The organism is Candidatus Nitrospira neuquenensis (assembly GCF_979578155.1).
Map to the genome: position 1 here is coordinate 1 of NZ_CEFZDU010000012.1, position 52,984 is coordinate 52,984.

The window sequence follows — 52,984 nt, forward strand, 5'->3', positions numbered from 1 at the left end:
AGAGGGGTCAATTTCACATGATGACAGGGGTCAATTTGGCATGATTACTGACAGATGTCGAGCCAGACGAGCGGGCGGACGCGAAAGCGAACTCTGAACGGGTCGTTCTCAGGGACGAAAATCGGCTTGTTATCGATAAAGGGGCCTTCGACGACCTCAAGCAAGCCAAACCAGCGGGACAGGCGAGTCAGGTAGCAGACGAATACGTCGCCTCGTTTGATCCGATCTGCCATTCCCTTGTGGCGGAGTCGGAAGCCGGAGATGTCGCGACTCGAACGGCTGAAGGCCTCGTACGTCTCCGGGGAGAAGAGGTCGATGAAATATGCCATTTGTGTAGTCTCGACGTCTAACTATTGATTAGACTGCGCTTGAAAGGGCTCTTCCCTCGATTTCGTAGACACCGGTTTATCTACGTTCGTTGCTCGTACTCTGCCGGTGGCACGTAACCCAAGAATGAATGAAGCCGGCGGTGGTTGTAACACGGGATGTAGCTCCGGATGGCTCGCGCCATCGTCCGGTCGTTGCCAAAGTCACGTCCATGGATCTCATCGGATTTGAAGGAATGGAAGAAGGATTCCATATGGGCGTTGTCGGTCATCTGGCCCGGGCGGTTCATGCTCTGGGCGAAGCCGAGCTGGGTAAGCCGCTCGCGGAAGGCGTACCCGGCGTACTCGATTCCGCGGTCGCGGTGGAAGATGACCCCGGGACTGGGTCTTCGGTTGAACACTGCGCGATTCAAGGCCGCGAGCGTGAGGGTGACGTCCTTGTTGCGGCCGAGGCTCCAGCCCACGATGCGGCGGGAGAATTTGTCCATGACGGTCGCGAGATAGCGCCATTGGGTCCCAACCTTCAGGTAGGTGATGTCGCCCACCCAGACCTGGTCTGGGCCGGTGGCGAGGCGCGCGCGGCTCACGTTGGGGATGGCGGCGAAGAAGGCATGGGTGCCCGGGTTCGCGTGGGAGAGGGTGGCGGCACGTGCCTTGAGGCCGTTGTGGTGCATCAGCCGCTCGATGCGGGAACGCCCGACGCACGCACCCTCGCGGCGCAACTGCCGGTGGATCCGCGGGCTGCCGTAGGTCTTGCGGCTGTCGGCGTGGATCCGAAGGATGCGCTTCCCGAGCCCCGCGTTCGACTTGGCCCGCTCGCTCACCGGGCGAGCCCGCCAGGCATAATACCCACAGCGCGACACCCCGTAGAGCCGGCACATCACGGACACGGGGTACGCTCCCTGCTCGCGGTCAATGAACTCGAAGATCTCTTTCTTCGTTCGGAAGAGAACCGGATGGCTTTTTTTAAAAGCTGATGCTCCTTGAGCTTCCCCCCATTGTTTGGACAGTTTTTCCTCGGAATTAAGCTAATGGATCTTTCCCTCCTTCCCCTCCAGCGTTTTGTTCGGCCTTGCTGTCAAGCGAACACTCAATTACGTCTTGTTGAGGAAGGTTACCGTAGTCCGGGAGAACTTTTCCTGATAATGCACGTGCACTTCAACAGGACTATTTATGCCGCCCCTCGTTTCCGCTCCGTGTGTAGTGCCTCGATAACCGCCTTCGGATTCCGAGCCGCTACCCGGAGCAGGGCCAACGCTGGGCCGTCTGGAGTGCGTCGACCCTGTTCCCAGTTTCGCAGCGTCGCGACGCTGACGCCGATCATCAGCGCGAATTCCGCTTGGGACGCGCCGAGTTTGGCCCGAACCACCTGGACATCGGTAGGGTGGAAAGTGGTCGTCCGGGATGGCCGCCGGGTTCCGCGCCGAATCTGGCCGGCTTGCCGAACGCTGGTGAGTAGTTCTTGAAAAGCCGCTTCTTTCATTTGAATTCCTCCCGTACGACCCGGCTGAGTTGGCGGGTCTGCGCCGGCGTCAAGTCGCCCTGTGCGGACTTGGCGTAGGCATACACCATGTAGAAGACCCGATCGCCGGGTACCCAGTAGTAGATGACCCGCAGCCCTCCGCGTTTACCCTGGCCGGTAGTCGCCCACCGGACCTTGCGCAAGCCCCCTGACCTCTGAATAACAGGCCCTTGCTCGGGGCGCAACATCAACGTGATCTGGAGCTGTCGATATTGTTCGTCGTCGAGATGTCGCTGAATGGCTGCCGTGAAGACCGGCGTCTCGACGAAGCGCATCGGTTGCCATTATGCGCCATTGGCGTAGCCTCGTGCAAGGAGGATTGATCCGTCGTCGGCATAACACTAAGGCTGAGAGGCGCGAGCGTTGCGAGCGTCCTTCTCAAGCCGGTTGTTATGCGACGTTCTGCATCTTGGTCGCGAAGTCCCGCCCAGAAGTTGGAGGAGGCAACGGCTTGCCGTCCTTTTTATACAGTTCGATCGCTTCCTCAACGACTTGGCACAGTTCGTCGAAGACTTCCTTTTCGTCACTTCCGTGGCAGCCTCCGTATATCAGGCCCGGAGCACTTCCGACATAGCACTGATCCTCTTCCGACCACTCGACGATCTTTACGTACTTGGCACTGTCTTTCATTTCTTCGACTCCTCCAGGGCCAGGCGTACCGCCCGGACCTGATAATGTTTCGCGTCATCCCCAAGTTTACCGGAAATTGTCACAGGTTTCTGGGCTCTCGGGTGAACGAAGTTTCGATGGCTTCCTTTACCGCCGCGATTCACGAAACCGGCCTTTTCCAATTCCGCGATCAATTCCCTTATCTTGGGCGGCATCTACTTAGAACCTATCTCAAAATTGTTTCAGTAGCATGGTGATGGATGCGAGCTGCACAAAACCTAGAAAGTTGGTGGCGTAGTACTCCCAGCGGATCAGCAAGCGCCGCTTCCATTGCAGCCACGCAAAGAAGCGCTCGACGAGCCACTGACGTTGATAGCGTCGCAGATGACGGCCATCTTGAGTCTTCAGCTTCCGCGTGGAGCGGTGCGGCGCGATCAGGTTGATGCCGTCCTGCTTGGGGTCGTCATCGAGGCCATCACTGTCGTAGGCACGATCACCGATGAGATGCTCGGGCTTGGCCCCCAGCATGTAGAAGTCGAAACTGAGTTGCACCAATGTGACCTCATGATGATTGGCCGCATGCGTACTCACCGAAAGCGGCAGCCCATGGCGATCCACAATCGCGAGGATCTTGACGCCTTTGCCGCGTTTCGTGAGCCCCACGGCGTCGCCGCCGCCCTTGGCCGCGGCAAACGTCGCATCGATGAAGCTCTCGCGCTCGTCGATCGCGCCTTCTTCGCGCAAGGTATTCGCCAACTGCGTGAGAATCTCCCGCAGGACCTCGCGTTCGCACCACTGCTGGAAACGCCGATGGACCGTTTTGTAGTTGGGATAGCACTGCGGCCGCAGGTGCCACTGCGCGCCGGTGTTCAAAATCCACAGCACGGCCTCCAAGACCGCGCGGGCCGGCACCGGCTTGCGGCCCGGACGGCCTTCGGGAATATGCTCTTCGGGAAAATGCTCCCGAATGCGTTCCCATTGATCGTCGCGCAGTCGCAACATGCTGGCGCATTATAGGGACTTTTTCTAACGACTCAACCATTGTGAGATAGGTTCTAGTCCTGTGTTGGGGTTCTACGGGTTCTACCCCGTTTCCACGGACACGTGGGTTAAGAGTGTTTCCCCCTCCTGCTGAAACGCCAGTCTGCGCCGCTGACGGGGGTTGTGCCAGCGTTCGATGTAGTCAAAGACATCCGCTCTGGCTTCCGCTCTGGTCCGGTACTGCCAACGGTTGACGCGCTCGCGTTTGAGCACCCCAAAGAAACTTTCCGCCGCGGCGTTGTCGGCCCAACTGCCCACCGCGCTCATGCTGCACGTGATGTGGTGCGCGGCCAAGAACTGTTGGTACTCCTCCGACGTAACCTGACCCCCGCGATCGGAATGGAGAATGACCGCCGTGCGGCCCGGCCGCTGCCACACCGCCCTCAACACTGCCTGGAGGACCCCTTGGCGATCCTGCCGCGGGCTCATCGACCAGCCCACGACGACATCCGCATACAAATCCAGGACGATGCAGAGATACCACCAGTGTTCGGCGGTGCGAATGTACGTGATGTCGGTGACCCATTTGGTATTGGGCGCCGTGGCGGTGAAGTCGCGCTCCATCAGGTTGCGCGTGCCCACCGGCGGGGTCCCGGAGGGCTTGGGGCGCCACCGCCGCCGCGGCGGCACCCCGTGGAAGCCGGCTCCGCGCATCAGGCGGGCCACTCGATGGCGGCCACAGCGCTCACCGGCGTAGCGCAGCTCCTCCCACATCCGGGGACTCCCGATCACGCCCTCGTGCTCGGTATGCCGCTCACGCCTGCGCCGCACCAGCCGGGCATTCTCCTGAGCCCGGGCACTCGGCGGGCGCGTCGCCCAGCCGTACTACCCACTGGCCGACACGCGTCAACACCGACACATCAATCGGATGGGAAACGCATCGCGGCATCGTTGGATCATCCGAAACTTCACGTCGACGCTTTCGCGAAGAACGCTGCCGCTGCGCGCAAACACTCCCGCTCCTTCGTGACGCGAGCCAGCTCTCGCCGTAACTGGCTCAGCTCCTCATCCCGCGAGCGCCCAGTGCCCCCAAAGGCCTGCTGGGGCTGACGGCGCAACTCACGCCGCCACCGCCCCAACACATTCGCCCCGATGCCCAGGTCGGCGGCGATCTGACTCACCGTCCCCCCCGGTGCGTCGAGCATGGCCACCGCTTCTCGCTTGTACTCCGCTGACAACTGAGCAGGCGGCCCGGCCACCACGCCGCTCCCCCGGTCCCGTCACGCCCCCCGCTACTCGACCAGCCGCTTGAACGCCGTCTTGATCTGGTCGAGGCCCTGGCGGAGGTCTTCTTCGAAGCCCCCTGCCTTGGCCTGCATCGCGCGGCGCCTCGCCGCGAGCTGCTCCTTGAACGCCTCCAGCTTGGCCAGCAATTCCTTCTTGCCGGCCTCGAGCGCGCCCTGCTGCCCGGCCTTCTCGCCCTCGAAGCGGTGCTTCAGCGCCTCCAGCTCGGCTTCCAGGGCGTCGGCTCGGCCCACGACGTCCTCCCACAGCCGGCCGGTCTCGAAGCCGGCCTCCCGCAGCTTCTGGTCCGCGACGGCCTCGAACTCGCGTAAGGCCTTCTGGATCTTCGCCCGTTGCTCCTCGAACAGGTCGCGGGCGTCCGCCTTGCCGAGCGCCAGTTGCACCTGCAGGTGCTCCAGCCGGGTCTGCACCTCCCCCTTGACCTGCTCGGCCACCGCCTTCGTTTTCTGCACCTCGGCCTGGACCCGCGCCAACACCTCCCGCAACTGCTGCTTGCGCTGCTCCAGCCGCTCAAGCGCCTGCGCCTTCGTCTGGGTGAGCTGCGCCTCCAGCGCCAGCGCCTGGTGCTCCAGCGCGTCCAGCTTCTTGTCGAGCGACGCCCTGATCTCCGTGATGCGCGACATGGGTTCCCCCTCCCATAGCGGGCCGTCCCCGCGGTTTGCGTCGGTTGAACGGCGACAGGCTACGTGGCGCGGCCCCTCCTGTCAATCGGACGGGGGCCGCCCCTCGTTTCGCGCTTGACGGCGGACGCGCGGGTCGTCTATTAGCATACCAACCGGTCGGTTGATCGTGACGCCATGAAGACGGCTCGCCGGGCTTCTCCCGCAAAAGAACGGTTGCTCAACGCCGCCCAGCGGTTGATGCTGGCCAAGGGCTTCGCTGCGACGACGGTGGATGAGATGTGCGCAGCGGCGGGCCTCACGAAGGGCGGCTTCTTCCACCATTTCGGCAGCAAGGACGAGCTGGGGGAAGCGGTGCTGGAGCGCTTCGTCGCGGCCAGGGCCCGGGCCATGCGGGCGGGATCCTTCACGCGCAAGCGCGACCCGCTTAAGCGCGTCTACGGCTATCTGGATTTCATCATCGAGATGGCCGGGCAGCCTGGGGCGCCCTCGGGATGCCTGCTGGGCACCTTCGCCCAGGAGCTGTCGGACACCCACCCCAGGATCCGGGCGCAATGCGCGCGGCACTTCGCCGGCTGGACGGCGCTGTTCAAGCGCGACCTGGACGAGGCGAAGGCCAAGCATGCCCCGCGGGCCGCGCTCGATACGCAGGGGCTTGCCGAGCATTTCATCGCCGTGCTGGAAGGGGCTCTCATCCTGGCCAAGGTCAAGCAGGACCGTCGGCTGGTGGCGGAGCACGTGCGGCATTTCAAACGGTATATCAACAGCTTGTTCGAGGGGTGAGGCGGGGCGGCCGCCCGGCCCGTGGCGCCGGATGAGCCCTGTCGATTTCCACCGGGCCGAACGACTAACGGGTACAGTGCCCGGTCACCCCAACCTCAGGAGATTCTATGAATAGGGCCCCCTTTACGTTGGTCGACAGTCGAGGTACGAAGGCCCGACTGTCAGGGGTGAACCATCACCACCAACGAAAGGGGGCAACCAATGGTGTATGTCGGATTGGATGTCAGTGGCAAGAGCCTGGTGGCCTATGCGGTCAATGAACGGAAGCAGCGGGTCTATGCGGGAGAATAGCCGGCCACTCGGGCGGGCCTCCGGACGTTGCTGCGACAGGTGGGCGCCGGCCCCAAGCTGGTCGCCTTCGAGGCCGGGAATCAGCTGAAGTGGATCGCGGAGACGTTGAAGAAGCTGGACGGGGTCCAGGTCCATGTGGTGCACCCGAACGAGGTGAAGTGGATCACCGAGAGTCGGGGCAAGACCGATCGGGTGGACGCGAAGAAGCTGGCGGAATTGGCGCGAGCGGGGCTGCTGCCGCGGGCTGTGCATGTCGTGGAGGGGCCGGTGCGCGAGCTGCGCGAACTCGTCAGTGCCAGGCAGCAACTGCAGCGCAAGCGGATCGCGTTGATCAATACGATCCGGGGCTACGTGTACCAAGAAGGGCATCGGTTGCCGGAGCAGTTCTTTGCGGGGGCCGCCTGGCGGGAGCAGGTGGCGCGGCTCCCGGTGAGCGCCCCGCTACGGCTGATCCTTGAGACGTTCATGACGAGCATCGCGGCGCTGGTGGCGGCCGAGCAGCAACTCACCCAGCGGCTGGTGGCGATCGAGGAGCCGCGCTGTTCCCTCCTCGAGAGCGTCCCGGCCATCGGGCCGGTGGCCTCCCGCGTCCTGGTGAGCGCGCTCGATGAGGCCCGGCGGTTTGATGACCAGAAGGCGGTGGCCAACTATGGGGCGCTGGCCCCCACCATTTATCAAAGCGGGGCGGTTCGGCAACTCGGACGGATCAATCGCGATGGGCGGGGGGAGGTCCGGCGCGTCTTGCTGCAGTGTGCCCACACCGTGGTCCGGATGAAGAGCCAGGGGGCGAAACCGCTCCAGCAGTTCTTTACCCAGGTCATGCGGCGACGCGGGAAGAAGATCGCGGTGGTGGCCCTCGCGCGGAAGCTGCTGCCCACAGCCTATGGCGTGCTGAAGTCGGGCCAACCCTATGACCCGCGCAAGCTCGAGCCCGCGACGGCGTAGCGGGCGAACGACGGTCGGGCCAGGTTGTCTCACCCGGATGGACAGGCACAGGCAGTGAGTCCGCATATGCCTTGAGGCACGCACCTCGTTCTGGAGATTGGGCGGCTGTCTTTGCACCGGAAGGTTGGGCCTGCCTGTCGGCAGACAGGCGACCGAGCCCGCATGGGAGGTTAACGGTCCATCTATTATCACCAGGGCCTCGTGTTGACTGTTGACAGAGGCCCTATTCATGGGAGGCTGCCATGAAGTATCTCTGCCTGGTGTACGCGGAAGAGAAGACGCTCAACGCCCTGCCGAAGGACGAGCGACGGGCGCTGTCGAGCGAAGCCATGGCCTATTGCGCCGACCTGCAGAAGGTCGGGCAGCTCGTCGCCGCCTCGCCGCTCCACCCGGTGGAGACCGCGACCACCGTGCGGGTCCGCAACGGGAAGACTTCGACGACCGACGGGCCGTTCGCCGAGACGAAGGAGCAGCTCGGCGGCTTTCTCCTGCTCGACGTGAAGGACCTGAACGACGCCATTCGGATCGCGGCCAAGTTTCCGGCGGCCCGGTTCGGCAGCATCGAGGTGCGCCCAGTCAAGGAGAACGGCTGCGCGGAGTGAGTGCCCATGGACGACGACACGGCGGAGCGGGCGCGCGCGCGGGTGGATGAGGTCTATCGAACCGAGGCGCGCCACGTCCTCGCCACCCTGATCCGGCTCCTCAAGGACTTCGACCTGGCCGAGGAGGCCCTGCACGAGGCCTTCGCCGCCGCCGTGGAGCGATGGCCGCGAGGCGGCGTGCCGGCGAATCCCCGCGCCTGGCTCGTGTCGGCCGGCCGGTTCAAGGCGATTGATGCGATGCGGCGGCGCGCGCGGTACGACGCCTCGCTGGCGGAGTTGGCCAAGGAGATCGACACGACCACCGGCGACCCGTTGGAGGACGAGGAAGAACCCATCGGCGACGATCGGCTGCGGCTGATCTTCACGTGCTGCCATCCGGCCCTGCGCCCGGAGGCGCAGACGGCGCTGACGCTGCGGGAGGTGTGCGGGCTGACGACGGAGGAAGTCGCCCGCGCCTATCTCACGTCCCCCTCGACGATGGCCCAGCGCATCGTGCGCGCCAAGGCCAAGATCCGCGACGCGCGCATTCCGTACGAGGTGCCGGCGCCGTCCGAGCTTCCGGCGCGGCAGGACGCCGTGCTCCGGGTCATCTACCTGGTGTTCAACGAGGGCTACTCCGCCTCGTCCGGCGCGTCGCTCACGCGCCCCGACCTCTCGGGCGAGGCGATCCGCCTCGGACGACTGCTGCTGGAGCTGCTGCCGGAGCCGGAGGTCATGGGCCTGCTGGCGTTGATGCTGCTCCACGAATCGCGGCGGCCGGCGCGCACGTCGGCCACGGGGGACCTGGTCCTCCTGGCGCACCAGGACCGGTCGCGCTGGAACCGCGCGCAGATTGCCGAGGGGGTCGCGCTCGTCGAGCGGGCGCTGGCCTCCGAGCGGTTCGGCCCCTACACGCTAGAGGCCGCGATCGCGGCGGTGCATGCCGAGGCCCCGAGCGCCGCCGAGACCGATTGGGCGCAGATCGTCGCCCTCTACGACCTGCTCGCCCGGGCGGAGCCGTCGCCGATCGTCGAGCTCAACCGGGCCGTGGCCGTCGCGATGCGCGACGGGCCGTCGGCGGGGCTGGCGCTCATCGACGCCATCCTGGCGCGCGGTGAGCTGGCCGACTATCACCTGGCGCACGCCGCGAGGGCGGACCTCTGCCGACGGCTGGGCGACAGGGCCGGGGCCCGCGCCGGGTACGAGCGCGCCCTCGCCATGGCCGGGCAGGAGCCCGAACGGCGGTTTCTGGAGAAGCGCCTGGCCGAGCTGGGCTAGCCCGCATGATTCATGAACGCTTCTGCTGCAGACGCGACTCCACGGTTTCGCGACGAACCGTCATGAATCATGCGGGCTAGAGCGATCACCACAAAGGAGGCAACCATGCGTATCCTCTCATTCGCAGTCGCTACGCTGGGCGTCGTGCTGGCCGTCTCGCCGGCCCCGGCCAAGGACAAGAAGGGCGGCAAGCCGATGGACGAGAAGGCGATGATGGAGCTGTACCAGCGGCTCGCCACGCCCGGCGAGCCGCACAAGCTGTTCGCGAGCCTGGCCGGGAGCTGGACGACGACCAGCAAGGAGTGGATGGAGCCCGGCAAGCCCCCGACAGAGTCCACCGGCACCGCGGAGATGAAGATGCTGCTGGGCGGGCGCTTTCTCTACCAGGAGTACAACGCCCAGATGATGGGGCAGCCCTTCTCCGGCATCGGCATCGACGCCTACGACAACCTGACCAAGAGGTACGTGACGGCCTGGATCGATTCGATGGGGACGGGCATCTTCATGATGGAGGGCACGGCCAGCGCGGACGGCAAGATCATCACGCTGAAGGGGTCGCACCCTGAACCGGGCGGCGGCCGGATGACGCACCGCGCCGTCTGGACGATCACGGATGCGAACAGCCAGACCTTCGAGATGTACGGCGCGCACGGGAAGGGCAAGGAGATGAAGATGCTGGAGATCACCTACACGAGGAAGCCATGAGTCTGAAACGGACCATCGCCGCTCCCAAGAGGCCGGCGGCGCCCAAGCCGTCGACGGGCCCCGTGGCCCTGCTGGTCGGCACCCGCAAGGGCGCCTTCATCCTGAAGGGCGACCGATCGCGGCGGACGTGGAAGTGCTCCGCGCCGCTCTTCCTCGGCCACATCATCCATCACGTCGTCCTCGACCCGCGCGACCGGCGCACGATGCTGATGGCGGCCAGCACCGGCCACCTGGGGCCGACCATCTACCGCTCGACCGACGCGGGCAAGACCTGGAAGGAGGCGAAACAACCGCCGGCCTTTCCCAAGGCGCCCGAAAGTCAGGGGGGCCGCAGCGTGGGGCACGTCTTCTGGCTCACGCCCTGTCATGCGAACGAGCCCGATGCCTGGTACGCCGGCACCTCGCCGCAGGGGCTCTTCCGCTCCGACGACGGCGGGGTGACTTGGCGGCCCTTTTCCTCCATCAACGACGATCCGCGGTACCGCGAGTGGATGGGCACCGTGCAGGACGGCACGCCGGACGGGCCCAAGCTGCACTCGATCCTCGTGGATCCCCGCGATCCCCGGCACCTCTACTTCGGCATGTCGGGCGGCGGCGTGCACGAGTCCGTGGACGGCGGCAAGACCTTCAGGCCGCTGATCCAGGGCCTGGACGTCGTCGAGGGCTTCGACCGGTCCACGCCGACCTTCCATGATCCCCATTGCCTCCGGCTCTGTCCGACCAACCCGGACCGCCTGTACCAGCAGAACCACTGTGGCATCTACCGGCTGGACCGGCCGTCGAGCGAGTGGGTCCGCATCGGGCGGACCATGCCGAAGCCGGTCGGCGACGTCGGGTTCCCGATGGTCGTGCACCCGCGCGATCCCGACACGGCCTGGGTCTTCCCGATGGACGGGGGGACCGTATGGCCCAGGGTGAGCCCCGGCGGCAAGCCCGCCGCCTACGTCACGCGCGATGCCGGAGGGAGCTGGACGCGGCAGGACAAGGGCTTCCCCCGCGCGAACGGCTGGTGGACCGTGAAGCGACAGGCCATGGGCGCCGACGCGCACGAGCCGGTCGGTCTCTATCTGGGAACCACGCAGGGCGAACTCTGGGCGAGCCGGACCGAGGGAGCGGCCTGGACCTGCCTCGCGCGGCACCTGCCGGAAATTTACTCCGTGGAGGCGGCGGAGTGGTGACCGTCCACATCCCGAGCGCGCTGCATGCCTACACCGCGCGACAGAGCGAGGTGGAGGGTGAAGGTCGGACGGTGGGCGAGGTCCTGGCGGCGCTGGATCGGCGCTACCCCGGCCTGCGCTTCCGCATCGTGACGGAGCAGGACCGGATTCGGCCGCACATCAGGATCTTCGTGAACGAGGCGCAGGCGCAGCACCTCGCCGCGCCGGTTCGACCGGACGACCGGCTGTACATCGTCTGCGCGCTCAGCGGGGGATGACCTGCGGGAGGCGGGGCTGCCGGGGTTGGAGCGGGCGATCAGGCTGGCGATTCTTCCAGGCGGAGCGTGTAGAGGTAGTGGTAGAGCCCGCGCCGCTCCATGAGGGCGGCGTGGGTGCCCTCCTCGACGAGCCGCCCCCGGTTGAGCACGAGGATCCGGTCGGCCCGTTGGACGGTCGTGAGCCGGTGCGCCACGACGAAGGTCGTCCGTCCCGCCATGAGGCGGTCCAGCGCCTCCTGCACCAGCCGCTCCGATTCCGAGTCCAGCGCCGAGGTCGCCTCGTCCAGGATCAGAAGGCGGGGGTTCTTGAGCACGGCCCGCGCGATGGCGAGCCGCTGCCGCTGCCCGCCCGAGAGGTTGACACCCTTCTCGCCCACCACCGTCTTGTAGCCGTCGGGCAGCGCCGTGACGAACTCGTGGGCGTTGGCCGCGCGGCTCGCCGCGACGACCTCCTCCTCCGTCGCCCCCGCGCGCCCGTAGCGGATGTTGTCGAGGATCGTTCCGCCGAAGAGGATCGTCTCCTGCGGCACGAGCGCGATCTGGCGGTAGAGGCTCTCCAGCCGTACCGCGCGCAGGTCGTAGCCGTCGATCGCGATCCGGCCCTCCGTCGGGTCGTAGAACCGGTGCAGGAGGTTCACGAGCGTGGTCTTGCCGGCGCCGGTCGGGCCGACGATCGCCACGACCTCGCCCGGCTTCGCCTCGAAGGAGACGGCGGACAGTACGGCCTGGCGCGGGTCGTAGGCGAAGCCGACCCCCTCGGCCCGGACGTGGCCGCGCAGGGGCGGCAGCTCGACTGCGTCGGGCCGGTCGCCGATCTCCGGCTGCGTGTCGAGGATCTCGAAGACGCGCGCCATCGCCCCCTGCGCCTCCTTCACCTGGGCGAAGACGCGGGCGGCGGAACCGAAGGGCCCGATCAGGATGCCGGCGAACAGGATGAAGGCGAAGAGGTCGCCGGGGGTGATCGCGCCCTCGATCACCTGCGTCCCGCCGTACCAGACGACGGCCGCGGCGGCGGCGAGCGTGAGCAGCGTGATGACGGGCACGAAGACGGCCAGCACCGCCGCACGCCGCAGGGTCACGGCGAGCGCCTGCTCGACCTGGGCGGCGAAGCGCGCCTCCTCCCGTCCGGTCTGGACGAACGATTTGACGATCCGGATGCCGGAGAGCACCTCCTCGACGAGCGTCGTCAGGGCGGCCTGCTGGTCCTGGATGCGCGTCGAGAGGGCGCGGAGCCGGCGGCCGAACAGCCGCGCCACCAGCACGAGGAACGGCAGCAGGAGCAGAATCAGCAGGCAGAGCCGCCAGTTCATGTAGAGCAGGAACGCCACGCCGCCGACGAAGGTCACGACCTGCTTGGCCGTGTCAATGGGCGTCTCGGACAGCGTGGACTGGATCACCCCCACGTCGTTCATGAGCCGGGAGATCAGCTCGCCCGTCCGGCGCTTGGCGAAGAAGCTCAGTGAGAGCCGCTGGAGGTGACCGAACAGGTGCGTGCGGAAGTCGGCCAGGATGCGCTGGGAGGCGCGGGCCGTCAGGTAGCTGTGGCCCATCGAGAGCAGGCCCTGCAGCAGGACCAGCCCGAGGAACAGGGCGAGCGTCCAGGCCATGCCGACCCGGTCGTGCCGGACGGTGATGACGTCCCAGAGGCGGCCGGCGAGCCGCAGGAGCGACAGGTTGACGACGGCCACGCCGACGACGAGCGCGGCGGAGGCGACCATCAGGGGGAGCGAAGGCCGGAGAAAGGGGTAGAAGCGGCGGTAGTAGGACATCAGGAACCGTCAGCCGTCGGCGTTCCGCGCAGCGGTCACGAGGTCATTCCGGCGAATGCCGGAATCCAGGGTTCGGTTGCCTGCCCCTGCGCTTTGGCTGGACCCCGGCTTCCGTCGGAGTGACGGCCCCTGCCGGCATGACGAGGCAGAGGGCTGTGACGGCTGAAGGGGGAACGCTGTTTCTTGACGGCCGTCTTACAGTTGCGTGATGGACTCGATCAGGTTCTTGTTGATCGAGACGAAGTCGGCGTGCTCCCGCTCGTTGATCGTGACGTCGGTGAGGTTGATGAACAGCCGCTGTTCCTCGTTGAGCACGTCGGAGACGCGGTTCCGCATCGGAGGGATCACGAAATCCCCGATGTAGGTGTTGCTCACCGTGCGGACTCGAATCCGGGCTTTTTTCCCCTCGGGCATGTCGCCTCCCCTCGGGCGGAGCCGCGCCTAGCTCCGGCGCCGCGCGAACTTCATGCGCCTGCGCAGCTTCTTGTGCTTGTGCTTCCGCATCTTCTTGCGGCGCTTCTTGAGCACGCTCGACATGCAAGGACTCCTGGGGTGGCAGAGTGTAGAGGGTCCGTCGCGCAAACGCAAGGAAGCCGCGATCCGGCCCCGCGGGACCGGGTTGTCTATCACGGCGGCGCGCGGGGTGTCAAGGACCGCGGCTTGACGGCTCCGCCGCGGGCTCCCTATACTCCCGCATGCTCCACACGCGCATCGCGGTCTGGGTCCTGGTCGGGGCCCTGGCCGCCGCCGGCCTCCCCCTCGCGGCCTGCTCGAAAAAGGAGATTCGGTACCCCGCCGACCACCTCCGCTACCAGAACATCGACGCCGCCGTCGAGTCGCTGCGGAAGGCCTACGCGGAGAAGGACCGGTCCACCCTGCACAAGCTCATCCTGCCCGTCGCGGCCCTGGACCGCACGGGGGTCGACATCGAGCGGGACTTCGAGCAGTTCGAGGAGATCACGCTGGATTTGTCCATCGAGCGGATCGTGATCGAGGGGGACACCATCCACGTGTTCGTGCACTGGCAGGGCAACTGGAAGCGGCGCCCCGAGGACCCGGGCATCCGCGAGCGCGGGCACGGGGTGCTCCGCTGGGTCGGGATGCAGTCCATCATGCTCCGGGGCATCGAGGGAGACCTCTTCTTCGGGATGTCCACCCGCCATCCCGAGGGCGAGGGCACGCCGGCCGGGAAGGGCACATGACGGCGATCCGTCGGACCGTCCGCCGCGCCGCCTGGGTGCCGGAAGCCGAGTTCCTGGTGATCGGGAGCGGCGTGGCCGGGCTGCGCGCCGCCATCGAGCTCAGCCGGCACGGCCGCGTGGTCATCCTCACCAAAGGCCATCCCCTGGAGAGCAGCTCGATCTACGCCCAGGGCGGGGTCGCCGTCGCGATCAGCGAGGAGGACGACGTCGCCATCCACCTGACCGACACGCTCAAGGCCGGACACGGCCTTTGCCGGCGGGAGGCGGTCCGCGTCCTGGTGGAGGAGGGGCCCGACCGCATCCAGGAGCTGATCGGCTGGGGCGCGCGCTTCGACAAGATCGGCGGCAAGTTCGCCTTCGCGCGCGAGGCCGCGCACAGCCGCAGCCGCATCCTGCGCGCGCGCGGAGACGCGACCGGCAACGAGATCGTCCGCGTGCTCATGGCGCAGGCCCGCCAGCGGAAGACCATCGGCTGGCTGGACCACCATTTCACCGTGGACCTGATCGTGGTGGACGGCGTCTGCCGCGGCGCGCTGGTGCTGGAGGAGGAGAGCGGCGCCCGCGCGGTCGTGCCCGCCCGCGCGGTCGTGCTCGCCACGGGCGGCGCGGGGCAGGTCTACGCCCGGACGACGAACCCGCCCAACGCGACCGGCGACGGCATGGCCATGGCCTGGCGCGCGGGCGCGGTGCTGGAGGACATGGAGTTCGTCCAGTTCCATCCGACCGCCCTCTACCTGCCCTCCAGCCCGCCTTTCCTCCTCTCAGAGGCCATCCGGGGCGAGGGCGGGCAACTCCGCAACATCAAGGGCGAGCTGTTCATGCACCGCTACCATTCGGCCGGCGCCCTGGCGCCGCGAGACATCGTGGCGCGGGCCATCTGGTCGGAGATGGCCGCGACGCGCGCCCGGCACGTCTATCTGGACGTGACGCACCTGAGCGCGGGCTTCGTGCGCCGGCGGTTCCCGACGATCTACGCGACCTGCCTCCGCTACGACATCGACATCACCGAGGAGTGGATTCCCGTCTCGCCGAGCGCCCACTACATGATGGGGGGCGTGCGGACGGACACGGACGGCGCCACGAGCCTGCCCGGCCTCTACGCGGCGGGCGAGGTGGCCTGCAGCGGCGTGCACGGCGCGAACCGGCTGGCGAGCAACTCGCTGCTGGAGGGACTCGTGTTCGGCGCCCGCGCCGCGCGGGCGGCGGCCGCCCGGCGGTCGGGGGAGGAGGGGGCCTGCCCCTCCGTGGAAGAGCTGGACGGGCGGCCGCCGGTCGCGCTGGAGGACGCGGACAAGCTCCGCAGCTCGCTGCGCCGGCTGATGTGGGGCAAGGTCGGCCTCGTGCGGACCGGCGATTCCCTCGCCGCCGCCGTGGCCCAGCTCTCCCGCTGGCAGCGGCTGGTCGAGGGGCCCTTCCTCACCCGCCGCGACCTGGAGGTCAAGAACATGGTCCACGTCGCGCACGGCATCGCCGAGGCGGCGCTCTGGCGGGAGAACAGCATCGGCGCCCACTACCGCGCGGATTTTCCGGACATGAGGAAAGGGGGGCGCACGGAGCACAGCCGCATCCAGCGGGGCGGGGAGCCGGTCGCGCCCCCGCCGCCGCGGCGCGTCGTCAGGCTCGCGGATCGAAGAGGAAGCGGGGCAGGTTCGCCCGGAACAGGTCGCGCAGCCGGCGCGTGAGGGAGCCGGGCCGCCCCGCGCCCACGGGCGCGCCGTCCACGCGCGCGACCGGCATGATCTCCATCGTCGTGTTCGTCAGGAAACACTCCTCCGCCGCCCGCAGGGCCTCGGGCGTGTAGCGGCCCTCCTCCGTCGGCAGGCCCGCCTCCCGCGCCAGCAACAGCACGACCTCGCGGGTGATGCCGCCGAGGATGTCGCCCTCCGCCGCCGGGGTGCAGAGGCGGCCGTCCCGCACGAAGAAGAGGTTGCTGGTCGTCCCCTCGGCCAGCTCGCCCCTCGCGGTCAGCAGGAGCCCCTCGAAGGCGCGGGCGGCGATGGCCTCCTGCTTCGCCAGGATGTTGTTCAGGAAGTTCAGCGACTTGACCTCCGGCGGGAGCGCGGCCGGCAGGTTCCGCCGCACCGCCACGATCGCGAGGTCCACGCCCTCCTCGAAGAGGCGCGCGGGGTAGGGGACGTAGGGCTTGGCGATGACCACGAGGGTCGGCCGCGGGCAGAGCGCCGGATCGAGCCCGATCTCGCCCTCGCCCCGCGAGATGGTGATGCGCAGGTAGGCGTCGGCGATCCCGTTGCGCCGCATCGCCTCGGCCAGGAGCGGGCCCCAGTCCTTCTCGGCGAGGGGCGGCGTGAGGCCGATGAGCTGCGCCGAGCGTTCCAGGCGCGCGAGGTGCCGCGGGAGCATGAAGATCCGGCCCCCGTAGGCCCGCAGCGTCTCGTACACGCCGTCGCCGTACAGAAACCCGTGGTCGAAGACCGAGACGACGGCCTCCTTCCGGTCCACGAAGCGATCGTTGAGGAAGATCCACATGGCAGAGAACTCTCAGCGGTCAGCCGCCAGCAAGGCCGTCACCCCGGACGGGTTCGATCCGGGGTCCATCTGGATTCCGGCGAGCCTGCCCCGGACTTGATCCGCGGGGCCGGAATGACGAGGCTGAGGGTGGACTGCCGGAGCGTCGGGTCATGTCAGCGCTTCCAGCAGCGCCTGGGCCTTGTAGAGCGTCTCGTCGTACTCGCGGGCCGGGTCGGAGTCGGCCACGATGCCCGCGCCGACCTGCAGGGAGCCGCGGCCCCGCGCGAGCACCAGCGTGCGGATCAGGATGTTGAAGTCCAGGTCGCCGCTCCAGCTCAGGTAGCCGAGCGAGCCGGTGTAAGGGCCGCGCCGGACCGGCTCCAGGGAGTCCAGCACCTCCATGCAGCGGACCTTCGGGACGCCCGTGATCGTCCCGCCGGGGAACATCGCCCGCAGCAGGTCGAAGCCGTCCAGCCCGTCCCGGAGCTCGCCGCCGACGTTGGAGACGATGTGGCTGACGTGGGAGTAGCGCTCGACGGCCATGAATTCGTCCACCCGCACCGTCCCATAGCGGCAGACGCGGCCGAGGTCGTTCCGCTCCAGGTCCACGAGCATCAGGTGCTCGGCCCGCTCCTTCTCGTTCAGCACCAGCTCGGCGGTCAGTCGCCGGTCCTCGGCCGGGGTCCGCCCGCGGGGGCGGGTGCCGGCGATCGGCCTGGTGTCGGCCCGCCGTCCCTGGAGGCGGACGAGTCGCTCCGGCGACGAGCTGACGAGGCAGAGGTCGTCGAAGACCATGAGGCCGGCGAAGGGCGAGGGGTTCACCAGCCGGAGGCGGGCGTACAGCGCCGCGCCGAGCGCGCCCGGCCCCGTCGCCGGCTGGTCGCCCAGGTCGAAGGTGAAGCGCTGCGACAGGTTGGCCTGGTAGAGATCGCCGGCGCGGATCAGCTCCTGCACGCGCGCCACGCCGGCCAGGTAGTCGTCGCGGGGCCGGTCCGGCCGGACGGCGAAGGGGGCGGGTCGCGGGCCCGGCCGGTCGGCCGGGGCGGCCGAGAGCCGGGCCGCCAGCGCGGCCAGCCGGTCGCAGCCCTCCCGGTAGAGCTTGTCCCTGGACTCGCCCAGCAGCCGCTCGACCGGCGGCGCGAAGATCACCGACAGGGTGCCGGCCTCATGGTCGAGCGCGGCCAGCAGCTCCACGAAGGCAAACTCCAGGTCGGGCAGGCCCAGGTCGTCCACGGCCAGGCTCGGGAGCCGCTCGAAGCGGCGCGCGAGGTCGTAGCTCAGATAGCCGACCGCGCCGCCGAAGAAGGGCGGGAGGCCGGGCGGACGGGGCAGTCGGGAAGCGCGGAGCCGCCCGGCCAACGCCGCGAAGGGATCGCCCTCGTGCCGGGTCACCCGGTCGCCGGTCCGCAGCTCGTAACGGTCTGCCTTGCCGGAGAGGACCAGGTAGGGCTCGGCGCCCAGGAAGGAATGGCGCGCGGTGGCCTCCGCCCCCCGCCCGCTCTCGAGGAGGAAGGAGGGCCGGCCCGGCCGGGCGATCCGGCGGTAGAGCGCGAAGGGGTCCGCGGGCGGCTGCGGAATCGTCAAGACCAGCGGCGCCGGCCGCTCCTCCGACAGAAAGCCGGCGCGGGATGGGTGAATCATGGGCTGGTTGTAACACAGGGCGGGACGGGAGGCCAGGGGGCCGGCACGCGGCCCCGCACCCGCCCGACGGACACCCCGGGAGATCCTCCGTGCCGGGCCCAGATTGACTTGCCCGGCGGAGGCGGGTACACCAGTTCAGGTTTTCCGGAGACCCTGCCCGATGATCGGCTTCTTCGATTGGCACAAGGCGGCCGACGTTCCTCTCGCGGTGGCGCTGGCGGCGGGAATTTTCCTGCTCGACCTGTCGATTCCCCTGGGCAAGGCCATGGGCATCCTCTATCTGGCGCCCCTGATCCTCGCCTTCGGCACCGCCACCCGGCGCGGCCTCCTCCGGATGGCGGCGGGCTGCACGCTCCTCACGGTCCTGGGCGCCCTGTTCTCCCCGGCGGCCAGCGCGCCGTGGGACGTGGTGTTGTTCAATCGTACGGCGGCCGTCGGCGTCATCTGGGTGGTGGCCCTGCTGATGGCGAAGCGCCTGGCGTCGGAGGAGGCCGCCCGGCAAGCCGAGGCGCGGTTCGCCGGCATCATCGACCTCGCGGACGACGCCATCGTGTCCGTGGACGAAGCCCATCGCATCCGCCTCTTCAACCGTGGCGCGGAGCGGGTCTTCGGTTGGACGGCCGCCGAGATGTTGGGGCAGCCTCTGGCGCGGCTCCTCCCCGATCGCTTCATCGCCGCGCACGACGGACACCTACGCGACTTCGCGCAGGCGGCGGAGACGAGCCGACCGATGGGTCAACGGGGCAAGGTGTACGGGCGCCGCAAGGACGGCGAGGAGTTTCCCGCCGAAGCTTCCATCTCGAAGCTCACGCTGGGGCGAGACCGGCTGTTCACGGTCATCCTGCGCGACGTGACCTCGCGGAAGGAGATGGAGCGGTACCTGGCCGCCATCCACGAGGTCACCAGGCTGTTGGCCGGGGCGAGGACTCTTGCCGAAACCGTGCCGAATGTCCTGCAGGCGCTCGGCGAGGGCATCGGCTGGGACGTGGCGGCGATCTGGCTGCTGGACAAGCCCAACCGGGTGCTCCGCTGCGCGGGCATCTGGTCCGCGCCGGGGCTGGAGGCGACGGCCTTCAGGGAGATGAGCCTGGCGAGCGGAATGGCGCGCGGGGTCGGGCTGCCCGGCCGCGTCTGGGAGTCCGGCGAGGCGGCCTGGATCGTCGACGCGGTCCACGATGCCAACTTCCCGCGGGCCGCGGCCGCCGCCCGGTCGGGGCTGTCCGGCGCCTTCGCCTTTCCCATCCTGATCGAAACCGCGGTGGTCGGGGTCGTGGAATGCTACAGCCGGCGGACGCAACCGCCAGACCGGCAGCTCCTGGACCTGCTTGGGGACCTGGGCAGCCAGATCGGGCAGTTCCTCAAGCGCAAGGAAGTCGAACTGGAGCGCGAGCAGGTGATCGGGGAGCTCAAGGAGGCGCTGCGCAACATCAAGACGCTCAAGGGGCTGCTGCCCATCTGCGCCTCGTGCAAGAAGGTCCGCGACGACCGCGGCTACTGGGACCAGATCGAGACCTATGTCAGCCGGCATTCGGAGGCCGAGTTCAGCCATGGCATCTGCCCGGACTGCGTCCGGCGCCTCTACCCCGACCTCTACCCGAAGCTGCGCGAGAGCCGCCCCGACCTCTTCAACCGGGAGGATCCCGAGGCGCCGGTCGGCCGGTGATCCCGCTTCACGGTCTCGTCCACGCGCGCCTTGACTTTTCGCTCGGGATTTTGCTTGAATGGCGGCTCTTGGTCGGCCGCCGGGGCTCGTCCCGCGCGGCGCCCGTCACAGAGAATGCCGCCCTCGACGGATCCGTTCTATGCGGGCTTGGGGCAGGCGGTGCGGCTCGGCACCGAGCTGCTGGCCGCGCTGATCGTCGGGGGCGGCCTGGGCTGGCTGCTCGATACCTACCTGTTCGCTTCGGGGCCCTGGGGCCTGGTCGCGGGGTTGGTTCTCGGTACGATCGCCGGGGTTCGGAACGTGATCCGCGGCGCCCAGCGGTGGTCGAAATAGCCCGTCCCTAACCACAAAGACACGGCGAAGCGTATCCGATGGACAATCCGCTCCACCCCTTCGAGCTGCATCAGATCATCCCGATCTCGCTCTTCGGCCTCGACATCTCCATCAACAAGGCCGTGCTCATGATGTGGGTCGTGGTCGCGCTCGTGGCCGGCTTGTTCCTGGCCGCGGCCGGCGCGCGCGGGCTGGTGCCGACCAAGCTCCAGAGCCTGGCCGAGATCTTCGTGGACTTCATCCGCGGGATGATCCTGGAGACGATGGGGCAGGCCGGGATGCGCTTCTTCCCGCTGATCGCCACGCTGTTCGTCTTCATCCTGTTCTGTAACCTCCTCGGCCTCATCCCCGGCACCTACACGGTGACCAGCCAGATCGTCGTCACGGGGGCCTTCGCGCTCGCGGTGTACGGGCTCAGCCTCGCGCTGGGGTTCGCGATGCACGGCGTGAAGTTCCTCGGCATCCTGGTGCCGCCGGGCACGCCGGGCTGGCTGCTCCCGCTCATGGTCCCGATCGAGCTCATCAGCCAGCTCGCGCGGCCGATCTCGCTCGCGGTGCGGCTGTTCGCCAACATGACCGCCGGGCACACGATCCTGGGCGTGCTCTTCGGGCTCGCGCTCGGCGGGGGGCTCCTGATCGGCTGGCTGCCCTTCGCGTTCACGATCGCGATGAACGGGCTGGAGGTCGGCATCGCGTTCATCCAGGCGTACATCTTCACGATCCTGTCCTGCGTGTACCTCGGCGACGCGATCACGCTGCACGGGCACGGGGAGGCGCATTGATTCGGGAGTTGCGAGCGATGCGTGTCGCGGGGTGAGTGCTCCACGGGCGTCACCCCGACACTCCAAACCAGAAACCCACCACTCAAAACCGGAGGACTTCAAGCGATGGATGCAGCAGCGTCGGCATTGTTGGGCATGGGGTTGGCGGCGGCCGGGTTCGCGGGCGCCGGCGTCGGGATCGGTTACATCTTCGGCAAGATGATCGAGGCGGTCGCGCGCCAGCCGGAGGCGGAGGGCCGGGTCGGCAAGTACATGTGGATCGGCTTCGCGCTGGTCGAGGCGATCGCCCTCTACGGGCTGGTCATCGCCTTCATCATCATGGGACTCCGGAAGTAACGCGACGGGTGACGAGGTGCGAGGAGTTTTGAGGTTGTCGTTTTGAGTCCGTGAAGAAGGTGGCAACTCGACACTCACTACTCAAGACTCAGGACGGAGTGCCGCATTCCGCGCCACGGGGGTTTGTGGAAGATGCCACAGTTTGAAAGCCAGTTTTTCTCGTCGCTGATCTTCTGGGAGGTCGTCTCGTTCGCGATCCTCTGCTGGGTGCTCTACAAGTTCGCCTTCCCGTCGATCCTCGGCGCGCTCGAGACGCGGGAGCGGAAGATCCGGGAGAGCCTGGAGCAAGCGGAGCGGCACCGGGCCGAGGCGGAGCGGACGCTGCGGGAGTACGAAGCGAAGCTGAACGCGGCGGCGCGCGAGGCGGACGCGCTGCTCGCCGGCGCCAAGGAGCGCATCCAGCACCTGCAGGAAGAGCACGAGCAGCGCCTCCAGGCCGACGCCGAGCGCATCAAGGGCGAGGCGATGCGGGAGATCGAGCACGAGCGACGCAAGGCGCTAGAGGACATCCGCCGCGAGACGACGGACCTGGCCCTCTTGGTCGCGGAACGGGTGATCGGGCGGAGCCTCACGGACGCGGACGCGAGGCGGATGGCGGACGAAGCGCTTGCGGCCGTCGCCGATTTCGGGCGTAAGCGTGAAGGGTAAAGGGTGACGGAACGGGTCCACCCCGTCCTGCCGCCTCTCACGTGGTACGGTTCCCCTCTCACGAGTTCGCCCCGCCCCGCTTGTAGCCCTCCAGGTCCACCGTCACGTGACGGAACCCCAGCGCCGTCAGGCGCGCGGCGACGCGCGACCGTCTCGGCTCCTCCAGCAGCCGCGGCACCTCCTTGCGGTCCACCTCGATCCGCGCCGTCTCGCCCTGGTCCCGCACGCGGACCAGGCGGAAGCCCTCCTCCTGCAGGCAGGCCTCGGCCTGCTCCACCCGCCGGAGCGTCTCCCGGGTGATGGCGATGCCGCGCGGGATGCGCGAGGAGAGGCAGGCGGCGGCGGGCTTGTCCCAGATGGAAAGGCCCAGGGATCGGGCCAGGTCGCGGACGTCCTGCTTGGTCAGCTCCGCCTCGACGAGGGGGCTCCGCACGCCCAGCCGTCGCGCCGCCAGGATGCCCGGCCGGTCGTCGCCGAGGTCGTCGAGGTTCGTCCCGTCCACGATCACCCCGCCGTTCCGTTCTGCCCGGAGCCGGCCCATCGCCTCGTAGAGGTCCGTCTTGCAGTGGAAGCAGCGGTCGGCCTCGTTGCGGACGAAGGCGGGGAGGGCGAGCTGATCGGTCTCGATCACGAGGTGGGGGGCGCCGATCTCCGCGGCGACGCGCCGGGCCTCCTCCAGCTCGGACGCCGGCATGGTGGGGGAGGCGGCGGTCACGCCGACGACCCGGTCGCCGAGCCGATCGTGCGCGACCTTCAGGACGACGGTGCTGTCGATCCCGCCGGAGTAGGCGACCAGCACCGAGCCCATCTCGTCGAACAGGCGGTGCAGGGTTTGAAGCTTGGAATCCGGCATCGGGCGGCACTGGCGCGACGAGCGGTCAGCGGCAAGTCAACGTGCCCCTCACCCCTCGACACGAATCTACTCTTCCTTCACCTTCACCTTGGCCAGGTTGCCGACCAGGACGAGCGCATAGCGGTCCGGGTGGAGGTACTGTTTCGCGACGCGCAGGACATCCTCCTTCGTCACGCGCTCGATCAACGCGGGATAGTCCGTGAAGTAGTTCAGGCCCAGCCCGTAGAACTCGACCTGCCCCAGCACGTCGGCCAGCTTGGCCGTCGTGTCCAGCCGGAGGGGGAAGCTGCCGATCAGGTAGGCCTTGGCGTCGGCGAGCTCTTCGTCGGTCACGGGCCGCTCCTGCATGCCCTTGATCTCCGCGAGCACGCCGGCGATCGCCTGGTTGGCCATCTCGTTCCGTGTCTGCAGGCTGACCTGGAAGGCGCCCGGCATCAGGTTGGCGTCGAAGTGGCTGCTGACGCCGTAGGCCAGCCCCTGGTTGTCGCGGATCGAGTCCATGAGCCGGGAGGAGAAGCCGCCGCCGCCGAGGATGTAGTTCATCACGACGAGGGCGTAGTAGTCGGGGTTCCCGCGGCTGACGCCCAGGTGTCCGACCATGATCGTGGCCTGGGTCAGGTCTTTGGGGATCAGCTTGACGACCGGCTTGGCGAGGGGCGCCGGCTGTCCGACCCGGCCGTTCGGCGGCTCGGTCGCCGCCCAGGCGCCGAAGTGCTTCTCGACCAAGGCCCGTGCCCGGTCGGGCGACAGGTCGCCGACGATGGTGAGGATGGTCCGGTTCGGCACGTACTCGCGGGCGTAGAAGGCCTGGACGTCCGCGCGCGTGAGGGTCGGGACGGTCTGCTCCGTTCCGTTCACCGGCCAGCGGTAGGGATGGCCGTCGAAGACGAGCTGGTTGAAGGCCTTGGCCGCGACCGTGCCGGGGTCGTCCTGCTCGCTCAGGATCTCCCCGAGGATCTGGCTGCGCACCCGCTCCAGCTCCTGCTCGGGAAAGGTCGGGTGGAGCAGGATGTCCGCCAGCAGCTCGAAGCCGAGGTCCGTGTCCTTCGTGAGCACGCGCGCGGAGACGGTCGTGAAGTCCTCGCCGGCCCGGGCCGCGAGCGAGCCGCCGACGAACTCGATCTGCTCGGCGATCCGGTTGGCGGACCTGGTCGCCGTCCCCTCGTCCAGCAGGGAGGCGACGAGGTTGGCCAGGCCCGCCTTGCCCTCCGGGTCCCGGGCGGAGCCGGTCTTGACCAGGGCCTGGACCTGGACGATCGGCAGCGAATGCTGCTCCAGGACGAGGACCGTGAGCCCGTTGGGGGCGACGAACCGGACCGGGGCGAGCTCGGCCGCGCCGGCCGGCAAGCCCGCGACGAGCAGGACCGGCAGCGCCACGACGGCGGCGACGGCGAGGCCCCGGCTCACTGGTTCACCCCCGGTCCCGGCGCGCCGGCGTCCGCGGCCTGCCGGGGCGGCGGCGCGGGAATCAGGAGGCCCACGGTGCGCCGGTCCTCGCTGAAATACTTGCGGGCGACCCGCTGCACGTCCGCGGCGGTCACCGTGCGCAGCCGGCCGACGAATTCCCGGACATCGCGCCAGCCGGCGCCGACCGTCTCGGCCTGGCCGAGCAGCATCGCCTGCCGGAAATTGGAATCCTGCCCGAAGATGTAGGCGGCCTCCACCTGGTTCTTGGCCCGCTGCAGCTCCACGTCGCTCGGGGGCTCGGCCTGCAGGCGCTCGATCTCCCGGTGCAGCGCGCGCTCCGCCGCCTCCAGTTTCTCGCCCGGCTTGAGCACGAGGTAGCAGTAGAACAGCTCCGGGTCGGCCTGCAGCCGGCTGTACTCGGCCCCGGCCGCCAGCGCGATCTTCTGCTCGTAGACCAGGCTCCGGTACAACCTGGCGCTCTTCCCGCCGGCGAGGATGGACTCCAGCACCGTCAGCGGATAGGAGTCCTCGCTCGTGTAGTTCGGCACCCGGTAGCCCGCCATGATGAAGGGCACCTGGGCCTCGCGCTTCACGACGACCCGGCGCTCGCCGATCTGCTCCGGCTCGACGACGGTCGGAGCCGGCGGCACGGGCTTCTTGGGGATCGGCTCGAAGAGCTGCCTGATCGTCGGCAGCAGCGCCTCCGCCTTGATGTCCCCCACGACGACGAGCGTCGCGTTGTTCGGGACGTAGTAGGTGTCGTAGTGGCGCTTGAGGTCCTCGCGCGTCATCGCATCGAGGTCGGGGAACCAGCCGATGATCGGCCAGTGGTAGGGGTGCATGAGGAAGGCCTGGGCGAAGAGGGTCTCGACGAGAAAGGCCTGCGGGTCGTCCTCCGACCGCAGCCGGCGCTCCTCCTTGACCACCTCGCGCTCCAGTTGGAATTCATGCTCGTCGAGGAGCAGGCCGTTCAGGCGGTCGGCCTCCATCTCCAGCGCGAGCCGCACGCGGTCCGCGGCGAGGTTCTCGAAGTAGGCCGTGGCGTCCTGGCTCGTGAAGGCGTTGTCGTTGCCGCCGTTCTTGCGGATCGTGCGCGAGAAGACGCCCTTGGGGTAGCGCGCGGTGCCCTTGAACATCATGTGCTCGAGCATGTGGGACAGGCCCGCGCGCCCGAGCACCTCGTTCCGGGAGCCGACCTTGAACCAGACCTGGACGGTGGCGACCGGCGCCTTCGGCTCCTCGACGAGGAGGACCTTCATCCCGTTGGCGAGGACGTACTCATGGACCTCGCCCGCCCGAGCCGCGTCGGGCACGCTCGTCAGCCAGATCGTGAGGAGGATCGGGACGACTCGGCGGATCATCATGGATGGACGCTACGGCCGCGGGCTGATCGGTGAACCCCGTTCCGAGCGTGGCGCATGCTAGCAACCGGCTTCGGCCGGTGTCAAGGCGCGGCGGCGGGCCGGCACGAGCAGCGGCGGCTCGCCGAGCTGCCCGCAGGCGCCCAGCACGTCGCGGCCCTTGCTCTTGCGGATGAGGGCGTCGAGGCCGGCCCGCCGCAGCACGGCCTGGAAGCGCAGGACGGCCGTATCCTCCGGCCGCCGGTAGGGGCTCCCCTCGAAGGGGTTAAACGGAATCAGGTTCACCTTGCAGCGGAGGCCGGCGAGGAGGCGCGCGAGCCGCTTAGCGTCCGCCTCGCCGTCGTTCTCGCCCGCGAGCAGGACATATTCGAAGGTCAGCTTCTGCCGGGGCGGGAGCGGGTAGGCGCGGCAGGCGTCGAGCAGCGCCTTCAAGGGATAGCGGCGGTTGACCGCGGGCATGAGGCGATCGCGCTGGGCGTCGGTCGTCGCGTTCAAGGACACGGCGAGGTTGACCCCGAGCGCCGCCACGTGCTGCAGGCGCGAGGCGAGGCCGGCGGTGGACAGCGTGATCCGCCGCGGGGGGATGCCGACGCCCCAAGCGGCGTCGGTCAGCCGCGCGATCGCGGCGGAGACCTCCGCCAGGTTGGCGAGCGGCTCGCCCATGCCCATGAGGACGAGGTTCGTCAGCCGCTCGCCCGGCTCCAGCCGGTCCTGGACGCTCAAGACCTGGTCCACGATCTCGTGGGCCTTGAGGTTGCGCTTCAGGCCCATCGTGCCGGTCAGGCAGAAGCCGCAGTCCAGCGTGCAGCCGACCTGGGTCGAGAGGCAGAGGGTGAGGCGATCCCCGTCCGGGATCAGGACGCTCTCGACCCGGAGGCCGTCCTCCAGGCGGAAGAGCAATTTCCTCGTGCCGTCCGCCGAGCGGAGGACCTGGCCCTCGTCGAACCGGCCGATGCGGGCTGCGGCGGCGAGGCGGTCCCGGTCGGCTTTGGGAATGTCGGTCATCCGGCCGATGTCGCGGACCCGCTTCTGATAGAGCCAGCGGAGGAGTTGCTTCGCCCGATACCGGGGCCAGCCCAGGTCGGCCGCGAGCCGCTCGACCGCCTGCCGGTCGAGGCTCAGGAGGTTGACGGGGGACGGGGCGGAGGGGGCAGCGGCGCGCGTGACCATGGGCCAGGCTAACACGGGGGAAAGGACGGAACAAGGCGGAGGTCGGCCGGCCCCCGTTAGTGTGGCGTCCCACAAATTCGCGGCATCGTCATGCCGGCGGACAGTGTGCCCCGGACATGTTCAATCCGGGGCCGGCATCAAGACTCGGGCCCCCTTCCTGGATTCCGGCTCGCGGCCGCTCGGCGGCCTTGGCCAAAATGACGCACTGATTGACGGGACGCAACACGAGGACCTCCTATGCTCTGGCTCGTCCAGCATGTCGAGCAGGTGCCCCGGGCGCATCGCTTACGCGCTCCGCTCTGATTCCGGCCCGGCCCGGCGCCCTCCCTCGCCACCCGCTACAGTCATTTACCAGGCTCAGGGCGGGCCCTGCGAAGGAGGCGCAAGGCACGGCTCCGAGGCAGGTCAACGGCGCTTCGTCAAGCACCCGCAGGGAAACCGACGCCTGTCTTCTCGCCGGTTGATCGACCAGCCGGACGATGCCGACGTGCGGAAGACCGCACGCCAGCATTCCCAGGATATGCTCGACGGCAAGCCTGCGCCCCCGGAGGATGGGTTTTCCCCCGAAAATCTTCGGGTTGAGGGTGATGTGCTGCAAGAGGGCCTGTTCGTTCATGGCGTCCCTCCGTTTTCTCGGCGCACATGGTATGTCGGGGAGGCACACCGGCAAGCGGCGTGTCGGCCGCCAGGAAGGGCGAATAGCCGCTGAACTCGCGCTGCGGGCCCCCTGAACCCGCATGGACCCCCTTCCGCGCGCTCTGCTATACTTTGTCGGTGTTTCCCCCGGATCGCCTTCCATCCCTCGTGGGCCTCTCCGCCTGCCGGCTGGCGGCGGCGCTCCTGCTCCTCGTCCTGATCCCGCTGTCCTCCGCTTCCTCCGCGCCGACCGAGTCTCCGGCCGACACCGCCTGCGACACGGCGGAGGCCTGCTACCGTGCGGCGCTGGCGGCGCGGCCCGCCGGGCGCCTGCGCGGTGACCAGCTCCAGGCCCAGGTGGAGCGGCTCCGGCTGGTCCAGGAGCGGCATCCGGGATCGGTGTGGGCGCGTCGCGCGGGACTGCTCCGCGGGGTGCTGCTGCTGCAATCCCAGCCGGCCGAGGCGATCGAGTTTCTCCGGCCGGCGCGCCGGGATTTCCCGGTTCTTGACGATTATCTGCGGCTCTGGATGGGCGAGGCGCTGCTCAACGAGGGCGAGCCGGCTCGCGCGGCCGGCTGGCTGGAGTCCATCCAGGAGGCGGTGCCGGACACCCTGTTGGAGGCGCGGCTCTCGTTGAGGGCGGGCGAAGCCTGGGCGCGCCAGGATCAGTGCGGCCGCGCGGCGGAGTGGCTCGCGCGGGCGGTGGCCGTCGGGCCGCAGGAACCGACCACGCCGGCCGCGATCCTACTGCTGGCGGACTGTCAGGCGAAGCTGGGGAAGTCGTCCGAGGCGGTCGCGTCGCTCCGGCAGCTCTGGGTGCGGTATCCCCAGACGGCGGAGGCGCGGGAGGCCGAGCTGCGCCTGCGCCGGAGCGGCGGCAACGGCGTCGCCTGGCAGCCGGCGCCGGAGGACCGGTACGAGCGGGCCCAGGTCTTCGCGGGGCTGGCGCTCCACGCGGAGGCGGTGGAGGAGTTCCACCTGTTCCTCGCCGCCGCGCCGGGCCACCCGCAACGGGACGCGGCGCGACTGCGGCTCGGTACCTCCCTGGCCCGGTTGAAGCGCTACGACCAGGCCAAGCCGGTGTTCCAGGAGCTGGCCGTCTCGCCGGGCACGGGCCAGGGCGAGGCCGTCGTCTGGCTGGCGCGGATTTATCTGCGGCAGCAGGAGGGCGACCGGCTCCTCGCGCTCCGGCAGGGCCTCGCCAAGCACCAGTTGACGACCGAGCAGAAGGCGTCCGTGCTGATGATCGTCGGAGCCTGGTACGAGGACCAGGGGCAGGACGAGCCGGCCCTGGCCCAGTACCAAGAGGCGGTCCAGGTGGGCGGAGGCCAGCGGGCGGAGGCCCTGTGGCGGATCGGCTGGATTCACTACAAGAACGGGCGGTACCGACAGGCTGCCGAGACCTTCGAGAGGCTGGCGGCCGGCAAGGACGAGGGCGTGCCGGCGCCCCAGGCGCTCTACTGGACCGCGCGGGCCCTGGAACGGATGAGCGACGGCGGTGCGGCCGAGCGGTACCGCCAGCTCTGTCGGCAGGCGCCCTACACCTATTATTGCCAGCAGGCCCAAGCTCGGGGCGGGATGCCGATACCGGTGTCGGCGCCGGCGGAAGTGCCGCCGGCCGCCCCGGCGCCGGGGGGGGACGAGGCGATCGTGGCCGACGTCCATTACCGGCGGGCGGTGGAGCTCCAGCACCTGGGCCTCGACGCGGAAGCGGGCCGCGAACTGGCCGCGGTCCTCGATCGGTTCGCGGGCAACCGGCGTCTGCTCCTCTCGCTCGCCGCCCGGCTCAGTGAGGCGGGCGCGCACAGCCAGGCCCTCCGGATCGCGCGGCTCTACTTCCGCGACCCCATCGAGCGGGGCGGCGACGGCCTTCCGCCGTCGCTCTGGCGCGTCGCCTACCCGAGCGGGCACCTGCCCCTGATCCGGACGCACGCGGGCGACCGGGTGGACCCCTTCCTCGTGGCGGCGCTGATCCGCGAGGAAAGCCAGTACGACGCCCGCGCGGTCTCCCGCGTGGGCGCGATCGGCTTGATGCAGCTCATGCCGCAGACGGCGCAGACCGTCTCCAAGCAGCTCGGCGGCGCCGACGTGGTCCGCGAGGACCTCTTCGACGAGGCGACGAACGTCCGGCTGGGCGTCGCCTACCTCGGGAACCTGCTGCGCCAGTACGACGGGAACGTGGTCTATGCGGTCGCCGCGTACAACGCGGGCCCGGCGGCCGTGTCCTCCTGGATCGCCAAAGCCGGCGGTCGGGAGGCGGACGAGTTCGTCGAGCTGATCCCCTTCCAGGAAACCCGCCAGTATGTCAAGCGCGTCGTGCGGAGCTGGCGCGAGTACCAGCGCCTCGGGCGCGCCGCCTGCGCCGCCGGAACGTCGCTTGACAAGGTCTGCTGAACTTCCTATAACCCACGCCGACGGGCCGCGTGAGGGGTGCGTGGCCGGCGGGGAAGCGCCGGCCGATCGCCCGGCGAAGGGAGAGGCATGCCGTTGGACACCATGGAGGCGCTGGAGAAGCGGGTCCGCGGGCTGATCGAGTTGATCCAGGACCTCAGACGGTCGAACGAGAAGCTGCAGAAGGAGCTGCGGGCCGCGCACGAGCGGCTGCACCGGCAGGAAGAGGCGAACCACCGCTGGGAGGAAGAGCGGACGGACATCAAGAAGCGGATCGAAAAGGTCCTGCGCGAACTGGACACGCTGGACGGGGCGGAGGAGGCCAGGGAGGTGGCGCTTGACTAGGCCCGTCGAGGTCGAGATTTTCGGACAGCGGTACACGGTCAAGGGCGAGGGCGACGCGGCCTACATCAAGAAGCTCGCCGCCTACGTGGATGAGCAGATGCAGCGGGTGTCCAAGGGGATGAAGAACTCCACGCCGGCCAAGCTGGCCGTCCTGGCCGCCTTCAACATCGCCCATGAGTTCTTCCAGGCCGAGGCGCGTCTGCGCGAGGAGGAGGCCGATATCGAGCACCGCGCCGCCTCGCTCCTGGCCTCGATCGAGCAGCAGCTCTCGGGCGCGCGGCATCGGTGAAGGAGCGGCTTGCAATGCCCCGGACCATCTGGTACCGTACGACCATCCCACCCGGTTGGGTGGGGACGTAGACGAGGTTGTGCGAGATTCGGCGTCGGGTGCGGAGAGACGGCACAGGGCGATATCCACAGGTCGGCAACGTTCCTGAACGTGAACCTATGCTGCGGTTTCTAAGCCGGTTGCGGCATGTCTGCAGAGCATTCGTCGGGGTCGTGGTGCGGGCCGCGCGCCTGTGCGTCCCGGCCTCCCGTCACAGGCCATCCATCCCAAGGACGTGTCCATCCTGGTCGAGCCCGGGGCCTCTCTCCCTGCGGATCGGATCCGAGGGGGTGAGGGGCGGCTTGGCCCCCGTCCTGGCCAGGGGGCGACCTCGGCTCGCTCTGCGGTCTCGCGTCGGGTAACGGGCTTCCAGCCTCGCGGCGCTCCGTCCGTCCTCTCCCCTCCCCGATCGGGGCCTTCCCCGAAGGCGGGTCCTCTCCTCACCCGTCGCCCTCTGGCCGCCGTCGCCTGAACGGAACCGACCGTTCCAGGCCGAAATGGGGGTGGAGACCATTGTGACGAGCATCCTGACATATGTGGGCGTCGCGATCCTCGGCGGCGCGGTGAGCGTGGGCTTGTACCTGGCTCTCTGGCGGAAATCGTTGCTGGCCAGCCGGCAGCGGGCGGAGGAGCAGAGCCGCCAGATCACGCAGGGCGCCGAGCGCGAGGCGGACACGGTCATCAAGGAGGCCCGGCTTGAGGCCAAGGACCTGCTGTTCCAGGCCAGGGCCGAGCTGGAGCGGGAGCAGAGGGAGAAGCAGGCCGAGATCGGGACCCAGGAGAAGCGGCTGCTCCAGCGCGAGGAGGCGCTGGAGCGGAAGGCCGGCGCGGTCGAGAAGCGCGAGGCGGAGGCTCAGAAGCGCGACCAGGCGCTGGCCCGGCGCGAGGAGGCGCTGGCGGCGCGGGAAGCCGCCTGCGAGCAGCTCGTGCGGGAGCACCGGCAGGCCCTCGAGCGGGTGGCCGGGATGACCGTGGAGGAGGCCAAGCGGCAGCTCCTGGCCGAGATCGAGAGCGAGGCCCGGCTCGAGGCCGCCGGCGTGGCCAAGCGCATCATCGACGAGGCCAGGGAGAACGCGGAGCGGGAGGCGCGGGAGATCATCGCCCGGTCCATCCAGCGGGTCACGCGGGACTACGTGTCGGAGGCCACGATCTCCGTCGTGCCGATCCCGAACGACGCGATGAAGGGCCGGATCATCGGCCGCGAGGGGCGGAACATCCGGGCGATCGAGGCGGCGACGGGGATCGACCTGATCATCGACGAGACGCCGGAGGCGGTGATCATCTCCGGGTTCGACCCCCTGCGGCGCGAGATCGCCAAGATCTCGCTCGAGCGGCTCATGCAGGACGGCCGCATCCACCCGACGCGGATCGAGGAGATCGTCGAGAAGGTCAAGGCCGAGCTCGACAAGCTGATGGTCGAGGAGGCGGAGAAGGTCATCTACGAGGTCGGGTTGGCGGACTTCCACCCCGAGATCGTCCGGATCCTGGGTCGGCTCAAGTACCGGACCAGCTACGGCCAGAACAACCTCTACCACGCCCGGGAGGCGGCCTACATCTGCGGGACCATGGCGGCGGAGCTGGGGCTGGACGTCAAGCTGGCCAAGCGCGGCGCGTTGCTGCATGACATCGGCAAGGCGGTGAGCCAGGAGGAGGAGGGGCCGCATGCGATGCTCGGCGCGGACCTCGCCAAGCGGTACGGCGAGTCGCCGAAGGTCGTCAACGCGATCGCGGCGCACCACGAGCAGGTGGAGCCCATCTGTCCGGAGAGCGTGCTGGTCGCGGCGGCCGAGGCCCTGTCGGCCGCCCGCCCCGGCGCGCGGCGGGAGGCGCTGGAGTCCTACGTCAAGCGTCTGGAGAAGCTGGAGTCCCTCGCCACGGCCTTCAAGGGCGTGCAGAAGGCCTACGCGATCCAGGCCGGGCGGGAGATCCGGGTGATCGTGCGCCACGACGAGGTCAGCGACGCGGAGTCCTCGCTGCTGTCACGGGAGCTGGCCCGCAAGATCGAGCAGGAGCTGACCTATCCGGGCCAGATCAAGGTGACGGTGATCCGCGAGAGCCGCTTCGTGGACGTGGCGAAATGACCCGTGAAGCGTGAGGCGTCGGGGATGGTAGGCCCACGATGAAAGTCCTGTTCATCGGCGACATCATGGGTGAGCCGGGGCGGCGGGCCATCGCGCGGACCCTGCACCGCGTCGTGGGGCAGCACGGGGTGGACCTCGTCATCGGCAACGGTGAGAACGTCGCCGGCGGGTTCGGGATCACGCCCGAGCTCGCGCAGGAGCTGTTCGACCTGGGCCTGGCCGTGGTCACGACCGGCAACCATGCCTGGGACAAGAAGGAGATCCTGCCCTACATCGCGCGGGAGCCGCGGCTGCTCCGTCCCGCCAACTACCCGGAGGGCGTCCCCGGCGCGGGCAGCCTCGTCGTGGAGACGGCGGGCGGCGAGCGGGTTGCCGTCCTGCAGCTCATGGGCCGGGCCTTCATGCCGACGCTGGACTGTCCCTTCCAGACCGCCCGCCGGGAGGTAGCGCGGCTGCGGCGGGATACCCGGGCGATCATCGTGGACATGCACGCCGAGACGACCAGCGAGAAGATGGCGATGGGCCACTTCCTCGACGGCGAGGTCTCCGCCGTGGTGGGCACGCACACCCACGTCCAGACGGCCGACGAGCAGATCCTGCCCAAGGGAACGGCCTACCTCACCGACATCGGGATGACGGGGCCGATCCATTCCGTGATCGGGATCAAGAAGGAATTGGCGATCGAGAAGTTCCTGACCCAGATGCCCCGCCGCTTCGAGGTGGCCGCCGGGCCCGCGCTGTTCTGCGCGGCGCTGGTGGAAGTGGACGCGGCGCTGGGCAAGGCGGTGAGCATCCAGCGCCTGCGGATTCCCGAGTGACCGGCGGCCGGACGCCCGCGCCGGTCCGTCCCGCGGTCTGAGTCGAGGTCAGGGGGCGCATGCCCGTCGGCCCGAACGCCAGACGCCTCCTCACCGTGAGCGAGCTCACGGCTCTGGTCCGCGAGCGGCTCGAGGCGGAATTTCCGGACTTCTGGCTCGAGGGCGAGCTGTCCAACCTCCGCGCCCCCGGCTCGGGGCATCTCTACTTCACCCTGAAAGATCGGTCGGCCCAGGTCCGGGCGGTGCTCTTCCGCGGCGTCGGTCAGCGCCTGCGGTTCGTGCTCAAGGAGGGGCTGCAGGTGATCGTCCGCGGCCGGCTCGGCGTCTACGAGCCGCGCGGCGAGTATCAGGTGATCGTCGAGCACCTGGAGCCCAAGGGCGTCGGGGCCCTCCAGCTCGCCTTCGAGCAGCTCAAGGAACGGCTGGCCGAAGAGGGGCTGTTCGATCAGGCGCGCAAGCGGCCGCTCCCGTTCCTCCCGCGCCGGGTCGGGCTGGTGACCTCGCCGTCGGGAGCGGCGATCCGCGACATGCTGACCGTGCTCACGCGGCGCTGTCCGATCCTCGGCGTCATCATCGCGCCCGTGCCCGTGCAGGGGGAGGGAGCGGCGCCGCAGATCGCCGAGGCCATACGGGCGCTGGGCGCCTCCGGGGAGGTGGACGTGCTCATCGTCGGCCGCGGCGGCGGCTCGCTGGAGGACCTGTGGTGCTTCAACGAGGAGGTCGTCGTGCGGGCGATCGCGGCGTCGCCGGTGCCCGTCGTCTCCGCCGTGGGCCACGAGATCGATTACACGCTGGCGGACTTCGCGGCCGACTACCGGGCGCCGACGCCCTCCGCCGCGGCCGAGGCCGTGGCGCCGGTCCTCGACGACCTCCTGCGGCAGGTCCGGGACCTGGCCGGGCGGGCCGCGCGGGCGCTCACGAACCACCTGGTGCTGCTCCGTCACCGGGTGGCCGACGCCGAGCGGGTCGGCTCGGCCCTGCGGTCACGGGTCCAGCGGGAGGCCCAGCGGCTCGACGACGCGACGGCCGGGCTCGCCGCGGCGGTGGACGCGGCCCTGCGGGCCGCGCGGGCGCGGCTGGTGGATGGCCAGCACGGGCTCGAGGTCCGGAGCCCGCTGGCCCGCGTCCGCCGTGCGCTCGGCGTCCTGCCCCAGCTCGGCAAGCGTGCGGAGCAGGCGTTGCTCGCCGCCCTGACCTTGAAGCGGCAGGCGGCGCGGTCCCTGGCGGCCGGCCTGGACAGCCTGAGTCCCTTGGCCGTGCTCGGCCGGGGGTACGCTCTGGTCCAACGGGCCGCCGACGGGCGAATTGTGCGGGATGCCCGCCAGGTTTCGACCGGCGAGGCGCTCCTGGTGCGGCTGGCCCGCGGCCGTCTCGGGTGCGAAGTCCGTGAGACGGTGCCCGACCCGGAATAGCTTGACCGTCCCGTTCGCCGGCGGGCTATAATACGCGCCGAGTGTTCGGCGAGCGGGCGTGACGACCAGGGAGGACGCGGTGGCGGCTCTGAAGTTCGAGGATGCGATGGCTCGTCTCGAGACGATCGTGGGGGAGCTGGAGCGCGGGGACCTGCCGCTGGACGAGTCCCTCAAGATCTTCGAGGAGGGCATCAAGCTGTCGAAGACCTGCCTTAAGATGCTCGACGACGCCGAGCGCAAGGTGGAGATCCTGATCCAGGACAAGGACGGGAAGCGGCGGCTCCGCGCCTACAGTCTGGAAGACCGCATGGCGGAGGAACCGTCGGACTCCGACTAGCGGCCGGCGCGGCCGTTCCCCCGGCGCTCCCTCCGGTTTCCCGCACTCGACCATGACCAAGACAATGCCCCCGAAGCCGGCGGCCGGCCGGGAACGGTTGGATTGCGTCCTCGTCGCCCGGGGGCTCGCGGAGAGCCGCGAGCAGGCCGGCCGGCTGATTTTGGCCGGGGCGGTGCGCGTGGACGGGGCCCTCGCGGACAAACCGGCCAGGCCGGTGCCGGCCGGGGCTCGAATCGAAGTCGCGCGGCAGGGCGAGGAGTTCGCCAGTCGCGCCGGGGCCAAACTGGCGGCCGCGCTCGACGCCTTCGCCCTCTCGCCCGAGGGGCTGGTCGCGGTGGATGTGGGCGCCTCGACGGGCGGCTTCACCGACTGTCTGCTGCGGCGGGGGGCGCGCCGCGTCTACGCCGTGGACGTCGGCTACGGCCAGCTCGATTGGCGGCTGCGCCAGGATGGGCGGGTGGTGATCCTCGATCGGACGAACATCCGGCATCTGGAGCCCGCCGCGGTTCCCGAGCCGGTGGCTTTCGCGGTGGTAGACGTGTCGTTCATCTCGCTGACGCTGGTGCTGCCCTGCGTCCTGCGGTTTTTGACGCCCGACGCGACGGTCGTGGCCCTGGTCAAGCCGCAGTTCGAGGTCGGCAAGGGCCGGGTCGGGCGCGGGGGCATCGTCAGGGACGAAGGGCGTCGCCGGGGGGCGGTGGAGAAGGTGCTGGCCTGCGCGGCCGGGTTGGGGCTCGCGCCGCTGGGGATCATGGATTCGCCGGTCCACGGGCGGAAGGGCAATCGCGAAGTGCTGGTCGCATGGCGGCGGACCGGCGCCGCGGCGACGGAGACGGGCGGGTCATGACGGAGAAGGAGCGGGTATGAAAATCCTGGTGACGGGAGGAGCGGGGTTCATCGGCTCCCATCTGGTGGATCGCCTTCTGCTGGAGGGGCACGAAGTCGCGGTCGTGGACAATCTCTCCACGGGCAAACGCCAGAACCTCAATCGCGCCGCCGCCTTCTACAAGATGGATATCCAGAGCAGCGGTCTGGAGCGGGTCTTCCGCAAGGAGCGGCCGCTGCTGGTGCTGCACCTGGCGGCCCAGATGGATGTCCGGCGCTCGGTGGCGGACCCGGTCTATGACGCGAACGTGAACATCCTCGGCACGCTGAATGTTCTGCAGCAGGCGGTGGCGCACGGGACGCGGAAAGTCGTCTTTGCCTCGTCCGGGGGGGCGATCTACGGCGAGCAGGACCTCTTCCCCGCCCCGGAGAGCCACCCCACGCGGCCGGCCTCGCCCTACGGCATCAGCAAGCTCACGGGGGAGCATTACCTCGCCTATTTCGAGCAGGTCAGCGGCCTGCAGTACGTCAGCCTCCGCTTCGCCAACGTCTACGGGCCCCGGCAGGACCCGGAAGGGGAGGCCGGCGTCATCGCCATCTTCGCGCAGAAGCTCCTGAACGGCGAGCAGCCGGTGATCAACGGCAACGGACGGCAGACCCGGGACTTCGTCTTTGTGGAGGACGTGGTCGAGGCCTGCCTGGCGGTGATGGGCAAGGAGGTCCGGGGCACTTATAACGTCGGAACGGGGGTGGAAACCTCGGTCAACGACCTGTTCCAGATGCTGGCGGATCTCGTGAAGCCGGGTTGCAAGCCGGTCCACGGGCCGGCCAAGAAGGGTGAGCAGGCGCGCAGCGTCATCGACAGTGCCAAGCTTCGGCGGGAATTCGGCTGGGAGCCGCGGCTGTCGCTCAAGGAGGGGCTGGCGCGGACGGTGGACTATTTCCGAAAAAGCGCCGCCTGAGGCGGGCGGCGTGAGGGGATGCCCCCTCCCGCCGGAGCGGCTAGCGGTAGCGAGGCACGGCGGGATCGACCTGGACCGACCAGGCGTCGATGCCCCCGATCAGGTTTTTGACGCTCTTGAAGCCCTGCTGGAGGAGAAAGCTCGTCGCGTCCGCGCTCCTCATGCCGTGATGGCAGGTGACGACGATGTCCGCCTCCTTGTTCAACTTGTCGAGGGATTGGGGCAGGGTTCCGAGGGGAATCAGGACCGACCCTTCGATCTTCGCCAGCGAGTATTCCCAGGGTTCCCGGACATCCAGCAGGAAGATCTGCTCCCCCCTGTCCATCCGTGCCTTCAATTCCTTGGGCGTGATCGTATAACTCATGGACCGACCTCCATTTTGTGGGGCGTATAGTAAGCCTCCGGTTCCGCCGCTGTCAACGCGGCGGTTTGAGCAGGACCGAGGCCGGTCGGGCCATCGGTCTTGACGGAATTTGGGCGTCAGGTGGGCAGAATTTGCACGTCCGTCGGCCGGGATGAGTGCGAGGGCCTGAAGGTGGGCGAAGAGGGAAAGAGGGGCTGTTCGGTGAGGTTTTAACCGGACTTGGGCCGGGGAGGGGATCTGTGGCTCCCGGGGGTGTGCATCTTGCTACCACTCGGGCGCATCCACGAGCCCCGGCCAGGCTGCCAGGGTGATCGTTCGTGAAACCGACTGGAGAGATTGTGGTGTTTGTGACGACCGCCTCACAGGAGGAAGCGGCCAGGATCGGGAAGGCGCTGGTCGAGCAGGAACTGGCGGCGTGCGCCAACATCATCCCGTCCGTGACCTCGATCTTCCGCTGGGAAGGGAAGGTGTCGGAGGAGGCCGAGTGCCTGATGGTCCTCAAGTCACGCACCGACCTCTTCGAGGACCTGGCCGGGACCGTCAAGCGGCTGCACAGCTACCAGGTGCCGGAGATCATCGGGATTCCCATCGAGCAAGGCTGGCCCGCGTATCTGGCCTGGGTCCGCGATTCAACACGTAAGCCAAAGGAATGACTGGCGATTTGGATTATCTCCTTGACGCTGAGAAGGTCTTTTCAGTAAACTGGGCGCCGTTTCACGGGAAGCGGTCGGTCGAATGGCTGGAGCTACGTCCATGAGCACGAATCAACCGGATGATGCCTATACGATCGTGATCTTCCGGGGCACGACCTCGGCTCCCCTGCGGTTCAGCTTCCCGCGGCCTCTGGTTCGACGCCTGGCCCTGTTGGCCCTGGTTCTGGCGATCGGCGAAATCTTGTTGCTTTCCCAATATGTTATCAAGACGGGAGAAGTCTGGGAGTTGCGGGAGATCCGAGCGGAGTTGCTCACGGCGAAGGAGCAGACCAACGCGTTCTCGACGGCGGTCGGCGACCTCAAGCGCCGCTTCCTGGCGATGAAGGAGGTCAACCAGCGTCTTCGGGTGATGTTGGGGCTCGAGGACCTCAAGCCGGAAGATTACCTGAACGGGCAGGGCGGCGGCGAAACGCCCATCAGCCAGGAGGAGATTCCGATGCCGGAGGGCGGCGCGGCCCCGCTCCTCCCGGCCGAGCAGGAGGGGGGAGCGCCCACGGCCCAGACCTCCGCGGCGGGGGAGCCGACGGACCCGGCGCGTCAACTTGAGCGGGAGATCGCCTGGCTCCAGAACGAGGTGGTGTCGCAGGAGCGGTCCCTCGAAGAACTCAGCCAGGCCGCCAGCGAACGGTTGACCCGGTGGGCCTCCACTCCGTCCGTCTGGCCGGTGAAGGGGTGGGTGACCTCCGGCTTCGGCCTGCGGATTTCACCCTTTACCGGACAGCCGGCCATGCACGACGGGCTGGATATCGGGGCGGAGCCGAACGCGGACATCCATGCGCCGGCGGCGGGACAGGTGACGGCGGCCGGCTTCGACCCGAAGATGGGCAACGTGGTCAACATCGATCACGGCTACGGCATCCAGACTCAGTACGGGCACATGGCCAAGATCCTCGTCAAGCCCGGCCAGAAGGTCAAACGCGGCGACCGGATCGGGCTCGTCGGCAGCACGGGGCTCTCCACCGGCCCGCACCTGCACTACATGGTGAAGGTGAACAACCGGCCCGTCAACCCGCAACGCTACATCCTTCAATAGCGTCCGTCTCGCTCCGATGCCGTCCCATTCCCCTCGCCGCGGTCTCCCCGAAACCGGTGCGGCAGCCGCATGACCGACCTGGAGATCGCCCGCTCCGTCCTCCCTCGCCCCATCCTCGACGTCGGAGCCGACCTCGGACTCACGCGCGATGAGCTGACTCCGTACGGAGCACACAGGGCCAAGGTCGCGCTCAGCGTCCTGGATCGTCCGGCCGGCCGCCCCCTGGGCCGCTACGTCCTGGTCACCGCGATCAACCCGACTCCGCTGGGCGAGGGGAAGACGACCACCGCGATCGGCCTGGCCATGGCGCTCTGCCGGTTGGGGCGCCGCGCGGCGGTGACCCTGCGTCAGCCCTCCCTCGGTCCGGTCTTCGGCATCAAGGGAGGCGGAACCGGCGGGGGGCGGGCGCAGGTGCTCCCGATGGAAGACATTAACCTCCACCTGACGGGAGACGCCCATGCGGTCGCCGCGGCTCACAACCTCCTGGCGGCGTTCCTCGACAACCACCTGGCCCACGGCAACGAGCTGGACCTCGATCCGGCACGCCTGGCCTGGCCGAGGGCCATGGGGGTCAGCGACCGGGCGCTCCGGCGCGTGCGGCTGGGCGGCGGGGACGGCGAGGCGGGGCGGGAGGCGCAGTTCGTCATCACCGAGGCGTCCGAGGTCATGGCCATCCTGGCGCTCGCCTCGGGCCCGGGCGACCTGCGGCGACGGCTGGGGCGCATCCTCGTCGGCTACCGGCGGGACGGGCGCCCCGTCACGGCCGAAGACCTCAAGTGTGCCGGCGCCATGGCGGCCCTGCTCAAGGACGCCCTGCTTCCGAACTTGGTCCAGACGCTGGAAGGCACCCCCGCCTTCGTCCATGCCGGGCCCTTCGGCAACATCGCCCACGGCAACTGCTCGATCCTGGCCGATGCTATCGCCCTGCGCGCGGCCGACGTGGTCGTGACCGAGGCGGGCTTCGGCAGCGACCTGGGGGCGGAGAAATTTTTCCACATCAAATGCCGGGCGTCGGGGTTCCGGCCGTCGGCCGCGGTCGTGGTCGCCACCCTCCGCGCGCTCAAGCTGCATGGGGGCGGCGGAACCGTCAAGCCCGGCCAGTCCCTGCCCGCCGGCCTCATGGGGCCGAACCGCGACGCACTCGATCGGGGTTTCGCCAACCTGGAGCAGCACCTGGCCAACGTCCGGGCCTTCGGTGTGCCGGCGGTCGTGGCCATCAACGCCTTCAAGGACGATCCCCCGGAGGAGTTGGCCTATGTTCGGGAGCGGGCCCTGGCGGCGGGCGCGGCGGGGGCCGCGGTCGCGACCCACTGGGCCGAAGGCGGCAAGGGGGCGGAAGATCTGGCGCGGGCGGTCCTGGCCGCCTGCGAGCGGCCCTCGGCCTTCGCGCCGCTCTACCGGGATGAGGACCCGATCGCGCGGAAGATCGAAACGGTCGCCACGCGCCTCTACGGCGCGGCCGGCGTGAGCTTCGACGAACGGGCGGCGGCCCAGATCGAGCAGGCCGAGCGGCTGGGCGCCGGCCGGTTCCCGGTCTGCATGGCGAAGACGCCCCTGTCGCTGTCCCACGACCCCGTGCTCAAGGGGCGGCCCACCGGCTTCGTCCTTCCGATCACGGAGGTTCGCCTCCTCGCCGGCGCGGAATTCGTGACGGCGATCTGCTCGGGCATCCAGCTCATGCCGGGTCTACCGAAGCGGCCGGCGGGCGAGCGGATCGGCCTGGACCCGGCGACGGGCGAGATCGTGGGGCTCTCGTGAGGAGTGTCGAGCGGTGAATGTTGGGGCGTGAGCCCCCGCGCTCAACACGCGCCACTCAACACTCGACCCTACCGTTGTTTGAGGTACTTGAAGAACTCCGAGTCGGGGGTCATGACGATCGTGGAGTTGCCGTCGAAGGCCTTCCGGTAGGCTTCCATCGAGCGGGTAAACTCGAAAAACTTCGGGTCCCGGCGGTAGGCCGAGGCGTAGATGCGGAAGGCCTTGGCGTCGCCCTCGCCGCGGAGCTCCTGCGCGGCCTTGTAGGCCTCGGCCAGGATGATCTCGCGGTCCTTCTCCGCCTCCGACCGGATCTTCTGCGACTCTTCCGAGCCCTCGGCGCGGTACTGTTTGGCCTGCCGCTCCCGTTCCGCCTGCATCCGCGCGAACACCGCCTTCTCGTTCTGCTCGGGGAGGTCCGCCCGCTTGATCCGCACGTCCTGGATCTGGATGCCGTAGGCCGCGGCCTTCTCGTTGGCCCGCTGGGTGACGACCAGCATGATCTGGGAGCGGGTCTTGGAGACGATCTCGGAGAGGTCGTGTCGGCCCAGCTCCACCCGCAGCTCCGAATAGATGATGTCGTGCAGCCGCTGGAGGGCGGCGCGCTGCGTCTGGAAGGCCTGGTACACCTTCAGGGGGTCGGTGATCCGCCACTTGGCGAAGTTGTCGATGAGGATCGTCTTCTTGTCCTGGGTGATCACCTCCTGCGCGTCGGAGTCGTAGTCGAGGAGGCGCTTGTCGAAGTAGGTGACCTGCTGGATGAAGGGCAGCTTCAGGTAGAGGCCGGGTTCGGTGATGTTCCGGACCGGCAGGCCGAGCTGCACGACGATGGCCGTCTCGATGACGTCCACCACGAAGAAGGGCGAGGCCCCGAGCAGGAACAGCACGGCCGCCGCGACCAGGAGGCCGACGACGAGGTTCTGCGTCTTCACTGGCCCTCCCCCTTTTCTTCCGCCGGCTTTGGCGCGGCCTTCTTGAGCCGGTCGAGCGGCAGGTAGGGGAGCAGCCGGTCCCCGGCCTTCCCCTCGATGATGATCTTTTCGACCTTGGGGAAGATGTCCTCCATCGTCTCGATGTAGATCCGCTTGCTGATCACGTCCCGGGCCTGCTCGTACTCCTTGAGCGCCTTGAGGAAGCGATCCGCCTCGCCCTCCGCGCGGGTCACGCGGGCCTGCGCGTAGCCCTTGGCCTGGTTGACCTGCTCGGCCGCCTCGCCCTTGGCCTTCGGGATGATGTCGTTCCGGTAGCTCTGGGCCTGGTTGATCATCTTCTCGCGGTCTTCCTTGGCGCTGGCGACGTCCTTGAAGGCCGCGGCCACGGCCTCCGGCGGGTTCACGTCCTGGAGCTGCACGGCGGCGATCTGGACGCCGGCGCTGTACTGGTCGAGGATGCCCTGCAGCAGTTGGTGCGTGTCGTCCTGGATCTGCGCCTTGCCGGTGGTCAGGACCTCGTCGATCGTGGTCCGGCCGACGACCTCGCGCACGGCGGCCTCCGCGGCCTTCTCGATCGTTTCCTGGATGTCGGCGACGTTGAACAGGTAGTCCCGGGCCGTCTTGATCTTGTACTGGACGATGAACTGCACCGCGACGATGTTCTCGTCGCCGGTGAGCATCTGGGCCTCGCGGGGGAGCGCCTGCTGGCGGCCCTGCCGATCGGTGCGGAAGCCCACCTCGATCCGGTGCAGCTTGGCCACCTTGGGCTGCAGGACCGTCTCGATCAGCGGAATCTTCAGGTGGGGACCGGGGCCGACGACCCGCACCACGTCCCCGAACCGCTTGACCACGCCCTCCTCGTCCGGCGCCACGATGAAGGCGCTCTGCCAGAGGAGCGCGAGGGCGAGGAGCAGCAGGATGAGGTTGCGGGCTCCGCCGGAGGGGAGCGCCTGCCGGAGCCGCGCGAACAGGCGTCCCGCCGCGTCGTCCAACGGATTGCCGGGACGCCCCCAGGGATCCTTAGGGTCCCACACCATGGCGCCCACCATAGCAGAGTCGGGGACGGGGAACAACCGGCGCAGCGGGCTTAGGGCCGGGTGCCGGTCCGCGGCGTGACGGTCGAGCGCATCAGCCCGTCCGCCTGGGGCGGGAGGAAGCCCAGGTAGCCCTCGCGCCGCTCGGCCAGCTCCAGGACCGAGAAGGGGGCGCCGTCCACGACCTCCGGCGCGGTGAAGATCTGGCGGAGCGGCCCGCCGCGGACGCCGACGATCGAGCCGGCGAACCGGACGCCGGCCTGCTCCAGCCGGGCGATCGCCCGCTCGATGTCCTCCACGCGGATGGCGACGTGGTGCAGGGTCCGGTCTCCGAATTGCCGGACCCAGCCGGGGATGATGCTGGTCTTGCCCCGCTCGTCCGGATAGGCCTGGTCGATGAAAAGAGCGGGATAGCCAGGCTTGCGATAGACCTTGGCGAACCAATCGTCATAGTTCAGCGTCTCGGAGAAGGCATAGCCCAGCTTGAGAAACTCCTCCGCGCGGCGGTCGATGTCGTCGGTGCGGAAGGTCAGGTGGTCGGCGAGGGGGAACAACCCCACCCCGACCTCGTCGAGCCGTTGCTTGAGGATACGCGCCGCCTGGTTGCGGGCCACGAAGTCGGCGACATAGGCGGCGAGCCGCTCGTCGAGTTGCTGCGCGATCGTCATGCGGGCCTCCTCTCGTCCGGGACGTCCCCTCCGTTTCAGCCTAGCCCGGCCGGTCCGCCAAGGCAAGGCCCAGGGCTACGTTACCGCGCCACCGCAAGAGGAGCCGGAACCGGCGGTGCAGCCGTAACAATGGTTGCCGGTGACGATCCGGCGGTGGTGAAGCCGGGCCGGGTCGAAGTCGCGGATGTGCCGAGGCGCGTCCCCGTCCACGGGCAGGTCGAGCATCTGGTTGAAGTCGCAGTCGTACAGCGTGCCGTCCCAGCCGACCGAGAGGGTATACCGGCACATGACGCCGGCTGCGGCGGACGGATTGAAGGCGTTGACGAGCCGTTCCATGTAGCCCTCGTAGTTGCCGCTCTCGACGAGGAACTCCAGGAACCGGCTGATCGGCATGTTGGTGATCGTGTAGAGATGGTTGAACACGATCCCGTGCGTCCGTTGGAGTTCGCGCCGGAATTGCGCTTCGATCGCTTCCTGTTTGGGGGGCAAGAAGGCCCCGACCGGATTGTGGACCAGGTTGAGGAGCAGGCCGCTGCCCGCCACGCCGTAGCCCAGGGCGTTGAGGAACCGGAGCGCCCGGAGGGATTTTTCGAAGACGCCCTCGCCGCGCTGGGCGTCGGTCTGCGGCTCCCGGTACGAGGGCAGGGAGGCGACGATCTCCACCCGGTGCCGGGCGAGGAATGCCCCGAGGTCGGCCTGGGAGGGGAGGAGCAGGACGCTGAGGTTGCAGCGGTCCATCACATGGCGGCCGAGCGCGCGCGCCCGTTCGACGAGCCATCGGAAATTGGGGTTGAGCTCCGGCGCTCCCCCCGTGATGTCCAGTGTCGGGATATCCGTCGCGGCCAGTGCCCGGAGGCACAGCTCGGCCGTCTCGCGCGACATGACCTCCCGACGCTCCGGTCCGGCGTCCACGTGGCAGTGCCGGCAGGTCTGGTTGCAGAGCTTGCCGACGTTGACCTGAAGGACGCTGATCCCCGTCGCGCGGAGCGGCGAGAGCCCGATCGGGCCGAGGCTCGCCTCGAAGGGCGGGCACGCGGCGGTATCGGCGAGCAGGCGGCGCTGCTCCGCCGCGGGAGCCAGGGGGCTGCGGCGCGCGAGGAGGGTCAGGCCCATCCGGCTTCTCCCTTCAGCAGCAGGAGGGCCCGCAGGATACGGCCTCGCCCGAGACGGTCCCGCCGGCGCGGTTGATGACGGCGAAATGGCGGCGATAGGATTCCGATTCGAGGACGGCCAGCGTCTTGGAGCAGATTTCCAGGGGCCGCCCCCGCTCGAACCGATGGTGGTCGTCGTCCTCCGCCTCGACGAAGGGCCCGGTCAAGAGGGCGAAGTGCCCCAGCCAGACGCAGGGCGCCGGCGCCGGCGGGATCGAGAGCCAGCGCGGGTCGGCCCGGTCGAGCGGGGTCGGCCGCTCGGAGAGCAGGAACAGGCCGTCGAAGCCGGGTGTGGCCAACAGCGAGGCCGTCCTCGGCGTGATCGCCGCGGGGCGGCCCCGCTCGTAGACCAGGCCCAGCTCGTCCACGGCCCGGCTGAAAGGACCGCGCAGGGTGGCGAACCGGGTGGGGCCGTCCATCGCCTCCGGCAGCTTGTAGCCGGTCAGGGTGATGGAGAGGAAATGGATGCCGTCGACGACCCGCCAGGGCATGACCGCGGCCTGGTGCACACCGAGGAACCCCGCCGCCACCATGCCGCCGACATAGTCGTGGACGGGCAGCGCGCCGGACAGGCAGTTGCCCCACTTCTCCCGATCGTGGAGGAGGTAGTTGGGCACCGGTCGGTCCGCCACGATGTCGGAGATCGTGAAGCGGCCGCCCGGCTTGAGCACCCGGTACATCTCGCGGAAGACGGCGGCCTTGTCGGGCGAGAGGTTGATGACGCAGTTGGAGATGATGAGGTCCACGCTGGCGTCCTCGACCGGCATGGCCTCGGCCTGGCCCTTGCGGAATTCCATGTTGGGGGTGGCGTAGCCGAGGTTCGCCGCGACGGTCGGCGCGTGGCGCCGCGCGATCTCCAGCATCGCGTCGGTCATGTCCAGGCCGATGACGCGGCCGGCCGGCCCGACCCGCCGCGCCGCATCGAAGCAATCGATCCCGCCCCCGGAGCCGATGTCCAGCACGGTCTCGCCCGGCCGCACGGTATCGAGGCCGACCGGCGTGCCGCAGCCGTAGGAGATCTTCAGGACGTCCTCGGGGATGAAGGCGCGCAGCTCGTCGAGGTCGTAGCCGCTGGGGCAGCACATCCGCTCGCCGGTCGCGGCCGCCCGGGCGTAGCGTTCGCTGACCGTCTGGGTCAGGCTCTGGTCGTCCATTGCTCCTCTCCCTCTCGCGCGCTGTTCATGTAGCAGGACACCCGAGCCTCCGTCAACTCTCCTGAGCAGGGGACGGACTCCGGAGCAAATTCTCTCTAACCCGGCGTCCATGCTCCGATGTTGGCCCGTTGAACGGCGACGCTGCCGCGTTTCACCGTTGTGGTGTCGTGCGAGGTCGGCGATCCTTACAGCCGCGGCGCAGCCGCGGCACGGGGTCGGCTGGAGGCCCTTGACCGTGCACCATAGTACAAGGTGTAGACTCGTCCCCCAACGAGCAAGGAGAGGAATGGCGATGGCGACGGAATACACGGTCGGCCGATTGGCGAAGGCGGTGGGGATCAACATCCAGACCGTCCGGTATTACGAACGGCTGAATCTGCTCGCCCCGGCCGCGCGGAAACCGTCGGGCTATCGGCTGTACGGTCCCGAGCAGCTCGCTCGTCTGCGGTTCATCAAGAACGCCCAGACGCTTGGCTTTACGCTACGGGAGATCGCCGAGTTGCTCCGTCTCCGGGTCAGCTCGGCCGCCCGCTGCGGCGATGTGCGGCAGCGGGCCCATGCCAAGCTGAAGCAGGTGGAGACCAAGATGCGGGACTTGCGGGCCCTCGCCCGGGCGCTTCAAAGGCTGATCCAGGCCTGCCGGGCCGGGCAGCCGACCGAGCGCTGTCCGATTCTCAAGAGCATGGATGAAGAAAGGAGGGTGCACCATGATACCCGCAAAACGACTCGTTGAGGTCTTCGCGGCAGGCTGCCCGCTTTACGATGAGACAGGAACCTGTGCCTTCACCCCAGTCCTCATCGTGACACTTGGAATCATCGGACTAGGAGCGGTCACTGGCTACCGAGGTCTGTTGTTTTCTGGATTGGCCATGCTCCTGAGCCTGGCGCTGTATAGGCTATTCAGGGAAATCTGAGAGGCCGTGCTGACCTGTTGTGCGAGCACTCTGAGCAGATCAGTACCCGTTATGGAGAAAGCATCAGGCTAGGGGCGGGAAGTTGTGTGGAGGGAGAAAGGGGGTGAGTGCGATGTGTCCATTCGAGGAGTGGCTGGGTTTTTGTCCTTTTGCGGCGCTGAGTCGGCTGTGGGAATTGTTCGAATAGCGCAGGGAGCGGGACCATAAGTGCCAAGCTGGTCCGCTCACTGATCGTTGCCCAATTTTTAAGAGCTTAAAGGAAAACGGAGGTTGAATCATGGCGACCATAAAGCGACGCGTTGAGGTGTTCACGGCCGGGTGTCTGATTTGTGATGAGGTGGTGAACTTAGTCAAGTCCATAGCCTGCCCAAGCTGTGAGGTACAGGTCTATGACCTGCGGGAAGGCTGTGCGACGAACGAGTGCCGGGACAAGGCGAGGCGCTACGGGATCACCGCAGTCCCAGCCGTCGCGGTGAATGGCGTATTGCTGGACTGCTGCCGGCACGAGCCGGTCACCGCCGACCGTTTGCGGGCGGCCGGCATCGGTCAGTCCTGAAAGGAGCCACTATGGAAGAGCAACAGAGCAAGCGCCTGCTGTGGACCGGGCTGGTCGGCTCCGCGGTCGTTGCCGTGTGCTGCGCCACGCCGATTCTGGTGGTCTTGCTGGGCGTGGTAGGACTGGGGGCGATCACCGGATATCTGGACGCTGTGCTCCTTCCGGCCCTAGCTGTATTTCTGGGGCTTGCCGTGTATGGAGGGTTTCGTCACCGGCAAGCCAGAGCCAGCGCGTGCTGCGCGACCCATGAATCCGAGATCCGGAAGCGATGACGTGTGACAGAAAGGAGAGGTGGATGTCTGATTGCTGCAAGGCGCCTGCGGAGCCAAGCTCTAATCCAGGGAATCGTTTCTTGTGTCAGCAATGTGGCGGGGAAGGCAAGCCGGTCGAACGGATCACCGTGGAGGCTCTGCTGAAGCCTGAGGCCCGCGGCGCCGTGACCGGGAGCCAGTACCGGTTCTGTGAGACGACGGATTGTCCGGTCGTGTATTACGACGGAGATGGAACTCAGTTCAGGAAAGACCAGGTCCGGGTGCGGGTTGGGCTCAAGGAGACGGAGGACCCGGTTCCACTCTGTTATTGCTTCGGCGTGACGGAACGGATGATCCACGAGGAAGTCCAGCAGACTGGGCGGTCCACGGCGGAGGTCCGTATTCGGGCCGAAGTCAAGGCGGACAACTGCCGATGCGAAGTTGAAAATCCCTCGGGCCGGTGCTGTCTGGGGCAACTCGTTCAGGCGGAGAAGCGGGCCCTGGCGGAGATGAAGAGGAGCGGCATCGCTGTCACACATCGGTAAGGGGGGAAGGCGATGATGCAGTCAGATCTTCAGGCTTCGGACCGGATCGGATCGGTTGAACCTTTCGCGACCGCAGGCGACGTCGCACCAGGAGTGCCGCCAAAGGGATCTCTGACCGCGATCTCGGCGGCGGGGCTGCTGGCCGCATTCCTCGCCTCGGTATGCTGTATCGGTCCGTTGGTGTTTGCCGCCCTCGGTGTGGGCGTCGGGGCTACGGGGTTCCTGGCCGGCACGGCCAGCTTCTTGAAGGCATTGCTCCCTTATCGACCGGTGTTTATCGGTCTAACAGCGTGCCTGCTGGGCTTGGCTTTTTACTTGGCATACCGGAAACCCGGAGCCTCCTGCGCACCTGGTATGCCCTGTGGCGCGGTTTCGGGCAGGCGGGCGAATCGAGCGCTCCTATGGATCGTGACCGCTCTGGCGATGGCATTGGTCTTGGCGCCCTACTGGTTAGCTTTGCTCTGATGAAAGTGCGCTGAGACACAATAGGAACCGGAAAAGGGGGAAATTACGGTGATAAGGAAGTTCGTTATGCGCGTGGCCGTGGCAACCATCCTGGTCTGCGTGGCTGCCACGGTGACAGCAGCCGCGCAGGCGGCCTCTTCCGGTGAAACATCTGGTGAGGTCATCACGCTGAAAATCGAGGGATGGACCTGCGCGAGTTGCGAGAAGGACATCCGCCGGGCATTGCTGGCAGTACCGGGAGTGACCCAGGCGGAAGTCAGTTACGCGCGCGGCGGGGCGATCGTCGAAATCGAGCCCGGTCGCGTCACGCCCGATCGACTGATTCAAGCCGTTGCAAGCGCGGGCAACCTTCTGTCTTCCTATCGGGCCCGCGTGGTTCCGAACGGCACACTCACGGCCAAGGCCGGCGAACAGGGTGGGAGGTGGAATTGGTTCGAGAACTTGTTCAAGTAGCGTCTCCGCCGGCCAGAGGCTCCGACGCGGGCGCGACTCTGTGGGGCCACAGGTCCCTGGCGAGCACACTTGCCCCGGTTTTTCTCGCGGTGCTGTGGCTGCACGGCGGCCACGCCGCGGTGTCGGCCTCAGAGCCTCAAGTCCACGCCGAGGCGATCCACGTGGACATCACGATCCAAGCTCGGCAATTCCACCCGTCTCCGGTCTGGCTGCCGGCAGGGCAACCGGTCGTGCTGGTCTTGCACAATGAGGATGCCGAACTGCACGCCTTTGTGCCGCAACAGTTCTTGGAGCATGTCCCTGTCCATCTCGATGGGAACGGCGCCACTCAGTTTGGCGAGAAGGGATTCGAGCGAGTGTTGCTGCCGTCGGGTGGACGCGAGGCAATCCACTTCGTGCCGCCCATGGTCGGTACATTCGAGTACCGCTGCGATCTCCCGGGACACCACATGGTCGGAACGATTGTCGTGGCGGATCAGCAGACCGATCGGCACACAGCATCGGAGCGACGCACCGGCGTTCAAGGAACACCCTAACGAAGAGGGGGAGCATGATGTCTGAGACCAGGACCGTCCAGCATGACCAACCCACGGCATTTGAGGAACTGCGCCGCCTGAGCCCGAAAGTGACCGGGGGATTGCTGCGCATGCGGCAGGAAGCGTATCGCGACGGTGCCGTGCCGGCGAAACACAAGCTCCTGGCGGCGATGGCCATTTCCATTGCGATCCGCTGCGAGCCCTGTATCCTGGCCTACGTGCGGATGGCGTGCGACAAAGGCATCACGCAGGAGGAATTGATCGAGTTTCTCGAAGTCGCCATGACCATGCAGGGATGCCCGGGCGAGGAATGGGCGCTCAAAGCGTACGCGGCCTACAAGGATCGTCGTGGAGGAATCTCGTCCGATTCAGAAGCGGCCTGTTGCGCTCGCTGAAGTGAGTCGGTTCGCGGGGATGACCATGCGGCGGCGGCGTTCACAGCGTGCGGTCGGATTGGCCCCCGCCCTCTCGCTCATTCCACCCAGCGTCGCCCCGGCGGCCGAGGATCCCTCCGGCCTCGTGGCCCACCTGAGCCAGGTCTGGCAGCGGGGACGCTCCAAAGCATGGCGGATTGCTTTGACGAGGCCCTGCGGCTCGCTCCGAGCGACTATCGGATTCACAAGCTGCCGGTCTCTTGACAGTCGGGCCACGGCACAGGATGGTGAAGATGGACGAACGCAACTACGATTTCACGGCGATCGGCGGCGGGTCGGCCGCCTTTGCCGCGGCGATCAAAGCCGCCGAGCTGGGGGTGCGGGTGGCCATTGTGGAAAAAGGCACGATAGGGGGAACCTGCGTCAATATCGGCTGTGTGCCATCGAAGACGCTGATCAAAGCGGCCGAGCTGTGCTACCATGCGGCCTACCCGTCATTCGAAGGGCTCACCGCTTGTCCCCCACCTTCAGACTGGCAAAGAGTTGTTCAGCAAAAGGACGAGCTGGTCGCTGCGCTCCGCCAGGGAAAGTATGTTGACGTGGCCGCGGTGTATCCCACCATCACCATTCTGAAGGGGGAAGCGAAGCTTCTGGGCGGATGCCAGGTGCGCGTCGATGGCACCGTCTATGAGCCGGAGAAGATCGTGGTCGCGACGGGCTCCTCGCCGTGGGCGCCGCCGATCCCGGGACTTCAAGAGGCCGGCTTTCCCACAAGCGAGGAGGCGCTCAGCCTCGAGGCCCTCCCGGCGTCGCTGATCATCATCGGTGGGGGCAGCATCGGCTTAGAGTTCGCGCAGCTCTTCACGCGATTCGGGGTCAAGGTGATGGTGCTCGAATCCGGGCCATACGTGGCGAGAGCGGAGGAACCGGAGATCGGGCAAGCGCTCGTTCGTTACCTCGAAGAGGAGAAGGTTCGGATCTGTACGAACGTCACCATCAGCCGGGTCGAGCGCCGAGATGGAGACTACCTCGTGCATACCGAAGCGAACGGGGGGCCGGAGATCTGCCGGGCGGAGCGCCTGCTGGTCGCGACCGGCCGCCGCCCGAATACGAGCGGGTTCGGATTAGAAGATGCCGGAGTCGCATTAGGGCCAAAAGGCGAGATCACAGTGAACGAGCACTTGCAGACAACCAATCCCGGCATCTATGCGGCCGGTGACTGCATCGGTGATCCCATGTACGTGTATGTGGCCGCCTATGCCGGAGGACTGGCAGCCGAACATGCGCTCACCGGCGCAGGCAAGCCATACGACCTGACCGCCTTGCCGCACGTCACGTTCACCGATCCGCAGATCGCCAGCGTCGGGCTGACAGAAGAGCAAGCCAAACAACAGGGGCTACGCGTGCAGACGGCCCTCCTCCCGCTCGATCACGTCCCGCGTGCTTTGGCCTCTCGGAACACCAAAGGCTTGATCAAGCTGGTCGCTGAGGAAGAAACCGGGCGATTGGTGGGCGCCCATGTCCTTGCTGCCGCAGCCGGAGAAGTGATTCAAGAAGCCACGCTCGCGATCCGATTGGGCCTGACCGTGCAGGACGTGGCTGACACGTTTCATCCCTACCTGACGATGGTGGACGGGCTGAAACTGGCCGCGCTGACCTTCAAGAAGGACGTCAGCAAACTGTCCTGCTGCGCGGCCTGACACCGCCCGACACAGAAGGAGGTTGAACCATGATCCGATCGCTCGTCAGCGTGGTGATCCTCGCCCTCGGTAGCGTGTTGGCCGAACCGGCGACAGTCGAGGCTCAAGACGTCGCCGCAACGCGGATTCTGATCCATATGAAAACGTCGCTCGCCGAAGACGACGCTCAGATCTGTGCGGTGCCGAACGTGGCCTGGGCGGCGGTGAAGGCCGGCCACAAGGTGACAATCTTGGTGGATGCCAGCGCCGTCACGTCGGTGACGAAGGGCGTCGGCTGGTTTCGCCGCTTGATCGGCTCAGATTCCACCGCGCTGGATCGCGCTGATTTGCCGGAGCGAGAGCGCCAGAGCCTGGCTGAGCAGATGGGTGTGCCGCTGGAGCAGATTCCCCACAATTATGGCGAGTACTTCGACTTTCTCAAGAACAAGCTGGGCGTTGACATCTACGGCAACCGGACGATGATGCTGCTCTACAAGATCGACCCGGCGCGGGTCGCTGCTGCGGTGACACCCGTTCCGCTGGCAAGGATGGTGGACCTGTTCGCGGCAGCCGACCGGATCGTCGTGTACTGACCGGGCATCGGCTCTTGTCTGGCCTGAGAGGAGGAAAACCTGGGGCGATGATTCGGCGAGGACTCGATCCTGGCGCCATGCCGGGCGGGTCCGGTCCTCTTTCTTGACAGAGACGGCCTGTGATATGAAGGCGGTGTCCCGGTACAGGGGGCATGGTCGGTGGCACGCGAGGGGCGTCGGGGAGCGACACCGCCGCCGTCCGTCGGGCGGCAGGTGGAGGGTTCCGTGACCTTCGTCAGCACCACAGCCTTGTTCGTCGCCACGGCGATCGCCGAGATCGTGGGCTGCTATCTGCCTCTGCTCTGGGTGACGAATCGCGCGCCGGTCGGCGTGCTCCTGCCCGCCGCCGCTTCGCTGGCCCTCTTCGTCTGGTTGCTCACCCTGCACCCCACGTCCGCCGGCCGGGTCTATGCCGCCTACGGCGGGGTCTATGTGGCCACGGCCGTCGTCTGGCTCTGGCTCATCGACGGCGTGCGTCCGACGGCCTGGGACCTGCTCGGCTCGGCGATCGCGGTGCTCGGCATGGCGATCATCGTGCTGGCGCCGAAGGGGTAACGTGGCCGCCCCGGCATGAGGCACGCCGAGGGCTAGAACGTGATGACCTGATAGCCCTGCGAGACGAGCTGTTTAAAGCTCGGATGGCCGTCGTACTCTCCGACCAGTC

62 protein-coding genes and 2 pseudogenes (1 of these 64 cut by a window edge) are annotated in these 52,984 nt (G+C 68.0%); 38 read left to right on the forward strand and 26 right to left on the reverse strand.

What is annotated here, in order from left to right:
* Positions 1-44: 44 nt before the first annotated feature.
* The 9 genes and pseudogenes from AC1U7O_RS06650 to AC1U7O_RS06690 form a co-directional block, all read right to left on the reverse strand.
* Positions 45-329 (reverse strand): hypothetical protein, encoded by a 285-nt coding sequence (locus AC1U7O_RS06650; protein WP_479893910.1) that lies wholly within the window; start codon positions 327-329, stop codon positions 45-47.
* 80 nt (positions 330-409) lie between these two features.
* The gene (locus AC1U7O_RS06655) at positions 410-1,336 is read right to left on the reverse strand and encodes an IS3 family transposase (protein ID WP_479894003.1); all 927 of its coding nucleotides are present in this window, start codon (positions 1,334-1,336) and stop codon (positions 410-412) included.
* A gap of 161 nt (positions 1,337-1,497) precedes the next feature.
* Positions 1,498-1,809, reverse strand: a complete 312-nt coding sequence (nadS, locus tag AC1U7O_RS06660; protein ID WP_479893911.1) for a NadS family protein — start codon at positions 1,807-1,809, stop codon at positions 1,498-1,500.
* Positions 1,806-2,123 carry a type II toxin-antitoxin system RelE/ParE family toxin gene (locus AC1U7O_RS06665; protein WP_479893913.1) on the reverse strand — a complete coding sequence of 106 codons (318 nt, stop codon included), beginning with the start codon at positions 2,121-2,123 and terminating at the stop codon, positions 1,806-1,808. The genes nadS and AC1U7O_RS06665 overlap by 4 nt, the downstream gene beginning before the upstream one ends.
* A 115-nt stretch (positions 2,124-2,238) precedes the next feature.
* Positions 2,239-2,478 (reverse strand): hypothetical protein, encoded by a 240-nt coding sequence (locus tag AC1U7O_RS06670; protein ID WP_479893914.1) that lies wholly within the window; start codon positions 2,476-2,478, stop codon positions 2,239-2,241.
* On the reverse strand, positions 2,475-2,672 hold the full coding sequence (locus AC1U7O_RS06675) for a type II toxin-antitoxin system HicA family toxin (RefSeq protein WP_479893916.1): 198 nt from the start codon (positions 2,670-2,672) through the stop codon (positions 2,475-2,477). Before AC1U7O_RS06675 ends, AC1U7O_RS06670 begins: the two co-directional genes overlap by 4 nt.
* Positions 2,673-2,688: 16 nt before the next feature.
* On the reverse strand, positions 2,689-3,459 hold the full coding sequence (locus AC1U7O_RS06680; protein WP_479893918.1) for an IS5 family transposase: 771 nt from the start codon (positions 3,457-3,459) through the stop codon (positions 2,689-2,691).
* A gap of 81 nt (positions 3,460-3,540) precedes the next feature.
* Positions 3,541-4,643: pseudogene (locus AC1U7O_RS06685) on the reverse strand (IS3 family transposase).
* Between the two features lie 87 nt (positions 4,644-4,730).
* Positions 4,731-5,366, reverse strand: coding sequence for a hypothetical protein (locus AC1U7O_RS06690; RefSeq protein WP_479893920.1), 636 nt, complete (start codon positions 5,364-5,366; stop codon positions 4,731-4,733).
* A gap of 174 nt (positions 5,367-5,540) precedes the next feature.
* On the opposite strand from AC1U7O_RS06690, the gene AC1U7O_RS06695 reads away from it, so the two are divergent.
* The 7 genes and pseudogenes from AC1U7O_RS06695 to AC1U7O_RS06725 all read left to right on the forward strand — a co-directional run bounded on the left by AC1U7O_RS06695 (position 5,541) and on the right by AC1U7O_RS06725 (position 11,381).
* Entirely contained in the window at positions 5,541-6,146 is a 606-nt protein-coding gene (locus AC1U7O_RS06695; RefSeq protein ID WP_479893922.1) for a TetR/AcrR family transcriptional regulator, read from the forward strand.
* 309 nt (positions 6,147-6,455) lie between these two features.
* Positions 6,456-7,382, forward strand: a pseudogene (locus AC1U7O_RS06700) (IS110 family RNA-guided transposase); the annotation flags it as partial.
* A gap of 242 nt (positions 7,383-7,624) precedes the next feature.
* Positions 7,625-7,984, forward strand: a complete 360-nt coding sequence (locus AC1U7O_RS06705) for a YciI family protein (protein ID WP_479893924.1) — start codon at positions 7,625-7,627, stop codon at positions 7,982-7,984.
* Between the two features lie 6 nt (positions 7,985-7,990).
* Complete coding sequence (locus tag AC1U7O_RS06710) at positions 7,991-9,241, forward strand: RNA polymerase sigma factor (protein WP_479893925.1); 1,251 nt, start codon at positions 7,991-7,993, stop codon at positions 9,239-9,241.
* A gap of 105 nt (positions 9,242-9,346) precedes the next feature.
* Positions 9,347-9,946: a DUF1579 domain-containing protein gene (locus AC1U7O_RS06715; protein WP_479893927.1), complete on the forward strand. Its 600-nt coding sequence runs from the start codon at positions 9,347-9,349 to the stop codon at positions 9,944-9,946.
* Positions 9,943-11,124, forward strand: coding sequence for a WD40/YVTN/BNR-like repeat-containing protein (locus tag AC1U7O_RS06720; protein WP_479893928.1), 1,182 nt, complete (start codon positions 9,943-9,945; stop codon positions 11,122-11,124). Before AC1U7O_RS06715 ends, AC1U7O_RS06720 begins: the two co-directional genes overlap by 4 nt.
* Positions 11,121-11,381 carry a MoaD/ThiS family protein gene (locus AC1U7O_RS06725; RefSeq protein ID WP_479893930.1) on the forward strand — a complete coding sequence of 87 codons (261 nt, stop codon included), beginning with the start codon at positions 11,121-11,123 and terminating at the stop codon, positions 11,379-11,381. The genes AC1U7O_RS06720 and AC1U7O_RS06725 overlap by 4 nt, the downstream gene beginning before the upstream one ends.
* Before the next feature lie 38 nt (positions 11,382-11,419).
* On the opposite strand, the gene AC1U7O_RS06730 is transcribed toward AC1U7O_RS06725, so the two are convergent.
* From AC1U7O_RS06730 to AC1U7O_RS06740, 3 genes are all read right to left on the reverse strand, one after another.
* Positions 11,420-13,150: an ABC transporter ATP-binding protein gene (locus AC1U7O_RS06730; protein WP_479893931.1), complete on the reverse strand. Its 1,731-nt coding sequence runs from the start codon at positions 13,148-13,150 to the stop codon at positions 11,420-11,422.
* 195 nt (positions 13,151-13,345) lie between these two features.
* Entirely contained in the window at positions 13,346-13,564 is a 219-nt protein-coding gene (locus AC1U7O_RS06735; RefSeq protein ID WP_479893932.1) for a DUF6812 domain-containing protein, read from the reverse strand.
* 27 nt (positions 13,565-13,591) lie between these two features.
* The gene (locus AC1U7O_RS06740; protein WP_479893934.1) at positions 13,592-13,687 is read right to left on the reverse strand and encodes an AURKAIP1/COX24 domain-containing protein; all 96 of its coding nucleotides are present in this window, start codon (positions 13,685-13,687) and stop codon (positions 13,592-13,594) included.
* Between the two features lie 158 nt (positions 13,688-13,845).
* Here AC1U7O_RS06740 and AC1U7O_RS06745 point away from each other — a divergent pair, with 158 nt between their 5' ends.
* Positions 13,846-14,352, forward strand: coding sequence for a hypothetical protein (locus AC1U7O_RS06745; protein ID WP_479893936.1), 507 nt, complete (start codon positions 13,846-13,848; stop codon positions 14,350-14,352).
* Complete coding sequence (gene nadB, locus AC1U7O_RS06750) at positions 14,349-16,034, forward strand: L-aspartate oxidase (protein ID WP_479893937.1); 1,686 nt, start codon at positions 14,349-14,351, stop codon at positions 16,032-16,034. Before AC1U7O_RS06745 ends, nadB begins: the two co-directional genes overlap by 4 nt.
* Here nadB and AC1U7O_RS06755 read toward each other — a convergent pair.
* The gene (locus tag AC1U7O_RS06755; RefSeq protein WP_479893939.1) at positions 15,967-16,839 is read right to left on the reverse strand and encodes an aminotransferase class IV; all 873 of its coding nucleotides are present in this window, start codon (positions 16,837-16,839) and stop codon (positions 15,967-15,969) included. The two genes, nadB and AC1U7O_RS06755, sit on opposite strands and share 68 nt — an antisense overlap.
* Before the next feature lie 150 nt (positions 16,840-16,989).
* Complete coding sequence (locus AC1U7O_RS06760) at positions 16,990-18,462, reverse strand: anthranilate synthase component I family protein (RefSeq protein ID WP_479893940.1); 1,473 nt, start codon at positions 18,460-18,462, stop codon at positions 16,990-16,992.
* 160 nt (positions 18,463-18,622) lie between these two features.
* On the opposite strand from AC1U7O_RS06760, the gene AC1U7O_RS06765 reads away from it, so the two are divergent.
* The 5 genes from AC1U7O_RS06765 (at position 18,623) to atpF (ending at position 22,224) form a co-directional block, all read left to right on the forward strand.
* On the forward strand, positions 18,623-20,125 hold the full coding sequence (locus tag AC1U7O_RS06765; RefSeq protein WP_479893941.1) for a PAS domain S-box protein: 1,503 nt from the start codon (positions 18,623-18,625) through the stop codon (positions 20,123-20,125).
* Positions 20,126-20,239: 114 nt separating this feature from the next.
* Positions 20,240-20,458: an AtpZ/AtpI family protein gene (locus tag AC1U7O_RS06770; protein ID WP_479893943.1), complete on the forward strand. Its 219-nt coding sequence runs from the start codon at positions 20,240-20,242 to the stop codon at positions 20,456-20,458.
* 38 nt (positions 20,459-20,496) lie between these two features.
* On the forward strand, positions 20,497-21,240 hold the full coding sequence (locus AC1U7O_RS06775) for a F0F1 ATP synthase subunit A (protein WP_479893944.1): 744 nt from the start codon (positions 20,497-20,499) through the stop codon (positions 21,238-21,240).
* A gap of 105 nt (positions 21,241-21,345) precedes the next feature.
* Positions 21,346-21,576, forward strand: a complete 231-nt coding sequence (atpE, locus tag AC1U7O_RS06780; protein WP_479893946.1) for an ATP synthase F0 subunit C — start codon at positions 21,346-21,348, stop codon at positions 21,574-21,576.
* Between the two features lie 132 nt (positions 21,577-21,708).
* Positions 21,709-22,224 (forward strand): F0F1 ATP synthase subunit B, encoded by a 516-nt coding sequence (gene atpF / locus AC1U7O_RS06785; protein ID WP_479893947.1) that lies wholly within the window; start codon positions 21,709-21,711, stop codon positions 22,222-22,224.
* A 58-nt stretch (positions 22,225-22,282) separates the two neighbouring features.
* Here the strand turns inward: atpF and larE are convergent, their stop codons facing one another.
* From larE to AC1U7O_RS06810, 5 genes are all read right to left on the reverse strand, one after another.
* Positions 22,283-23,077, reverse strand: coding sequence for an ATP-dependent sacrificial sulfur transferase LarE (gene larE / locus AC1U7O_RS06790; protein ID WP_479893949.1), 795 nt, complete (start codon positions 23,075-23,077; stop codon positions 22,283-22,285).
* A 66-nt stretch (positions 23,078-23,143) separates the two neighbouring features.
* On the reverse strand, positions 23,144-24,484 hold the full coding sequence (locus tag AC1U7O_RS06795) for a M16 family metallopeptidase (protein ID WP_479893950.1): 1,341 nt from the start codon (positions 24,482-24,484) through the stop codon (positions 23,144-23,146).
* A complete protein-coding gene (locus AC1U7O_RS06800) occupies positions 24,481-25,848 on the reverse strand; it encodes a M16 family metallopeptidase (protein WP_479893951.1) in 1,368 nt (455 codons plus the stop codon). Before AC1U7O_RS06800 ends, AC1U7O_RS06795 begins: the two co-directional genes overlap by 4 nt.
* Positions 25,849-25,905: 57 nt before the next feature.
* Positions 25,906-27,015, reverse strand: a complete 1,110-nt coding sequence (gene rlmN / locus AC1U7O_RS06805) for a dual-specificity RNA methyltransferase RlmN (RefSeq protein ID WP_479893952.1) — start codon at positions 27,013-27,015, stop codon at positions 25,906-25,908.
* A 235-nt stretch (positions 27,016-27,250) separates the two neighbouring features.
* The gene (locus AC1U7O_RS06810) at positions 27,251-27,631 is read right to left on the reverse strand and encodes a DUF433 domain-containing protein (protein ID WP_479893953.1); all 381 of its coding nucleotides are present in this window, start codon (positions 27,629-27,631) and stop codon (positions 27,251-27,253) included.
* 188 nt (positions 27,632-27,819) lie between these two features.
* On the opposite strand from AC1U7O_RS06810, the gene AC1U7O_RS06815 reads away from it, so the two are divergent.
* From AC1U7O_RS06815 to AC1U7O_RS06855, 9 genes are all read left to right on the forward strand, one after another.
* Positions 27,820-30,045 (forward strand): lytic transglycosylase domain-containing protein, encoded by a 2,226-nt coding sequence (locus AC1U7O_RS06815; RefSeq protein ID WP_479893954.1) that lies wholly within the window; start codon positions 27,820-27,822, stop codon positions 30,043-30,045.
* Positions 30,046-30,132: 87 nt separating this feature from the next.
* A complete protein-coding gene (zapB, locus tag AC1U7O_RS06820) occupies positions 30,133-30,387 on the forward strand; it encodes a cell division protein ZapB (protein WP_479893956.1) in 255 nt (84 codons plus the stop codon).
* Positions 30,380-30,676: a cell division protein ZapA gene (locus AC1U7O_RS06825; protein ID WP_479893957.1), complete on the forward strand. Its 297-nt coding sequence runs from the start codon at positions 30,380-30,382 to the stop codon at positions 30,674-30,676. Before zapB ends, AC1U7O_RS06825 begins: the two co-directional genes overlap by 8 nt.
* Positions 30,677-31,212: 536 nt before the next feature.
* Positions 31,213-32,796, forward strand: a complete 1,584-nt coding sequence (rny, locus tag AC1U7O_RS06830) for a ribonuclease Y (RefSeq protein ID WP_479893958.1) — start codon at positions 31,213-31,215, stop codon at positions 32,794-32,796.
* A gap of 38 nt (positions 32,797-32,834) precedes the next feature.
* The gene (locus AC1U7O_RS06835; protein ID WP_479893959.1) at positions 32,835-33,614 is read left to right on the forward strand and encodes a TIGR00282 family metallophosphoesterase; all 780 of its coding nucleotides are present in this window, start codon (positions 32,835-32,837) and stop codon (positions 33,612-33,614) included.
* Positions 33,615-33,673: 59 nt separating this feature from the next.
* The gene (xseA, locus tag AC1U7O_RS06840; protein ID WP_479893960.1) at positions 33,674-35,026 is read left to right on the forward strand and encodes an exodeoxyribonuclease VII large subunit; all 1,353 of its coding nucleotides are present in this window, start codon (positions 33,674-33,676) and stop codon (positions 35,024-35,026) included.
* A 58-nt stretch (positions 35,027-35,084) separates the two neighbouring features.
* Complete coding sequence (xseB, locus tag AC1U7O_RS06845; RefSeq protein ID WP_479893962.1) at positions 35,085-35,363, forward strand: exodeoxyribonuclease VII small subunit; 279 nt, start codon at positions 35,085-35,087, stop codon at positions 35,361-35,363.
* A gap of 64 nt (positions 35,364-35,427) precedes the next feature.
* The gene (locus AC1U7O_RS06850) at positions 35,428-36,210 is read left to right on the forward strand and encodes a TlyA family RNA methyltransferase (RefSeq protein WP_479893963.1); all 783 of its coding nucleotides are present in this window, start codon (positions 35,428-35,430) and stop codon (positions 36,208-36,210) included.
* Between the two features lie 16 nt (positions 36,211-36,226).
* Complete coding sequence (locus tag AC1U7O_RS06855) at positions 36,227-37,150, forward strand: NAD-dependent epimerase/dehydratase family protein (protein ID WP_479893964.1); 924 nt, start codon at positions 36,227-36,229, stop codon at positions 37,148-37,150.
* A 40-nt stretch (positions 37,151-37,190) separates the two neighbouring features.
* Here AC1U7O_RS06855 and AC1U7O_RS06860 read toward each other — a convergent pair whose 3' ends face one another.
* Positions 37,191-37,514, reverse strand: coding sequence for a rhodanese-like domain-containing protein (locus AC1U7O_RS06860; protein ID WP_479893965.1), 324 nt, complete (start codon positions 37,512-37,514; stop codon positions 37,191-37,193).
* A 341-nt stretch (positions 37,515-37,855) separates the two neighbouring features.
* Here AC1U7O_RS06860 and cutA point away from each other — a divergent pair, with 341 nt between their 5' ends.
* The 3 genes from cutA to AC1U7O_RS06875 all read left to right on the forward strand — a co-directional run bounded on the left by cutA (position 37,856) and on the right by AC1U7O_RS06875 (position 41,018).
* The gene (gene cutA / locus AC1U7O_RS06865) at positions 37,856-38,167 is read left to right on the forward strand and encodes a divalent-cation tolerance protein CutA (protein WP_479893966.1); all 312 of its coding nucleotides are present in this window, start codon (positions 37,856-37,858) and stop codon (positions 38,165-38,167) included.
* Between the two features lie 100 nt (positions 38,168-38,267).
* Positions 38,268-39,260, forward strand: coding sequence for a M23 family metallopeptidase (locus AC1U7O_RS06870; protein ID WP_479893968.1), 993 nt, complete (start codon positions 38,268-38,270; stop codon positions 39,258-39,260).
* A 69-nt stretch (positions 39,261-39,329) separates the two neighbouring features.
* Positions 39,330-41,018 (forward strand): formate--tetrahydrofolate ligase, encoded by a 1,689-nt coding sequence (locus AC1U7O_RS06875; protein ID WP_479893969.1) that lies wholly within the window; start codon positions 39,330-39,332, stop codon positions 41,016-41,018.
* Between the two features lie 68 nt (positions 41,019-41,086).
* On the opposite strand, the gene hflC is transcribed toward AC1U7O_RS06875, so the two are convergent.
* The 5 genes from hflC to AC1U7O_RS06900 form a co-directional block, all read right to left on the reverse strand.
* Entirely contained in the window at positions 41,087-41,947 is an 861-nt protein-coding gene (hflC, locus tag AC1U7O_RS06880) for a protease modulator HflC (protein WP_479893970.1), read from the reverse strand.
* The gene (hflK, locus tag AC1U7O_RS06885) at positions 41,944-42,984 is read right to left on the reverse strand and encodes an FtsH protease activity modulator HflK (RefSeq protein WP_479893971.1); all 1,041 of its coding nucleotides are present in this window, start codon (positions 42,982-42,984) and stop codon (positions 41,944-41,946) included. Before hflK ends, hflC begins: the two co-directional genes overlap by 4 nt.
* Positions 42,985-43,034: 50 nt before the next feature.
* Complete coding sequence (locus tag AC1U7O_RS06890) at positions 43,035-43,649, reverse strand: VOC family protein (protein ID WP_479893972.1); 615 nt, start codon at positions 43,647-43,649, stop codon at positions 43,035-43,037.
* Between the two features lie 75 nt (positions 43,650-43,724).
* A complete protein-coding gene (gene arsS / locus AC1U7O_RS06895; protein ID WP_479893973.1) occupies positions 43,725-44,762 on the reverse strand; it encodes an arsenosugar biosynthesis radical SAM (seleno)protein ArsS in 1,038 nt (345 codons plus the stop codon).
* A gap of 13 nt (positions 44,763-44,775) precedes the next feature.
* Positions 44,776-45,954 carry a methyltransferase domain-containing protein gene (locus tag AC1U7O_RS06900; protein ID WP_479893975.1) on the reverse strand — a complete coding sequence of 393 codons (1,179 nt, stop codon included), beginning with the start codon at positions 45,952-45,954 and terminating at the stop codon, positions 44,776-44,778.
* 286 nt (positions 45,955-46,240) lie between these two features.
* Here AC1U7O_RS06900 and AC1U7O_RS06905 point away from each other — a divergent pair, with 286 nt between their 5' ends.
* The 12 genes from AC1U7O_RS06905 to AC1U7O_RS06960 all read left to right on the forward strand — a co-directional run bounded on the left by AC1U7O_RS06905 (position 46,241) and on the right by AC1U7O_RS06960 (position 52,875).
* Positions 46,241-46,687 (forward strand): heavy metal-responsive transcriptional regulator, encoded by a 447-nt coding sequence (locus AC1U7O_RS06905; RefSeq protein WP_479893976.1) that lies wholly within the window; start codon positions 46,241-46,243, stop codon positions 46,685-46,687.
* Complete coding sequence (locus AC1U7O_RS06910) at positions 46,662-46,868, forward strand: mercury resistance system transport protein MerF (protein ID WP_479893977.1); 207 nt, start codon at positions 46,662-46,664, stop codon at positions 46,866-46,868. The genes AC1U7O_RS06905 and AC1U7O_RS06910 overlap by 26 nt, the downstream gene beginning before the upstream one ends.
* A 277-nt stretch (positions 46,869-47,145) precedes the next feature.
* A complete protein-coding gene (locus tag AC1U7O_RS06915; protein WP_479893978.1) occupies positions 47,146-47,424 on the forward strand; it encodes a thioredoxin domain-containing protein in 279 nt (92 codons plus the stop codon).
* A gap of 11 nt (positions 47,425-47,435) precedes the next feature.
* On the forward strand, positions 47,436-47,696 hold the full coding sequence (merF, locus tag AC1U7O_RS06920) for a mercury resistance system transport protein MerF (protein WP_479893979.1): 261 nt from the start codon (positions 47,436-47,438) through the stop codon (positions 47,694-47,696).
* Positions 47,697-47,719: 23 nt separating this feature from the next.
* Complete coding sequence (locus tag AC1U7O_RS06925; RefSeq protein ID WP_479894004.1) at positions 47,720-48,220, forward strand: putative iron-sulfur cluster-binding metallochaperone; 501 nt, start codon at positions 47,720-47,722, stop codon at positions 48,218-48,220.
* A gap of 15 nt (positions 48,221-48,235) precedes the next feature.
* A complete protein-coding gene (locus AC1U7O_RS06930) occupies positions 48,236-48,685 on the forward strand; it encodes a mercuric transporter MerT family protein (RefSeq protein WP_479894005.1) in 450 nt (149 codons plus the stop codon).
* A 66-nt stretch (positions 48,686-48,751) separates the two neighbouring features.
* Positions 48,752-49,138 (forward strand): heavy-metal-associated domain-containing protein, encoded by a 387-nt coding sequence (locus AC1U7O_RS06935; RefSeq protein WP_479893980.1) that lies wholly within the window; start codon positions 48,752-48,754, stop codon positions 49,136-49,138.
* Positions 49,139-49,257: 119 nt separating this feature from the next.
* A complete protein-coding gene (locus AC1U7O_RS06940; RefSeq protein WP_479894006.1) occupies positions 49,258-49,674 on the forward strand; it encodes a cupredoxin domain-containing protein in 417 nt (138 codons plus the stop codon).
* A 14-nt stretch (positions 49,675-49,688) separates the two neighbouring features.
* On the forward strand, positions 49,689-50,069 hold the full coding sequence (locus AC1U7O_RS06945; RefSeq protein ID WP_479893982.1) for a carboxymuconolactone decarboxylase family protein: 381 nt from the start codon (positions 49,689-49,691) through the stop codon (positions 50,067-50,069).
* A gap of 272 nt (positions 50,070-50,341) precedes the next feature.
* A complete protein-coding gene (gene merA, locus AC1U7O_RS06950; RefSeq protein WP_479893983.1) occupies positions 50,342-51,748 on the forward strand; it encodes a mercury(II) reductase in 1,407 nt (468 codons plus the stop codon).
* A 29-nt stretch (positions 51,749-51,777) separates the two neighbouring features.
* The gene (locus AC1U7O_RS06955; protein WP_479893984.1) at positions 51,778-52,320 is read left to right on the forward strand and encodes a hypothetical protein; all 543 of its coding nucleotides are present in this window, start codon (positions 51,778-51,780) and stop codon (positions 52,318-52,320) included.
* Positions 52,321-52,545: 225 nt separating this feature from the next.
* Positions 52,546-52,875 (forward strand): YnfA family protein, encoded by a 330-nt coding sequence (locus AC1U7O_RS06960; RefSeq protein WP_479893985.1) that lies wholly within the window; start codon positions 52,546-52,548, stop codon positions 52,873-52,875.
* A gap of 32 nt (positions 52,876-52,907) precedes the next feature.
* On the opposite strand, the gene AC1U7O_RS06965 is transcribed toward AC1U7O_RS06960, so the two are convergent.
* Positions 52,908-52,984: the end of a hypothetical protein gene (locus AC1U7O_RS06965; RefSeq protein ID WP_479893986.1), read on the reverse strand. It continues 82 nt past the right edge of the window; 77 of the gene's 159 nt are visible here — the last part of the coding sequence; the start codon falls outside the window, past its right edge; its stop codon occupies positions 52,908-52,910.

Excerpts from the sequence above, each read along its gene's own strand:
- rny (WP_479893958.1), top strand. The coding sequence starts at position 31,213 with ATGGGGGTGGAGACCATTGTGACGAGCATCCTGACATATGTGGGCGTC.
- AC1U7O_RS06905 (WP_479893976.1), top strand. The coding sequence starts at position 46,241 with ATGGCGATGGCGACGGAATACACGGTCGGCCGATTGGCGAAGGCGGTG.
- AC1U7O_RS06715 (WP_479893927.1), top strand. The coding sequence starts at position 9,347 with ATGCGTATCCTCTCATTCGCAGTCGCTACGCTGGGCGTCGTGCTGGCC.
- AC1U7O_RS06855 (WP_479893964.1), top strand. The coding sequence starts at position 36,227 with ATGAAAATCCTGGTGACGGGAGGAGCGGGGTTCATCGGCTCCCATCTG.
- nadB (WP_479893937.1), top strand. The coding sequence starts at position 14,349 with ATGACGGCGATCCGTCGGACCGTCCGCCGCGCCGCCTGGGTGCCGGAA.
- AC1U7O_RS06850 (WP_479893963.1), top strand. The coding sequence starts at position 35,428 with ATGCCCCCGAAGCCGGCGGCCGGCCGGGAACGGTTGGATTGCGTCCTC.
- AC1U7O_RS06770 (WP_479893943.1), top strand. The coding sequence starts at position 20,240 with ATGCCGCCCTCGACGGATCCGTTCTATGCGGGCTTGGGGCAGGCGGTG.
- AC1U7O_RS06835 (WP_479893959.1), top strand. The coding sequence starts at position 32,835 with ATGAAAGTCCTGTTCATCGGCGACATCATGGGTGAGCCGGGGCGGCGG.
- AC1U7O_RS06740 (WP_479893934.1), bottom strand. The coding sequence starts at position 13,687 with ATGTCGAGCGTGCTCAAGAAGCGCCGCAAGAAGATGCGGAAGCACAAG.
- AC1U7O_RS06935 (WP_479893980.1), top strand. The coding sequence starts at position 48,752 with ATGCGCGTGGCCGTGGCAACCATCCTGGTCTGCGTGGCTGCCACGGTG.
- AC1U7O_RS06765 (WP_479893941.1), top strand. The coding sequence starts at position 18,623 with ATGATCGGCTTCTTCGATTGGCACAAGGCGGCCGACGTTCCTCTCGCG.
- AC1U7O_RS06705 (WP_479893924.1), top strand. The coding sequence starts at position 7,625 with ATGAAGTATCTCTGCCTGGTGTACGCGGAAGAGAAGACGCTCAACGCC.
- atpF (WP_479893947.1), top strand. The coding sequence starts at position 21,709 with ATGCCACAGTTTGAAAGCCAGTTTTTCTCGTCGCTGATCTTCTGGGAG.
- AC1U7O_RS06925 (WP_479894004.1), top strand. The coding sequence starts at position 47,720 with ATGTCTGATTGCTGCAAGGCGCCTGCGGAGCCAAGCTCTAATCCAGGG.
- merA (WP_479893983.1), top strand. The coding sequence starts at position 50,342 with ATGGACGAACGCAACTACGATTTCACGGCGATCGGCGGCGGGTCGGCC.
- xseA (WP_479893960.1), top strand. The coding sequence starts at position 33,674 with ATGCCCGTCGGCCCGAACGCCAGACGCCTCCTCACCGTGAGCGAGCTC.
- AC1U7O_RS06890 (WP_479893972.1), bottom strand. The coding sequence starts at position 43,649 with ATGACGATCGCGCAGCAACTCGACGAGCGGCTCGCCGCCTATGTCGCC.
- rlmN (WP_479893952.1), bottom strand. The coding sequence starts at position 27,015 with ATGGTCACGCGCGCCGCTGCCCCCTCCGCCCCGTCCCCCGTCAACCTC.
- hflK (WP_479893971.1), bottom strand. The coding sequence starts at position 42,984 with ATGGTGTGGGACCCTAAGGATCCCTGGGGGCGTCCCGGCAATCCGTTG.
- AC1U7O_RS06800 (WP_479893951.1), bottom strand. The coding sequence starts at position 25,848 with ATGATGATCCGCCGAGTCGTCCCGATCCTCCTCACGATCTGGCTGACG.
- AC1U7O_RS06720 (WP_479893928.1), top strand. The coding sequence starts at position 9,943 with ATGAGTCTGAAACGGACCATCGCCGCTCCCAAGAGGCCGGCGGCGCCC.
- atpE (WP_479893946.1), top strand. The coding sequence starts at position 21,346 with ATGGATGCAGCAGCGTCGGCATTGTTGGGCATGGGGTTGGCGGCGGCC.
- AC1U7O_RS06690 (WP_479893920.1), bottom strand. The coding sequence starts at position 5,366 with ATGTCGCGCATCACGGAGATCAGGGCGTCGCTCGACAAGAAGCTGGAC.
- AC1U7O_RS06875 (WP_479893969.1), top strand. The coding sequence starts at position 39,330 with ATGACCGACCTGGAGATCGCCCGCTCCGTCCTCCCTCGCCCCATCCTC.
- AC1U7O_RS06915 (WP_479893978.1), top strand. The coding sequence starts at position 47,146 with ATGGCGACCATAAAGCGACGCGTTGAGGTGTTCACGGCCGGGTGTCTG.
- AC1U7O_RS06710 (WP_479893925.1), top strand. The coding sequence starts at position 7,991 with ATGGACGACGACACGGCGGAGCGGGCGCGCGCGCGGGTGGATGAGGTC.
- nadS (WP_479893911.1), bottom strand. The coding sequence starts at position 1,809 with ATGAAAGAAGCGGCTTTTCAAGAACTACTCACCAGCGTTCGGCAAGCC.
- AC1U7O_RS06730 (WP_479893931.1), bottom strand. The coding sequence starts at position 13,150 with ATGTCCTACTACCGCCGCTTCTACCCCTTTCTCCGGCCTTCGCTCCCC.
- AC1U7O_RS06760 (WP_479893940.1), bottom strand. The coding sequence starts at position 18,462 with ATGATTCACCCATCCCGCGCCGGCTTTCTGTCGGAGGAGCGGCCGGCG.
- AC1U7O_RS06775 (WP_479893944.1), top strand. The coding sequence starts at position 20,497 with ATGGACAATCCGCTCCACCCCTTCGAGCTGCATCAGATCATCCCGATC.
- AC1U7O_RS06930 (WP_479894005.1), top strand. The coding sequence starts at position 48,236 with ATGCAGTCAGATCTTCAGGCTTCGGACCGGATCGGATCGGTTGAACCT.
- AC1U7O_RS06650 (WP_479893910.1), bottom strand. The coding sequence starts at position 329 with ATGGCATATTTCATCGACCTCTTCTCCCCGGAGACGTACGAGGCCTTC.
- AC1U7O_RS06670 (WP_479893914.1), bottom strand. The coding sequence starts at position 2,478 with ATGAAAGACAGTGCCAAGTACGTAAAGATCGTCGAGTGGTCGGAAGAG.
- AC1U7O_RS06945 (WP_479893982.1), top strand. The coding sequence starts at position 49,689 with ATGATGTCTGAGACCAGGACCGTCCAGCATGACCAACCCACGGCATTT.
- AC1U7O_RS06870 (WP_479893968.1), top strand. The coding sequence starts at position 38,268 with ATGAGCACGAATCAACCGGATGATGCCTATACGATCGTGATCTTCCGG.
- AC1U7O_RS06900 (WP_479893975.1), bottom strand. The coding sequence starts at position 45,954 with ATGGACGACCAGAGCCTGACCCAGACGGTCAGCGAACGCTACGCCCGG.
- AC1U7O_RS06860 (WP_479893965.1), bottom strand. The coding sequence starts at position 37,514 with ATGAGTTATACGATCACGCCCAAGGAATTGAAGGCACGGATGGACAGG.
- larE (WP_479893949.1), bottom strand. The coding sequence starts at position 23,077 with ATGCCGGATTCCAAGCTTCAAACCCTGCACCGCCTGTTCGACGAGATG.
- AC1U7O_RS06675 (WP_479893916.1), bottom strand. The coding sequence starts at position 2,672 with ATGCCGCCCAAGATAAGGGAATTGATCGCGGAATTGGAAAAGGCCGGT.
- AC1U7O_RS06955 (WP_479893984.1), top strand. The coding sequence starts at position 51,778 with ATGATCCGATCGCTCGTCAGCGTGGTGATCCTCGCCCTCGGTAGCGTG.
- AC1U7O_RS06755 (WP_479893939.1), bottom strand. The coding sequence starts at position 16,839 with ATGTGGATCTTCCTCAACGATCGCTTCGTGGACCGGAAGGAGGCCGTC.
- merF (WP_479893979.1), top strand. The coding sequence starts at position 47,436 with ATGGAAGAGCAACAGAGCAAGCGCCTGCTGTGGACCGGGCTGGTCGGC.
- zapB (WP_479893956.1), top strand. The coding sequence starts at position 30,133 with ATGCCGTTGGACACCATGGAGGCGCTGGAGAAGCGGGTCCGCGGGCTG.
- AC1U7O_RS06810 (WP_479893953.1), bottom strand. The coding sequence starts at position 27,631 with ATGAACGAACAGGCCCTCTTGCAGCACATCACCCTCAACCCGAAGATT.
- AC1U7O_RS06665 (WP_479893913.1), bottom strand. The coding sequence starts at position 2,123 with ATGCGCTTCGTCGAGACGCCGGTCTTCACGGCAGCCATTCAGCGACAT.
- AC1U7O_RS06910 (WP_479893977.1), top strand. The coding sequence starts at position 46,662 with ATGATACCCGCAAAACGACTCGTTGAGGTCTTCGCGGCAGGCTGCCCG.
- arsS (WP_479893973.1), bottom strand. The coding sequence starts at position 44,762 with ATGGGCCTGACCCTCCTCGCGCGCCGCAGCCCCCTGGCTCCCGCGGCG.
- AC1U7O_RS06735 (WP_479893932.1), bottom strand. The coding sequence starts at position 13,564 with ATGCCCGAGGGGAAAAAAGCCCGGATTCGAGTCCGCACGGTGAGCAAC.
- AC1U7O_RS06695 (WP_479893922.1), top strand. The coding sequence starts at position 5,541 with ATGAAGACGGCTCGCCGGGCTTCTCCCGCAAAAGAACGGTTGCTCAAC.
- AC1U7O_RS06745 (WP_479893936.1), top strand. The coding sequence starts at position 13,846 with ATGCTCCACACGCGCATCGCGGTCTGGGTCCTGGTCGGGGCCCTGGCC.
- AC1U7O_RS06680 (WP_479893918.1), bottom strand. The coding sequence starts at position 3,459 with ATGTTGCGACTGCGCGACGATCAATGGGAACGCATTCGGGAGCATTTT.